This is a genomic window from Vreelandella andesensis, assembly GCF_003989795.1.
Classification (GTDB): domain Bacteria; phylum Pseudomonadota; class Gammaproteobacteria; order Pseudomonadales; family Halomonadaceae; genus Vreelandella; species Vreelandella andesensis.
On sequence record NZ_RZHG01000012.1, the window covers coordinates 1 to 57,671 of the forward strand.

General features: G+C 51.7%; 52 protein-coding genes and 3 tRNA genes (1 of these 55 running past the window's edge). 11 read left to right on the plus strand and 44 right to left on the minus strand.

Annotated features, from left to right (window positions below; all coding sequences use genetic code 11):
* The 10 genes from ELY33_RS17965 to ELY33_RS06335 all read right to left on the minus strand — a co-directional run.
* The coding region (locus ELY33_RS17965) for a hypothetical protein (protein ID WP_208644208.1) at nucleotides 1–2,677 on the minus strand (2,677 nt) is incomplete at its 3' end.
* A 190-nt stretch (nucleotides 2,678–2,867) separates the two neighbouring features.
* On the minus strand, nucleotides 2,868–4,688 hold the full coding sequence (locus ELY33_RS06295; protein ID WP_126945585.1) for an ABC transporter ATP-binding protein: 1,821 nt from the start codon (nucleotides 4,686–4,688) through the stop codon (nucleotides 2,868–2,870).
* On the minus strand, nucleotides 4,685–5,659 hold the full coding sequence (locus tag ELY33_RS06300) for a hypothetical protein (protein ID WP_244208572.1): 975 nt from the start codon (nucleotides 5,657–5,659) through the stop codon (nucleotides 4,685–4,687). Before ELY33_RS06300 ends, ELY33_RS06295 begins: the two co-directional genes overlap by 4 nt.
* Before the next feature lie 40 nt (nucleotides 5,660–5,699).
* Nucleotides 5,700–8,891 (minus strand): UDP-N-acetylmuramoyl-tripeptide--D-alanyl-D-alanine ligase, encoded by a 3,192-nt coding sequence (locus tag ELY33_RS06305; protein WP_126945591.1) that lies wholly within the window; start codon nucleotides 8,889–8,891, stop codon nucleotides 5,700–5,702.
* A gap of 95 nt (nucleotides 8,892–8,986) precedes the next feature.
* A complete protein-coding gene (locus ELY33_RS06310) occupies nucleotides 8,987–9,619 on the minus strand; it encodes a helix-turn-helix transcriptional regulator (protein ID WP_126945594.1) in 633 nt (210 codons plus the stop codon).
* Complete coding sequence (locus tag ELY33_RS06315) at nucleotides 9,619–11,049, minus strand: HlyD family type I secretion periplasmic adaptor subunit (RefSeq protein WP_126945597.1); 1,431 nt, start codon at nucleotides 11,047–11,049, stop codon at nucleotides 9,619–9,621. The genes ELY33_RS06310 and ELY33_RS06315 overlap by 1 nt, the downstream gene beginning before the upstream one ends.
* Complete coding sequence (locus ELY33_RS06320) at nucleotides 11,049–13,226, minus strand: type I secretion system permease/ATPase (RefSeq protein ID WP_126945600.1); 2,178 nt, start codon at nucleotides 13,224–13,226, stop codon at nucleotides 11,049–11,051. Before ELY33_RS06320 ends, ELY33_RS06315 begins: the two co-directional genes overlap by 1 nt.
* Nucleotides 13,227–13,330: 104 nt before the next feature.
* A complete protein-coding gene (locus ELY33_RS06325) occupies nucleotides 13,331–14,797 on the minus strand; it encodes a TolC family outer membrane protein (RefSeq protein WP_126945602.1) in 1,467 nt (488 codons plus the stop codon).
* Between the two features lie 294 nt (nucleotides 14,798–15,091).
* The gene (locus ELY33_RS06330; RefSeq protein WP_126945605.1) at nucleotides 15,092–15,964 is read right to left on the minus strand and encodes a DMT family transporter; all 873 of its coding nucleotides are present in this window, start codon (nucleotides 15,962–15,964) and stop codon (nucleotides 15,092–15,094) included.
* Entirely contained in the window at nucleotides 15,961–16,230 is a 270-nt protein-coding gene (locus tag ELY33_RS06335) for an Rdx family protein (protein WP_126945608.1), read from the minus strand. The genes ELY33_RS06330 and ELY33_RS06335 overlap by 4 nt, the downstream gene beginning before the upstream one ends.
* A gap of 81 nt (nucleotides 16,231–16,311) precedes the next feature.
* Here ELY33_RS06335 and ELY33_RS06340 point away from each other — a divergent pair, with 81 nt between their 5' ends.
* The 4 genes from ELY33_RS06340 (at nucleotide 16,312) to ettA (ending at nucleotide 20,531) form a co-directional block, all read left to right on the plus strand.
* Nucleotides 16,312–17,625 (plus strand): MFS transporter, encoded by a 1,314-nt coding sequence (locus ELY33_RS06340; protein ID WP_126945611.1) that lies wholly within the window; start codon nucleotides 16,312–16,314, stop codon nucleotides 17,623–17,625.
* A gap of 173 nt (nucleotides 17,626–17,798) precedes the next feature.
* Nucleotides 17,799–18,236 carry a PAS domain S-box protein gene (locus ELY33_RS06345; RefSeq protein WP_126945614.1) on the plus strand — a complete coding sequence of 146 codons (438 nt, stop codon included), beginning with the start codon at nucleotides 17,799–17,801 and terminating at the stop codon, nucleotides 18,234–18,236.
* 160 nt (nucleotides 18,237–18,396) lie between these two features.
* Nucleotides 18,397–18,609 (plus strand): PA3496 family putative envelope integrity protein, encoded by a 213-nt coding sequence (locus ELY33_RS06350; protein WP_126945617.1) that lies wholly within the window; start codon nucleotides 18,397–18,399, stop codon nucleotides 18,607–18,609.
* 260 nt (nucleotides 18,610–18,869) lie between these two features.
* Nucleotides 18,870–20,531 carry an energy-dependent translational throttle protein EttA gene (ettA, locus tag ELY33_RS06355; RefSeq protein WP_126945620.1) on the plus strand — a complete coding sequence of 554 codons (1,662 nt, stop codon included), beginning with the start codon at nucleotides 18,870–18,872 and terminating at the stop codon, nucleotides 20,529–20,531.
* A 113-nt stretch (nucleotides 20,532–20,644) separates the two neighbouring features.
* Here the strand turns inward: ettA and ELY33_RS06360 are convergent, their stop codons facing one another.
* The 5 genes from ELY33_RS06360 to phaR all read right to left on the minus strand — a co-directional run bounded on the left by ELY33_RS06360 (nucleotide 20,645) and on the right by phaR (nucleotide 24,259).
* The gene (locus ELY33_RS06360) at nucleotides 20,645–20,986 is read right to left on the minus strand and encodes a histidine triad nucleotide-binding protein (RefSeq protein ID WP_125750124.1); all 342 of its coding nucleotides are present in this window, start codon (nucleotides 20,984–20,986) and stop codon (nucleotides 20,645–20,647) included.
* A gap of 39 nt (nucleotides 20,987–21,025) precedes the next feature.
* Nucleotides 21,026–21,898, minus strand: coding sequence for a phosphoribulokinase (locus tag ELY33_RS06365; protein ID WP_126945623.1), 873 nt, complete (start codon nucleotides 21,896–21,898; stop codon nucleotides 21,026–21,028).
* Nucleotides 21,898–22,350, minus strand: coding sequence for an acyl-CoA thioesterase (locus tag ELY33_RS06370; RefSeq protein WP_126945626.1), 453 nt, complete (start codon nucleotides 22,348–22,350; stop codon nucleotides 21,898–21,900). The genes ELY33_RS06365 and ELY33_RS06370 overlap by 1 nt, the downstream gene beginning before the upstream one ends.
* Before the next feature lie 51 nt (nucleotides 22,351–22,401).
* The gene (gene purD / locus ELY33_RS06375; protein ID WP_126945629.1) at nucleotides 22,402–23,688 is read right to left on the minus strand and encodes a phosphoribosylamine--glycine ligase; all 1,287 of its coding nucleotides are present in this window, start codon (nucleotides 23,686–23,688) and stop codon (nucleotides 22,402–22,404) included.
* A gap of 97 nt (nucleotides 23,689–23,785) precedes the next feature.
* Complete coding sequence (phaR, locus tag ELY33_RS06380; RefSeq protein ID WP_126945632.1) at nucleotides 23,786–24,259, minus strand: polyhydroxyalkanoate synthesis repressor PhaR; 474 nt, start codon at nucleotides 24,257–24,259, stop codon at nucleotides 23,786–23,788.
* A 134-nt stretch (nucleotides 24,260–24,393) separates the two neighbouring features.
* On the opposite strand from phaR, the gene ELY33_RS06385 reads away from it, so the two are divergent.
* On the plus strand, nucleotides 24,394–25,104 hold the full coding sequence (locus ELY33_RS06385) for a 16S rRNA (uracil(1498)-N(3))-methyltransferase (RefSeq protein WP_126945636.1): 711 nt from the start codon (nucleotides 24,394–24,396) through the stop codon (nucleotides 25,102–25,104).
* A gap of 56 nt (nucleotides 25,105–25,160) precedes the next feature.
* Here ELY33_RS06385 and rloA3 read toward each other — a convergent pair whose 3' ends face one another.
* The 13 genes from rloA3 to hemH form a co-directional block, all read right to left on the minus strand.
* On the minus strand, nucleotides 25,161–25,715 hold the full coding sequence (gene rloA3 / locus ELY33_RS06390) for a retropepsin-like aspartic peptidase RloA3 (protein ID WP_422822285.1): 555 nt from the start codon (nucleotides 25,713–25,715) through the stop codon (nucleotides 25,161–25,163).
* Between the two features lie 87 nt (nucleotides 25,716–25,802).
* Complete coding sequence (locus ELY33_RS06395) at nucleotides 25,803–27,059, minus strand: lytic murein transglycosylase (protein WP_126945639.1); 1,257 nt, start codon at nucleotides 27,057–27,059, stop codon at nucleotides 25,803–25,805.
* A gap of 68 nt (nucleotides 27,060–27,127) precedes the next feature.
* The gene (locus tag ELY33_RS06400) at nucleotides 27,128–27,574 is read right to left on the minus strand and encodes a DUF3429 domain-containing protein (protein WP_126945642.1); all 447 of its coding nucleotides are present in this window, start codon (nucleotides 27,572–27,574) and stop codon (nucleotides 27,128–27,130) included.
* 49 nt (nucleotides 27,575–27,623) lie between these two features.
* Entirely contained in the window at nucleotides 27,624–29,045 is a 1,422-nt protein-coding gene (locus ELY33_RS06405; RefSeq protein ID WP_126945645.1) for a DASH family cryptochrome, read from the minus strand.
* Nucleotides 29,029–29,214, minus strand: coding sequence for a DUF2256 domain-containing protein (locus ELY33_RS06410; protein WP_340148107.1), 186 nt, complete (start codon nucleotides 29,212–29,214; stop codon nucleotides 29,029–29,031). Before ELY33_RS06410 ends, ELY33_RS06405 begins: the two co-directional genes overlap by 17 nt.
* Nucleotides 29,215–29,502: 288 nt before the next feature.
* The gene (mnhG, locus tag ELY33_RS06415) at nucleotides 29,503–29,907 is read right to left on the minus strand and encodes a monovalent cation/H(+) antiporter subunit G (RefSeq protein WP_126945651.1); all 405 of its coding nucleotides are present in this window, start codon (nucleotides 29,905–29,907) and stop codon (nucleotides 29,503–29,505) included.
* Nucleotides 29,900–30,169, minus strand: coding sequence for an MrpF/PhaF family protein (locus tag ELY33_RS06420; protein WP_009721695.1), 270 nt, complete (start codon nucleotides 30,167–30,169; stop codon nucleotides 29,900–29,902). Before ELY33_RS06420 ends, mnhG begins: the two co-directional genes overlap by 8 nt.
* Nucleotides 30,169–30,642 (minus strand): Na+/H+ antiporter subunit E, encoded by a 474-nt coding sequence (locus tag ELY33_RS06425; RefSeq protein WP_126945654.1) that lies wholly within the window; start codon nucleotides 30,640–30,642, stop codon nucleotides 30,169–30,171. Before ELY33_RS06425 ends, ELY33_RS06420 begins: the two co-directional genes overlap by 1 nt.
* Nucleotides 30,639–32,240 (minus strand): Na+/H+ antiporter subunit D, encoded by a 1,602-nt coding sequence (locus tag ELY33_RS06430; protein WP_126945657.1) that lies wholly within the window; start codon nucleotides 32,238–32,240, stop codon nucleotides 30,639–30,641. Before ELY33_RS06430 ends, ELY33_RS06425 begins: the two co-directional genes overlap by 4 nt.
* On the minus strand, nucleotides 32,237–32,584 hold the full coding sequence (locus tag ELY33_RS06435; RefSeq protein ID WP_126945660.1) for a Na+/H+ antiporter subunit C: 348 nt from the start codon (nucleotides 32,582–32,584) through the stop codon (nucleotides 32,237–32,239). The genes ELY33_RS06430 and ELY33_RS06435 overlap by 4 nt, the downstream gene beginning before the upstream one ends.
* Nucleotides 32,585–32,602: 18 nt before the next feature.
* The gene (locus ELY33_RS06440; RefSeq protein ID WP_126945663.1) at nucleotides 32,603–33,034 is read right to left on the minus strand and encodes a Na+/H+ antiporter subunit B; all 432 of its coding nucleotides are present in this window, start codon (nucleotides 33,032–33,034) and stop codon (nucleotides 32,603–32,605) included.
* Entirely contained in the window at nucleotides 33,027–35,375 is a 2,349-nt protein-coding gene (locus ELY33_RS06445) for a putative monovalent cation/H+ antiporter subunit A (protein WP_126945666.1), read from the minus strand. The genes ELY33_RS06440 and ELY33_RS06445 overlap by 8 nt, the downstream gene beginning before the upstream one ends.
* A 192-nt stretch (nucleotides 35,376–35,567) precedes the next feature.
* Nucleotides 35,568–36,647: a ferrochelatase gene (gene hemH / locus ELY33_RS06450; protein ID WP_126945669.1), complete on the minus strand. Its 1,080-nt coding sequence runs from the start codon at nucleotides 36,645–36,647 to the stop codon at nucleotides 35,568–35,570.
* 143 nt (nucleotides 36,648–36,790) lie between these two features.
* Between hemH and ELY33_RS06455 the strand changes: the two genes are divergently transcribed.
* Together ELY33_RS06455 and ELY33_RS06460 are read left to right on the plus strand one after the other, a co-directional pair.
* Entirely contained in the window at nucleotides 36,791–38,371 is a 1,581-nt protein-coding gene (locus ELY33_RS06455; RefSeq protein WP_126945672.1) for a cryptochrome/photolyase family protein, read from the plus strand.
* Nucleotides 38,368–38,766 (plus strand): thiol-disulfide oxidoreductase DCC family protein, encoded by a 399-nt coding sequence (locus ELY33_RS06460; RefSeq protein ID WP_126945674.1) that lies wholly within the window; start codon nucleotides 38,368–38,370, stop codon nucleotides 38,764–38,766. The genes ELY33_RS06455 and ELY33_RS06460 overlap by 4 nt, the downstream gene beginning before the upstream one ends.
* A gap of 31 nt (nucleotides 38,767–38,797) precedes the next feature.
* Here the strand turns inward: ELY33_RS06460 and ELY33_RS06465 are convergent, their stop codons facing one another.
* From ELY33_RS06465 to rnr, 9 genes are all read right to left on the minus strand, one after another.
* The gene (locus ELY33_RS06465) at nucleotides 38,798–39,100 is read right to left on the minus strand and encodes a DUF6482 family protein (protein ID WP_009721686.1); all 303 of its coding nucleotides are present in this window, start codon (nucleotides 39,098–39,100) and stop codon (nucleotides 38,798–38,800) included.
* 146 nt (nucleotides 39,101–39,246) lie between these two features.
* Nucleotides 39,247–39,540 (minus strand): hypothetical protein, encoded by a 294-nt coding sequence (locus ELY33_RS06470; RefSeq protein WP_126945810.1) that lies wholly within the window; start codon nucleotides 39,538–39,540, stop codon nucleotides 39,247–39,249.
* Nucleotides 39,541–39,606: 66 nt separating this feature from the next.
* The gene (gene dnaB / locus ELY33_RS06475) at nucleotides 39,607–40,995 is read right to left on the minus strand and encodes a replicative DNA helicase (protein ID WP_126945677.1); all 1,389 of its coding nucleotides are present in this window, start codon (nucleotides 40,993–40,995) and stop codon (nucleotides 39,607–39,609) included.
* 253 nt (nucleotides 40,996–41,248) lie between these two features.
* The gene (gene rplI, locus ELY33_RS06480) at nucleotides 41,249–41,695 is read right to left on the minus strand and encodes a 50S ribosomal protein L9 (RefSeq protein ID WP_126945680.1); all 447 of its coding nucleotides are present in this window, start codon (nucleotides 41,693–41,695) and stop codon (nucleotides 41,249–41,251) included.
* A 15-nt stretch (nucleotides 41,696–41,710) separates the two neighbouring features.
* Nucleotides 41,711–42,562, minus strand: a complete 852-nt coding sequence (locus ELY33_RS06485) for a hypothetical protein (protein ID WP_126945813.1) — start codon at nucleotides 42,560–42,562, stop codon at nucleotides 41,711–41,713.
* A 12-nt stretch (nucleotides 42,563–42,574) separates the two neighbouring features.
* Complete coding sequence (gene rpsR, locus ELY33_RS06490) at nucleotides 42,575–42,802, minus strand: 30S ribosomal protein S18 (RefSeq protein WP_009097135.1); 228 nt, start codon at nucleotides 42,800–42,802, stop codon at nucleotides 42,575–42,577.
* A 33-nt stretch (nucleotides 42,803–42,835) separates the two neighbouring features.
* Complete coding sequence (rpsF, locus tag ELY33_RS06495) at nucleotides 42,836–43,219, minus strand: 30S ribosomal protein S6 (protein WP_126945683.1); 384 nt, start codon at nucleotides 43,217–43,219, stop codon at nucleotides 42,836–42,838.
* A 212-nt stretch (nucleotides 43,220–43,431) separates the two neighbouring features.
* Complete coding sequence (gene rlmB, locus ELY33_RS06500) at nucleotides 43,432–44,226, minus strand: 23S rRNA (guanosine(2251)-2'-O)-methyltransferase RlmB (RefSeq protein ID WP_126945686.1); 795 nt, start codon at nucleotides 44,224–44,226, stop codon at nucleotides 43,432–43,434.
* 2 nt (nucleotides 44,227–44,228) lie between these two features.
* Nucleotides 44,229–46,664: a ribonuclease R gene (gene rnr / locus ELY33_RS06505; protein ID WP_126945689.1), complete on the minus strand. Its 2,436-nt coding sequence runs from the start codon at nucleotides 46,662–46,664 to the stop codon at nucleotides 44,229–44,231.
* A gap of 245 nt (nucleotides 46,665–46,909) precedes the next feature.
* Between rnr and ELY33_RS06510 the strand changes: the two genes are divergently transcribed.
* From ELY33_RS06510 to ELY33_RS06520, 3 genes are all read left to right on the plus strand, one after another.
* A tRNA-Leu gene (locus ELY33_RS06510) sits at nucleotides 46,910–46,996 on the plus strand.
* A gap of 164 nt (nucleotides 46,997–47,160) precedes the next feature.
* Nucleotides 47,161–47,247 (plus strand) — tRNA-Leu (locus ELY33_RS06515).
* A 110-nt stretch (nucleotides 47,248–47,357) separates the two neighbouring features.
* A tRNA-Leu gene (locus ELY33_RS06520) sits at nucleotides 47,358–47,444 on the plus strand.
* Nucleotides 47,445–47,608: 164 nt separating this feature from the next.
* Here the strand turns inward: ELY33_RS06520 and ELY33_RS06525 are convergent.
* Nucleotides 47,609–48,472 (minus strand): DNA/RNA non-specific endonuclease, encoded by an 864-nt coding sequence (locus ELY33_RS06525; RefSeq protein WP_126945693.1) that lies wholly within the window; start codon nucleotides 48,470–48,472, stop codon nucleotides 47,609–47,611.
* Between the two features lie 57 nt (nucleotides 48,473–48,529).
* Nucleotides 48,530–48,805: an Lrp/AsnC family transcriptional regulator gene (locus ELY33_RS06530; protein WP_009721675.1), complete on the minus strand. Its 276-nt coding sequence runs from the start codon at nucleotides 48,803–48,805 to the stop codon at nucleotides 48,530–48,532.
* 256 nt (nucleotides 48,806–49,061) lie between these two features.
* Here ELY33_RS06530 and ELY33_RS06535 point away from each other — a divergent pair, with 256 nt between their 5' ends.
* Complete coding sequence (locus ELY33_RS06535) at nucleotides 49,062–49,376, plus strand: high-potential iron-sulfur protein (protein WP_126945696.1); 315 nt, start codon at nucleotides 49,062–49,064, stop codon at nucleotides 49,374–49,376.
* A 62-nt stretch (nucleotides 49,377–49,438) separates the two neighbouring features.
* Here ELY33_RS06535 and ELY33_RS06540 read toward each other — a convergent pair whose 3' ends face one another.
* From ELY33_RS06540 to ELY33_RS06560, 5 genes are all read right to left on the minus strand, one after another.
* Nucleotides 49,439–51,001: a SpoVR family protein gene (locus tag ELY33_RS06540; protein ID WP_126945698.1), complete on the minus strand. Its 1,563-nt coding sequence runs from the start codon at nucleotides 50,999–51,001 to the stop codon at nucleotides 49,439–49,441.
* A 20-nt stretch (nucleotides 51,002–51,021) separates the two neighbouring features.
* Complete coding sequence (locus ELY33_RS06545) at nucleotides 51,022–52,311, minus strand: YeaH/YhbH family protein (RefSeq protein WP_126945701.1); 1,290 nt, start codon at nucleotides 52,309–52,311, stop codon at nucleotides 51,022–51,024.
* A 19-nt stretch (nucleotides 52,312–52,330) separates the two neighbouring features.
* The gene (locus ELY33_RS06550) at nucleotides 52,331–54,253 is read right to left on the minus strand and encodes a PrkA family serine protein kinase (RefSeq protein WP_126945704.1); all 1,923 of its coding nucleotides are present in this window, start codon (nucleotides 54,251–54,253) and stop codon (nucleotides 52,331–52,333) included.
* A gap of 277 nt (nucleotides 54,254–54,530) precedes the next feature.
* Nucleotides 54,531–55,574 carry a threonine aldolase family protein gene (locus ELY33_RS06555; RefSeq protein WP_126945707.1) on the minus strand — a complete coding sequence of 348 codons (1,044 nt, stop codon included), beginning with the start codon at nucleotides 55,572–55,574 and terminating at the stop codon, nucleotides 54,531–54,533.
* A 156-nt stretch (nucleotides 55,575–55,730) separates the two neighbouring features.
* Nucleotides 55,731–57,671, minus strand: the 3' portion of a protein-coding gene (locus ELY33_RS06560; RefSeq protein WP_126945710.1) for an NADPH-dependent 2,4-dienoyl-CoA reductase. Its footprint extends 81 nt past the window's final position; the window shows 1,941 of its 2,022 coding nt (coding positions 82–2,022); the start codon falls outside the window, past its right edge; its stop codon occupies nucleotides 55,731–55,733.

Here is a 57,671-nt window from a genome sequence, read left to right on the forward strand (position 1 = left end):
CGGTCTGACCGACGATGTCGTCACCGTCCATCACCAGGGTGATGGCGTTGCCGTCACTGGTCAATCCAGTGGCGGCCAGGCCGCTACCGATCGCCAGGCCGTAGCTCAGACTCGCCGCAGTGCCGTCGTCATCGGCACCCATGTTCTGGGTCAACCCGAATAGGCCGGCGAAGCTGTCGCTGGCGGTGTCACTGGCCGCCCCGATGGTGTCGGCGTCCTGGGTGGTCAGGCTCGGGATCGTGGCATCAGCATCGGCGTCTGCATCAGCATCGGCGTCTGCATCAGCATCGGCGTCTGCATCAGCATCAGCATCGGCGTCTGCATCAGCGTCTGCATCAGCGTCAGCATCAGCATCAGCATCAGCATCGGCATCGGCATCGGCATCGGCATCGGCATCAGCGTCTGAATCCGAGTCAGCGTCCGCATCCGCATCCGCATCAGCATCAGCATCCGCGTCCGCATCAGCGTCGGCGTCGGCGTCGGCGTCCGCATCGGCATCGGCATCGGCGTCTGCATCGGCATCGGCGTCCGCATCAGCATCAGCGTCCGCATCAGCATCGGCGTCCGCATCGGCGTCCGCATCGGCGTCCGCATCAGCGTCAGCGTCAGCGTCAGCGTCAGCGTCAGCGTCAGCGTCAGCGTCAGCGTCAGCGTCAGCATCTGAATCCGAATCGGCATCAGCGTCCGCATCGGCATCGGCATCGGCATCGGCATCGGCATCGGCATCGGCGTCCGCATCGGCGTCCGCATCGGCGTCCGCATCGGCATCGGCGTCCGCATCGGCATCGGCGTCCGCATCAGCGTCAGCGTCAGCATCAGCATCAGCGTCAGCGTCAGCGTCAGCGTCAGCATCAGCATCAGCATCAGCATCAGCATCAGCATCGGCGTCTGCATCAGCGTCAGCATCGGCATCAGCGTCTGAATCCGAGTCAGCGTCCGCATCCGCATCGGCATCAGCATCAGCATCAGCATCAGCATCAGCATCCGCGTCCGCGTCCGCGTCCGCGTCCGCATCAGCGTCGGCATCGGCATCGGCATCGGCGTCCGCATCGGCATCGGCATCGGCATCGGCGTCCGCATCGGCATCGGCGTCAGCATCCGCATCAGCGTCTGAATCCGAATCCGAATCGGCGTCAGCGTCCGCATCCGCATCCGCATCCGCATCCGCATCGGCATCGGCGTCTGAATCAGCATCGGCGTCGGCGTCGGCATCGGCGTCAGCATCCGCATCCGCATCTGCATCAGCGTCAGCATCAGCGTCAGCATCCGCATCTGCATCGGCATCAGCGTCTGAATCCGAGTCAGCGTCAGCGTCAGCGTCAGCGTCAGCGTCAGCGTCAGCGTCGGCATCCGCATCGGCATCGGCATCCGCATCGGCGTCTGCATCGGCGTCCGCATCGGCATCAGCATCGGCGTCCGCATCGGCATCCGCATCGGCGTCGGCGTCGGCGTCCGCATCGGCATCGGCGTCAGCATCGGCGTCGGCATCCGCGTCGGCGTCAGCATCCGCATCGGCATCGGCGTCAGCATCGGCATCGGCGTCGGCGTCGGCATCCGCATCGGCATCGGCATCGGCGTCAGCATCCGCATCCGCGTCGGCGTCGGCGTCGGCGTCGGCATCCGCATCCGCATCCGCGTCAGCGTCCGCATCGGCATCCGCATCGGCGTCCGCATCGGCATCCGCATCCGCATCCGCATCCGCGTCGGCATCCGCATCGGCGTCAGCATCCGCATCGGCGTCAGCATCGGCGTCCGCATCCGCATCGGCGTCGGCGTCGGCGTCGGCGTCGGCATCAGCATCCGCATCCGCATCCGCATCGGCGTCAGCATCCGCATCCGCATCCGCATCGGCGTCCGCATCCGCATCGGCGTCGGCATCCGCATCGGCATCCGCGTCGGCGTCAGCATCCGCATCGGCGTCGGCGTCGGCGTCGGCGTCAGCATCGGCGTCAGCATCCGCATCCGCGTCGGCATCCGCATCAGCATCGGCATCCGCGTCGGCATCGGCGTCCGCATCCGCGTCGGCATCCGCATCCGCATCGGCGTCGGCATCCGCATCCGCATCCGCATCGGCATCAGCATCGGCGTCCGCATCGGCGTCCGCATCGGCATCGGCATCGGCGTCGGCGTCGGCGTCGGCGTCGGCGTCTGCGTCTGCGTCTGCATCTGAATCCGCGTCGGCGTCAGTATCATCTAGATCTGTTGCTGCAGCGGCTAAGCCACCATCAAGTTCAAAGAACTCGGGCCCTTCAAGGCCACCTTCAGTACTAAAACTAGGCTGGTTGGTTTCTTCGGAAATACGGGCGAGGCGCACAAAGCTGCTGCCGCCACCACCGCCGCCGCCAGCGCCACCGGCTGCGGTAGCATCTAACAGTTCGAGCAGGTCGCCATCTTCATCATCAAGGGCGGCGAGCAGCGCTTCCAGATCATCGTCCTGAGCGCTCGCATCGGTGGCAACAATCGCGTCAACATCAAGCTCGGGAGTAACAGCAACTTCTTGGCCGCCTTCCACAACGTTAGCGCCCGTTCCGTCGGCAAAGTCTAGTTCTACACGACCATCCGCAGACGTGATGATCGTTTCGCCTTCTTGAAGAACGTCACCAATACGCAGTTCACGCAGGTTGCCGTCTTCGTCACGTGCCCATGCCTGACCTGAAATCGCGATTACTGTTGCCATGTGTTGTATCCCGCCCGCCGTTTCAATAATGAAGTTGCCGCTTTAACGAAAGCCAATAAAAGTGAATTTTCATTAACGGCATTTTGAAGCAAGGCTAATCTTGTTGAAGACGGATTCATATTGTACCGGTGGACAGTATGAACACAGCAATAGAGGGGGCTGACGGAAATGCTGAAATTACAGAGGTCTTTTAATGCTCAACAGAGCGTTCAATCACAACGTTCTGCTCATCAGCCAGGCTAATAACCTCATACGCTTTTATAAGCCCGGCCATCATATTAAGTGCGCCTGAATCATTGTGAAGGTGGCATCGTTGGCAGAATTCGTGCGCACGCGCAGCCAGTGCAACGTAGTTTGCCGCCACGGTGGGTGAATCAAATTCTGCCCAATCTCGCTGAATACCAGTGCTTAGCCATTGATGGCTGATCATCTCAAGCACTTCTGCATGTAGCTTTGCTGATAACGGCCAATGTGAGCCCAGCGTGTCATATACCCAGCCATGCCAGTCGAGTAGCAGTATGTGATTGTCTATTGTTGCCATGCGTGCGCTGCTGGGGTTTTGTATCGTTAGATCTTTGGGAATCCTTTCAATCTCACCGGTCATCAACGGCCATAGCTGCATGAAGCGTTCCACTTGAAAGCGTTGTTGGTCTTCTTGGGTTAGATACCCAAAGTGCAAAGCCTCAATCTTCCTCATTCGTTCAGGCAATGAGGCGAACGTTGCGGTGTATTGGGTGATGAGTTTGTTCGGCAAAGGCACATGACACATGCATTGGCGCAGCTCATTCATCCAGGGTTTACGCTCTTCAGAGTTTTTCCACTGGGGAAGTTTGTCCCCTATGTCCAACACGACAAAAGAGCACCAGGACAAATGACCACTCGCTCGCAAAACAGGCACGGTAGAGATGGCTCCATGGCAGTAGCCACTTACCTCACTCAAAAGCGCGATTTCATGAAGTGCTTCGTTCTCTCGAGCGGGTACATAGCATTTTAACAACACATAGCGAGTGACGCCGTTGCTATCCATATCACGTACCAATACGTGCGCGATGGTTCGCCCATACAGTAAACGGCACTGTAAAATTTCAGGGGCACGGTGGCAGTAGTTACGTTCGACTAACCATGGCAATAGCCACTGCTTTAGCGTCGCTTGTTCAAAGCGCTGAACAAAATCCGGGGTTAAAAAAAGAGAAACCTGCTGGGAGCGCGGCAAAAGCAGCATATTAATCTGCTGAAAATACCTGATGATACTCAAGAAATTCACCAACCCATTGACACTTGCCGCCATTAACTGGCGCATTCCTAGCAGCAGTATGAACAGTGTTAAAAGCGGGCGCATTGTTCCATTGAGGTAATCCAGGACAATAATTAAAAACCCCAAGGCAAAGCTGATATTGATGACGGTCAGAACGTTCCCTTGCAACGCCTCCTGAATTTTCTGCACCCTTTCAAACCGATAGTAGAAGCCAACAATCACCACCAACCCCAAGACACATGACATCGCCAATAGGGCTACCAGAGGATGTAGAAAAGCGATCACAAGACAGAAGAGCAGCGCAATTACCGCTGATGACAGAGCACCAATCACAACGCCTAATACGCGTTTTCCCAGTAGTCGATGGTTGGCAACTAACCGGGTTTTATTCAAATGCCCCAGTATTAAGGCCGAAAGATGGGCAATGGCTTTTTTAACTAACCATTGAAGAAAGGCATAGGTACCAAAACACAGCACTGCCAAGACGATTAGTACCGCTATCTTGTCACCGTGGTTATCTGCTCCAGGAACCCAGCCATCTATGCGGCTACGCCCGGTCATTAACACTTGTAGCAGTTGCCAAGGTAGCACTAGGCTTGCCAACAACATGACCTGACTTACCACCTGCATCAGCAAAATAGCCGCTACACGCCAGCGAAACGGCCACAGCACTGCACGTGCTAGCGCTGCCATTAAGTCACGAACTTGATCCCCGTGGATCTCCTCGCCTTCACTGTGGGTCGCCAGGTTGCTCATCGATCAGTCATTGGTTCAATAAGTTGCATAAAAGCACGTAACTCGTCTGGTTGATCGGCTATCGGCCTATACGTTGAAACCGCATGATACACGGCGGACAAGATGACCTCGTTGTGTCGTAGGCTGCGTTGTTCTGCCTCTGCCCACTCATACACTGGCCATTGCTCTTGCTGGGCCAGCGCCGCACCAGCCTCATTAAGCGAAGAAAAAAGCAACGGCAAAAAGGCACTGCCATAAAACTCGCTTTCGGCAACGACTTGGCTACCATCGTGATAATGCTTATCTAAAAGCATCGCGGGAATAGCGTTATCACCTAGTGGGTCAACCAGATAAAATAATCGCTGCCAAAAGGGCGCTGCGCTATAGCTCTCTTGCATAACGGCTTCAAGTGCCTCGACATCATCAGGCAAAGATTCCCCTTCCTGTGCGTTACCGCGTAATAGCGACTCCGACCAACGGGCCAACCCTTCATGCACCCAGCCTTGCTTGAACATCATGTGCGCGTTCTGGTATAAGTGAAACAGTTCATGGGCAGGGGTTACGTTATCAGCAGCATTCACTTGCCCACCCAACGCCATACGAATATGGCAGTCAGGCACGCTAGGGCTTCGTACAACTTCATCATACGCTTGCCCACCACGCGTTTGATCGGCACGTAACATCACCATAACGAAGTTTGCATGCTGATAGCGGGGCATAAGTAGCGGTGGTGTGAGCCCTAGTATTTCACGATACAGAACATCAGCGGCGTTAAGCTGCATTTCTAAGTCATCAAGTTTCGTAGCGCTCTGCGGCCCTTCCTGATCAACTGCCTCGACAAAGTAGTGAACGCTACCTAAGCCATCAGCATGAGTCGGCTCATTTGCCACTATTTCAAGCGGTGTATCACCCTGCAAGTAATAGCACTTCCCTGCTTCTGGAGGCGGCTGGGCAACCGCTGGCGGAAGTTTACCCACCATCGTGCAAAACATTAGCAGAGCCGCCCAGCCACGCGGGAATGACGGTAGATTTTTAATCATGAGGTAGTTGTGAAAAAAGCGCGTGTAGCCCAACGCTATGAGAGGCCTTAACAAGTACGCAATCGTGCGGCACTAGATGGTCGGTTAGTGCTGATTCAAGGGTTTTAACATCCGCGAAATGAAACACGCCAGAAGTCTCTCCACCCAATAGCGATGCCAGCGTTTGGCAATGTTGGCCACACAGCAGTATTTTCCTAACCGATTGCGCAGCAAGAATTGGAGCAAGCTCTTGATGCAGCCGTTCTGACTCTGCTCCCAGCTCCAGCATGTCGCCAATAATCAATAGCTTTTTATCCACCGCCACGGGGAGCGTGGAGAAAGTCTCCAGCGCCATACGCATGGATAAAGGATTGGCATTGTACGATTCATCGTAAAGAGTAATTGGCATTCCATAGCACTCTATGGCACGTACCTCTCCTCGCCCTGCTATCGCTTGAAAAGATGCCAAGCGGGTCATGATAGTGTCTAAAGGTAGGTTGTCATGCCTAGCCACCGCTATTGCCGCCATGGCGTTTAACAGCATATGACGCCCAGCCGCACGCATGTTGAGCTCATGGGCAGTGCCATCAAACATAATGCGCCCACTACTGCCTGAAAACTCAAGCAGGCGTATATCTGCGTCAGGATGTTCACCGAAACTGATTACCTGCAAGTGATGGCGCTTCGCCTCTTCAGCCAGGTAGGTATACTGAGGCATATCACGATAAAGAATAGCGACCCCGTTGGGGGGCATACCCTGAAAGATAAGCCCTTTCTTGCGGGCAATTTCGTCTAACGAGCGGTGATACACCAGATGCGACGCAGCGATGTTCGTAATAATGGCAACATCTGGGCGAGCAAGATCTGTATTGTGGGCCATGGAACCGATAGCCATTTCAACCACCCAATAGCGTGCTTCTTGCGGCATCGAAGCAATGTTCCAAGCAATCCCTATCGGTAAATTAGCACTGCCTTGCGTTTGGCCTATGGCACCGGAGTAACCAAGCGCATGGGCAAGCATCGCTACCGCCGTTGTTTTCCCTGCACTTCCGGTAATACCGACAACTCGTCCCGCATAATAGCGCCGCTGCCACTGCCCTATCGCCAGGGTCGCTGCGCGCACGTCGGAGACCTGTAACACAGGCACGCCGATTTCACGATACGCCTCGCTATCATCGCAAACGACGGCGGAAGCACCTTTACTCACCAAAGACTTGACTGCGGCGAATGGTAAAAATTTTTTGTTCTTTTCCTTGCCTCCAGCAACCACTACTTGATTTGGTTTAAAGAATTTCGATCGATAACATACACCATCTAATAGCCACTCATCAGGCGGGGTTGATATCCATACCCCGCCCGTTGCCGAAGCAATAGCCTTGGCATCCAGCCGGTTCCCTAACGGCAGTTTGGCACTGGCGTCGTTTGCCTCACGCAGCATTTGCTGATACGCCACCAGTCCAGAAAGATAGTGCTCTACATCGTCAATCCTGACGCGAAAACTGTGATGGCGAATAAAAAAGCCATCCACGATGGTAGCGGGCGCCTTAAAGTACATTGCTACTTCCGGCCAGAAAAAACCATTCATAAGATAGTTCGCCCTGGCGTGCAGTGCACGGTAAAACGCATTGACATCAAAACCATTCAGCACATCAGCTAAGTCTGGGTGTGCTTCCAGCTTGAGCAACGTCTTATGAAACGCCATCGACAGCTCAAGTAGCGTTGGAAACGTAGTGATCCGCTTGTGAATGAAGTCGACATAACCCGCGATATTGCGCACCGCAAATGCAAAATACTTGCGCTCAGGACGATGGGAGACTAATTCATTTGAGCAATACGCAAGCCAATGGTCGTGGGCATTTTCGTGCCCACTAGCAATAAAGTAGTCAAACGCGTTGACCACGCACTCCAGCCAACGACTATCGCGGGTATGCTCGTAAAGTCGCATTAGGGCAAAGGCGGCTTCGCCATCGTAATAAATAATTCGCGTCTTTTCTTTAACCGATAAATCCGCCGCATTGAGCACATGCACAAAGCTACCATCGGCCTCTTGCATTCGCGTAATTCCTAGCGCTAGTGCATCCGCCAAATACGCATAGCGGTCATCGCTCGTAACCTGGTGATACTTCACCAACGCAAGAATCGCGACCGCGTTGGCCCCTAACTTGATGATGCCGCCTACGTCCACCACATAGGCGGCGCCTTGGCGATGGATAATGAACTGGGAACACAAACCCGAAAGCGCGCTGGAAATTTGCTGGCGGATCGCGCCGAGCTGCTCGGCACTTAAGAGCCCTTGCTCTGCACAGGCCTCGTAGCCTTCCAGCAAAGCATAAGTACTACTGGCGTGGCGTAATACATTGTAAGTATTAATGCGCCGATCAAAGCAGGGGAAATAGCCGTACACATAGCGGCCATCGTCGTTCACCTGTTTGCCCAGAAAACGGCTGGAACGCGCTATCAACTCCCCGGTGGATACCGCCGTTAGCGGAGGAGCCACTCGCCTGCCCCAGCGTCTCGGCCGCGTCTCCAACGCATGCACGCGGGCATTTTCGCCGCTAACATCCACAAACACACCGGCAGTGGAAAAACTCCACGCTGTCATCGTATCAGCAAAGTCTGGCATCTGGCTTGAGCCATGACGCGCTTTTATATAGCGCTCTAGGTGCGTTTGATTAACATCGGCATGCGCCACCTGACTTCCAGCATACAAGCAGGCATTAGCGTTAAGCTCCATCTCTGACAACAAGAGTCGAGGACGTTTTTTGCCCACAAAGGCCAAGCCACTACGGTAATAATTGCGCTTATAGCGCTTAATCTCTTGCTTAAGGGCTTGCCAACGCCATTCACGCACCGCAAAGGGCCACTCCACCCTGCACCACACCAACGGATGAATGAACTTTCGCTCAAGTCGCTCCACCGCCTGTTTCAATGCGGGAAGTAACGCTGCCCAGTGGCCTGCCTGCAAGGTGTTCACATCCAGTTGCACTGAGGTAACTTGCGCGCGATCGTAGCCATCGCTGGCCGAAATCAGCATTAGCTGAGCAAACTCTGCCAACTGTGCATGCCTGCTCAACCACATAGGCATCACCGTTTCGCCGATGCTATCCAACGCGTGCATCACATCAAGTGTTCGGGCAGCCTGCTCAGTATCTAACGTATTTAATGAGGGTGAGTCTGGCAGTGAAGAACGTTCGTTATCAGGCATTCAATTGCTCAAAAATAAGGGCTAACAAAAAGCCCAAAATTTAGTGAATACACACCAAAACCTTTCGAAACACTACTCACATTCAGATATATCAGTTAGAGCCGTTCTGAAAAGCGCTCGGCAACGGCTGTTAACTTCAGCATCAACTGCAGGCGGTCTCGAACGGACAACTTTTTAAATATGGCGCTTAGATGGGCTTTTACCGTGCGTTCAGTGATGTCTAACTGGCGAGCAACTTCCTTATTGGTTGCCCCACGAACAACCGCCAGCGCCACGCCACGCTCGCGCTCCGTCAGCAACTCCAAATAATCACCGTGCTGATGACTTTCACTGTTCTGACGGTTTTGCATCGCTTTAAAGGTGCTCCCCATCACTTTTGCGAGCAGCTCTTGACCAACCCACACGCCTTGATTGGTCACCACCAGAGCCACTTGAATAAGTACGTTAGGTGCCGCCAGTGTATGTACGTATCCACGTGCGCCAAGATCAAGTGCCTTTAGCGCCTCGCGATCATTGGGTGCATAGCTAAGCAAAACAACAATGGCTTTTTTGGCCGTTAGCGTAGGAATCAACTCATCCCAGTTGTCGACCATCGTGGTCAACCAAACCACATCACTTGACCGCACCTGATCCAACATTTTATCTGGTGTGGTGGCGATACATTCAGGAAAAGCACTTTCCCAGCGTGCTTTAAGGCTACCATCCGTTGTTACAAACCAATGTTTCATTAGCGCTCCCCCATGGAATCTCGCCACGCCCTTAAAACAGGTTTTAGTAAGAACTGCATGACCGTTCTTTTGCCTGTCACAATGTCTACCTGTGCCGTCATTCCTGGAATCACCTGAAGGCGCTCGGCAACACTTTCATCTTGCAGGCTGCGAATTCGAACTAAGTAAAACGTATTACCTTCTTCATCGGTAATCGTGTCTGCGCTGATGTGATCAAGCTCCGCCTGCAAACCACCGTAAATGGCATAGTCATAGGCCGTGAGCTTGATAGTCGCTGGCTGCCCTGGGTGGAGAAAAGCAATGTCCTGGGGGGCGATGCGGGCTTCAACCAATAGCTGGTCATCGCTGGGCACGATGTCCAACACCTCTTGCCCTGGTTGGACTACCCCACCAATCGTGCTGATATGAATACGCTGAATCACACCATCGACAGGCGAGCGTATTTCAGTGAGTCGTACTCTGTCTTGAAGACCTGTGCCTGACTGCTGAAGTGCGTTTAAATCTCCTAACGTCTGAGCAAGATCATTTCGCCACTCGCTTCTGCGTTCAGCACCCAACTCAAGTAGCTGCCCCTCTGCTTCTTCTACTCCTGCTTCTAAACGTGAAACAGCAGCAGCAGCTTGGTTGCGTTCACCTGTAGCCCGCGACACGTCACGCTGTAGGCGCAGCACTTCAACTTCTGAGACCGCACCTGAGGCAAGTAACGGGCGAGTTAAGTTAAGCTCTTGCCCTGCCATATTGGCTTCACGCTGAGCGGTGTCACGTCGTGCTTGGGCTTCCCGGAGCTCTTCTCGGCGCTGCCGGATACGATCATTGAGCACGTTTTCCTGTTCGCGTAACTCTTCGCGGCGGCTTTCATACACTTCTCGCTCCTGCATAACGATATCAGGCACTGCTTGGCGCAACTCTTCAGAAGGCTCAAATGCAGTTCCCGTGGCTAACGCCCGCAGCCGCTCTGCCCGGGCTTCAAGCGCAAAACGCTGAGCACGATTTTCGCGAAAATCAGAAACGAAACGCGTTGGGTCAATTTGCATTAACACATCGCCAGCACTAACTACCTGCCCTTCTCGCACCATGATCTGCTCTATCACACCGCCGTCAAACGACTGAACACGCTGCAATTGGCTTGCTGGAATGACGCGCCCCGAGCCACGGGTGACTTCGTCGATAGCAGCTACCGACGCCCAGACCACAAGTACAATGATGGTTAGTAAGACGGTATACAGAAATAACCGCGCGCGAATCGGTTCTTGCTGCATACGCGCCCAGTCGGTGTCACTCGCCCAATCACGACTGAGATGCGCGGAGGTGACACGACGAGCAAAGAGTCGGTCCATAAATGGCCGAAATGGCTTTTGGCCTTTTTCAGAAAACCGACCAATCGCTTCAAAACCTTTTTGCTCGGTGGTAGGCGCTTTTTTCTTGGCCATTATGACGCCCTCCCGATCTGGCCTTTGCGCAAGGCTTCGACCACCGTATCGCGGGGGCCATCTGCCATCACTTTTCCAGCATCCATAACAATGATGCGATCAACGAGGGATAGCAGCGAGGTACGGTGAGTGACAACGAGGATGGTTTTCCCTGGGGCAATATTCGTCAAATTGGTTTTAAACGCTTCCTCACTGGCGTTGTCCATTGAACTGGTTGGCTCATCCAGCAGCAAAATTGGCGGGTCTTGCACCACGGCCCTTGCAATTGCAACCGCTTGCTTTTGCCCACCTGAAAGCGCCTGCCCGCGCTCACCCACTTCAAGATCAACACCTTTAGGATGGCTGTTAACCAGTGATTCAAGGCCGGCAATTTCGATCGCTCTAAGCAGCGCTTCATCATCAACCCGGTCGTTTCCACCACCAGCGACAATATTGTCCCGCAGCGTTCCTGCAAACAGGCTGACATCCTGAGGTACATAGCCGATATGACGACGAAGTTGCAGCGGGTCTAGCTGACGAATATCAACACCGTCTACCAATACCGCGCCGGACGTTGGCTGATAAAAGCCAAGCACAAGTTTATTAAGCGATGACTTGCCGCAACCAATACGACCCAGTAGCGCAACTTTCTCACCGGCTTTGATTGAAATGGAGACATCACGTAATGCCTCTCTTTCTTCATCGGGATAGCGCAAGGTGACTTTGTCTAAGCGAATGCTGCCGGTAAAGCTGGGTTTTTCTACGTAAGCTTTACCTTCATGGCGTTCTACACCCTTGGCCATTACGCCATTTAACGATTCCAGGGCAGTCGAGGACTGATGATATTGCGCCAGCAAAGCAGCCGCTTGGCTGACAGGGGCCATTGCCCGGGAAGAAATCATGTAGGCAGCAATCAACCCACCTTGGGTCAAGTTGCCTTCAATAATCTGATAAACACCGATGATAATGACGCACACGGCCACGCTGTGCTGAGCCCACTGAGCAACGCTTGAAACCGAGGAGCTCACCATTTTGAGCTGAGCCCCGGTTCTGGATAGAAAGGCAGAGGCTTTTTCCCAGTGACGTTGAATCCGGCTTTCCGCGCGCAGCGCCTTGACGTTTTCTAATTGAGAAACAGACTCCACCAATAAAGCATTGCGTTGAGCGCCCACCTCCCAGGTCGTTTGTGAAAGCTCATGCAGCTTGCCTTGTGCTGCTAGGGCATATAAAAGCACGAAAACGATACCCACGATTACCGGCAACACAAGCCATGGGTTGATCAATGCAATGATGGCTGCGAAAAGCAGTACAAAGGGCAAATCCACGATACCAAGAATGGTGGCAGAACCGATAAACGCCCGCACCGATTCAAACGATTGAAGCGTGGAAGTAAACGAACCTGTCGACGCTGGCCGTTCTTCTAAACGCAACCCTAAGGTTTTCGCCATAATAGCCGATGAGAGCTTTACGTCTGCCCGACTAGCGGCCAAATCAACAAAGGCGCTACGCATTAAGCGCAGTGCCAAGTCAAAGCACAGCACGATGAAAATGCCGATTGCCAGCACCCAAAGCGTTTCAGTAGCTTGGTTGGGCACGACACGGTCGTAAACATTTAACACAAACAGCGGCATCGCCAACGCGAACAAGTTAACCGCGACTGAACCTAAAACGATGTCGCGATAGAGACGTCGATTTTCACGAATAACCCCCCAAAACCAGTGCTGATTCGGGCGTTTCTTAACCCCAGGCTCTGAGGTGCTGTCGGCTCTAAACTTCGGCCGCACATAAATGGCTTCACCGCTGTAACCCGCATAAAGCTCATCTAGCGATATTTCCGTGTCAGCTTCTGACAGCTCAGGAAAGATCACTTTTGCCTTTTTCTGCTTGAGGTCTAACCCTAGCAACACACACGCGCGCCCAGGTTCCAGCAATAAAATTGCGGGAAACAAGGCAGGATTTAGCCCCGAAAGGTTACTTTTCACAATATGCGCAGTTAGCCCAGCCCGCGAGGCTGCCCGCCCGAAGACAGAAGGGATTAACTTTCCATGCTCTAAAGGCAGGCCCGCTCTTAAGGCCTCTGATGACACTTCGTGCTGATAGTAGGAAGCAACTGTCTTTAAACACTCTAGTAGCTCATCGTGTTCTTCCTGATCACTGCTGCGGTCAGTCCGAGATACTTCCAGCTTACGTTGCGTCACTGAAACCTCGTCGTGCTAATGAATACATCAAAAAAACCACTCACTTAAGCTTCACCAACGGACATGCTTGTAGCGGCGGCCCTGCGGCCACCGCTGATCAGCCATTAAATGCCACGGGTAAAGTCTTCAAGTGTGAAGCCACGCGGCCCATCAATTGCACACGCCATTTCTGCACGAGACGCCGCGTCTTCATAACCCAACTCATCAAGGCTAGGGATATCATCGCGGGCAACTTGTAGGGCTTGCATTAACTGCCCCATCGCCGCTAGCGTTCGTGCTTGAGCAAGCGTTAGATCAAATTGGCCATTCGCGTAGGCACGGCTGGCTTCGAAATACTCATTTTCACTGTCCAGTACGTCTAAAAGCGTGCGCTGGCCAATATCAAACTGCTGCTGATAAGCACCGCGCACACGGTCAATTGACTGCCGGTGTTCGTTTAAATATTCCAATTGTTCATTAAGGCGCTGCGTGTCGTTATAAGCGATTTGTGTCGTTTGCCTGACATTGGTGCACGCTGTTTCGCGCTGGCTATCCGCTTCTTCAATTCTTGTAGTGGCTGCATTGAAAGCAGCATAGTCAGAGCCACCGCGGTAGAGATTCATGCTCGCGACAAGCTGAATGCTATGCTCATCGCGACGGCCGCCACCAACGTCATCTTGGTTGTTAGTGCCTGTACGCCCTTGAATGTCCAAGCGAGGCATAAAGGCAGCACGAGCTGCCTCACGCTCAGCGCGTTGTACGGCAATATTTTCAACCGCCGCATGAAACTCGGGGTTACCCTGGAATGCCAATTCAATGGCATTACTGACATCGGTAGGCAACTCAGCGGCAAGAGACGGCGCGGGTGCCATATTTTGAGCGGGCAGCGTTCCCACAATTCGCTGGAAGCGTGCGGTAACATCGTGAAGGTTTGACGCTTCAGACATAAGATTTGATTCAGCCAACGCTAAGCGACCGCTGATCTGTTCAAGATCAACCCCCCGCCCTGCGCCAGAAAGTGTCCGCTCTTCAATTTGAGCAAATACGCGCTGGTGTTCACGGTAGTTATCCTGCGCTAAGCGCACCAACTCGCGATAACGCGACACATCCAGATAGGTACGAAAGGCTTCAAGCGCAATTTCTTCGCTAGCACCCAAAAGCTCAAAATAGGCAACGAGCCGAGCACGATCTAAACGCTCAACTTCACTGCGGGTTGCAAAGCCATCGAAAACCATTTGCGTTAAGGTCAGCTCAGCAAAATCGCTCTGGTAACTGCCGCGACCATCATTTTGCTGGTCTTGCCTACCCACACCCGCGCTGATATCAATCGAGGGCAAATAGCCGCCCTGAGCAACACGAATATCATTTCCCGAAGCACTAAAGTTGGCCCAGGATGCGTTTACCTGTGGGTTGGTAACGATGGCTTGCTGAATAGTACTTGGTAGATCGGTGGTTCCTGGCGCGTAAAGCGTCGCTGGTAACGACTGAGCCAAAGCAGAGAGGGGAAAGCAAGCTAAAGTAGTAAACGTGAGCGGCCGAATAGCGCGCTGTAAAAACACAGTTTTTAGCTTCATTTTAATGTTGTCTTTCATCGCCATAGATCCCTAATGAATATTTATGCTGCTGAAGAAATAGCTGCTAAACGCCACCAACCCCTGGGGCACACTCGACCATTCTGCTTAACCTTCCCGTAATACCTCATACTATTGCGTAGTGATGCGACTCAGTGATACGAATTAGCGCCGTTACATGGCTTAATTTAATAGCATCAGTGGGTAGGCTGACGCTATCAAGCCAAATGTCACAAAATTTTACAATAAAAATCCTAAAAAAACATTACTCAGTTTTTTTATTGGTTTCAAATTCTAGGTTCTGGCTTCTAGATTCTAGATTCTGGATTGCAGCTGCTGCAGCGCCAGTCCTGAAAGGATCAGTATTAATCCCGCGAAGGTGGACACTAACAATGGCTCATCGACCACTAAGTAGAGCAGCAGTAAGGAGATAGGAGGAGAGAGAAAGATTAGATTGGACACCTTGGCCGTACGCGACACCTTGCGAACCGCCATTTGCCAAAGTATGAAAGCGATTCCCATTTCGAAAAGTCCAACGTAAACACCCGCACCCAGGGCTTGCCATCCGTGCCAACGGAAGCCAGGCCCGGCGATCAATAGCAACGTTAAAACCGGCAAACCAACGCTAAAATTCTGCCATTGGGCAATTAAAGACGCTCGCTCATCTTTTGCATTCAACAACCAGTAGAGCGCCCATAACAGCGTTGATACAAGAGCGAACACCACCCCAAGCGGGTCTGCGAAATCGACATTGAATACATTGCCACGGGTGGCTATCACCCAGACACCTGCATAGGCAACAAGCCCCGCAACAACATCTATACGAGTAAGGCGCTGCCCTAGTATCGGCACCGCAAGAAGTGCCATTGCAAGCGCCCAGGTATAATTCAGCGCCATTGCCTCCTGGCCTGGCAGCCTGTCATAAGCGGCAAATAGCACTAGATAATAGGCAACCGGATTCATCAACCCCGCCCAGGCCGCGGTGCGCCAGCCATGGCGAAGAGCTTCTGTTAAGTGCCCCTGCTTCACCACAAGAACAAACATGAACACCCAAGACACAAGGGCCGCAAGCCACATCAACTCAAGTGGGCTCATCCATGTAAGAGCGACTTTAAACGCGGTAGCAACCGTCGACCAAAGCGCCACCGCCCCAAGACCATACAGTACCGCTTGACGATCTTGGTTCATCGGTCGATATGCCCCAGATCTCGGGCTGGCTCGATCTTATCCCGCACGCGCTGCTTTAGGACTTTGATATCTGGAAAGCCGCCATCGCGCTTTCTTTCCCATAGCAACGCCTCGTCGCACCATATTTCAAAAGTGCCACCCCGAGAGGGAGACAACGCGACCTCCGCAAGGCTTTCACCGAAGGTGGAAAGAAGCTCTTGAGCATACCAAGCGCTGCGCAACAACCACTGGCACTGCGTGCAGTAACGTATTTGAATGCGTGACATACAGGGGTTCCTAAACGTTTTAATGTGGCATCCTTGTTTTTTATTCTGTCACCTTACATTAGCAACTGCCAAGGGAACCCAATGGCCGAACATAATGTTTCTCAAACCCGCGCTTACGAGTGGCTGACAGGCGATGATGATAGCCGAATGTGCGATGACATTCCCGACGAAGCATGCCATGAACAACCGCGTAATTTTTTTCTGCACCTTTGCGCCTCGTTAGGCAATAAACTTGCCGATGAACTCTCCAGTGCCCGCTTAGTACTGCCTTGGTTAATGGGGATTATTGGTGCCCCGGTATGGATGGTTGGCCTGTTAGTACCCATCCGCGAAGCGGGAGCGCTGTTACCGCAGTTATTCGTCGCTGGTTTTATTCGCTTAAAACCAACACGCAAATGGGTATGGGTAGCAGGCGCGATAATTCAAGCACTAGCGGCATTAGCGCTAGCACTGTTAGCACTAGTGGGCAGCGGCTCCCTAGGGGGCGCAATGGTGCTAAGCGCACTGGTTTTGCTATCGCTGGCGCGGGGGCTATCGTCAATAGCAACAAAAGACGTGCTGGGTAAAACTATTGCTAAGCGACGTCGTGGAACTCTGATGGGCTGGAGCGGCAGTGTCGCAGGTGCCGCTACCCTAGTGGCCGGCGGTGTTTTAATGTGGTTTGGCGACCAATCCGGCAATGTAGCACTCGCTATTTTATTGGTTGTGGCCGCCGCAGGGTGGCTACTTAACGCCGTAAGTGCAGCACGTATAGCGGAAGTGCCGGGGGCTGTTGAAGGCGGGGAAAATGCATGGGACAGCATTAAATTAGGGCTTTCTTTACTTAAAGAAGATCGCAACTTTCTACATTTCAATCTGGCTCGCGCTCTGCTTCTCTCCAGCGCCTTGGCATTACCCTATTTAGCCCTGCTAGGCCAACAGCAAAGCGGAACTAACTTAGGCGGCCTTGGCCTGCTGGTAGTGGTATCGGGCGCTGCTGCCATGGTGGCAAGCCCTGTATGGGGTAAGCGAGCGGACCAATCGAGCCGCCGAGTGATGCGAGATGCGGCCATCGGCACCGTCATTTGCTGTCTGCTGGGCGCAAGTCTGGCGTGGCTACCTAATCAGTGGAGTCAAAACGTTTGGCCCTATGCAATTATTTACGCGCTTTTGGTTATCGTCCATCACGGCGTGCGACTAGGTCGTAAAACTTACTTAGTCGATATGGCCACTCAAGAAAATCGGGCGCTGTATGTTGCGTTGTCTAACACCCTGACCGGCATATTGATGCTGGTGGTGGGTGGGGTAATCGGTGGTTTGGCGCAATGGCTTGGTAGCGCTCCACTGTTGTTAATACTTGCTGGGACAGCGTTCTGCGCAATGTTATCAGCACAGCGATTATCTGAAGCAGAATAGCGCTGTCGATTGCAATGCAACACAACGCTCGCCATGATGGTAGGTAATTAGCGGTGTTTAGCTGTTTTTTTGCTATTCTAATTTTATTAAGCAACATGAAATGCCGCTTAGCGTCGCGTTGATGGAAAGCGCCATAGCTACGGAAGAACGAGAGCAGCAACAGGAACCCATTAATGAAACGATCTCCTTTGATCAGCCCGGAGTTACTCGAACGCATTGTTGACGCCTCCGAGGATGGCATCGTCGTTGCAGAGCAAGAAGGCGACGAAAACATCCTTATCTACGTCAATAAAGGCTTTGAACGTCTCACCGGCTACAGTGCAGATGAAATTCTTTATCGCGACTGCCGTTTTTTACAAAATGAAGACCGCGACCAAGATGAGCTGATGTCTATCCGTGAAGCACTGAAAGAGGGTCGCCCTTCTCGCGAAGTGCTGCGTAATTATCGTAAAGACGGCACCATGTTTTGGAACGAACTCTCCATAACACCCGTTTATGACGAAGCTGATAATTTGATGTACTACATTGGCGTCCAGAAAGATGTGACTGAGCGCGTAGAAGCACAGCAGGCATTAGCAGCGCTTCAAAAGCGTCAAGAACTGACAGAATAAAAAAACGACGATAAAAATCGATTGGGGCTTGAACTTCAACCTGAGTGGCGTTATACGGTGACTAAGCGCAAGAAAGCGCTGGGCGCTTCTTATTTCATGCATTGTTGAAAGAAGAAGCCATTGTGATGCCGGTGCGCCGGCTTGGGTTGGAGGGCATACCATGAGCCGTAACCCCTTAAATCGTGAAACTTATGTCAGTGATGCAATCGATGCAGATGAGTTTGATAACCTAGATGCTGTGAACGATGATCATTACGGTAAAAGCAAACCCAGCAAAGCAGATACACTTCGCGCCCGCCGCCAAGTAGAAGCATGGCTTGAAGAACGTCGTTTGCAGCGCGCTATTGAAGACGATTGGGATGAAGAGGAGTAACCTCAGTACCTCAACCGCTTTTATTGATTGGCAGCTTGGTTATGTCAACCTGGTTACGAAAACCTGGTCGTAAAAACTTAGTTTCGACGCCTAGTTACTCAAAGTAATGGCCGCACAAAGCCCCCACTAGGCTGCTGATCAACCTATCAAAACGACTTATCGTCTGCGCTTCTGGCCTTTGCCCGCGCTGAGCACTATCATCTTAGTCCTACGCCAGCATAAAGCTGCGACTCTTTTCTCCAACAAACTAACGGATTTCCATGGCGCAATACGTATTCACCATGAACAGGGTCGGCAAAGTTGTGCCGCCCAAAAAGCAAATTCTCAAGGATATTTCGCTATCGTTTTTCCCGGGCGCTAAAATTGGCGTGCTAGGTTTAAACGGTTCCGGCAAATCCACACTGCTACGCATTATGGCCGGTGTCGATAAAGAGTTTGAAGGTGAAGCTCGTCCGATGCCTGGCATTAATGTGGGCTACCTACCTCAGGAGCCCCAGCTTGATGATGAAAAAAACGTTCGCGATACGGTAGAAGAAGCATTAGGCGCCATTAAAGAAGCACAGGAAAAATTGGATGCGGTGTATGCTGCTTATGCCGAACCTGATGCGGATTTTGATGCCCTAGCAAGCGAACAAGCACGCCTTGAAAACATTATTGAAGCCGCCGATGCTCATAACCTTGAGCGTAAGCTAGAAGTCGCTGCAGAAGCGCTGCGCCTGCCGCCTTGGGATGCCAAAGTAGGCAACCTTTCCGGGGGTGAGCGCCGCCGTGTGGCACTTTGCCGCCTGCTACTTTCAAGCCCCGACATGCTCCTGCTTGACGAGCCTACCAACCACTTGGATGCTGAATCCGTTGCTTGGCTAGAGCGCTTCTTACACGACTATAGCGGTACCGTCGTCGCCATTACCCACGACCGTTACTTCCTGGACAACGTCGCGGGATGGATTTTAGAGCTTGACCGCGGCCAAGGCATCCCGTTTGAAGGCAACTACTCTCAGTGGTTGGAACAGAAAGAACAGCGCCTGAACCAAGAAGCCAAACAGGAAGTCTCGCGCCAAAAAGCCATCAAGCAAGAGCTTGAGTGGGTGCGCAGTAACACCAAAGGTCGCCAAGCAAAGAGCAAAGCGCGCCTTAATCGCTTTGAAGAGATGCAGTCTGGCGATTTCCAAAAGCGCAATGAAACGAACGAGATCTATATTCCACCTGGCCCGCGCCTGGGTGACAAAGTCATCGAGTTTCATAACGTCACCAAGCGGTTTGATGACAAGCTGCTCTACCAGGACCTCTCTTTTACCATTCCTCAAGGGGCAATTGTAGGGATCGTAGGTGGCAACGGGGCCGGTAAATCAACACTGTTCAAGCTGGTCACTGGCCAAGAACAGCCGGATGCTGGCGACGTCGTGATTGGCGAGACTGTCGATATTGCCTATGTTGAGCAGCTGCGAGACGCGCTCGACGACAAGCAAACGGTCTGGGAAGCCGTCTCTGACGGGCAAGATGTTCTAAACATTAACGGTTACGAAGTTTCTTCCCGTGCCTATGTAGGCCGGTTTAACTTTAAGGGCAACGATCAGCAGAAGCGCCTAGACGAGCTTTCTGGTGGTGAGCGCGGCCGGCTGCAGCTTGCCCAAACGCTTAAACAAGGTGCGAACGTACTGTTGTTAGACGAACCTTCAAACGATCTGGATATTGAGACCCTACGTGCTTTGGAAGAAGCGCTGCTGGCCTTCCCAGGCTGCGCGATGGTGATCTCTCACGACCGTTGGTTCCTTGACCGTATCGCGACGCACATCCTCGCCTTTGAAGGGGATTCAGAAGTCGTGTTCTTCGATGGTAACTACACCGAATATGAAGAAGACCACAAAAAACGCGTGGGTAACGACACGCCTAAGCGGATGAAGTACAAGCGCATCGACGCATAACAAGTCGTTGTTATACTGCTGATACATAAAAAGCCCCTTGTGCGCTAACCTTCAACGCACCGGGGCTTTTTGCTTTTATCGGTTTATAAAAAAACGATGAAACTGAAACGTTATCAGCCCGCTGGCCAAGTAAACTGCCGTCCACCCAATAAATGCATATGAATGTGATAAACCGTCTGGCCACCCATCTCGTTGCAATTCATCACCACACGATAACCGTCTTCTGCAAAACCTTGCTGTTTAGCCAGTTGTGCAGCGGTATGCTGCAAACGCCCAACCAGTGCTAAGTCCTCAGGGGCGATATCGTTAAGCGTAGCAATATGCTTTTTAGGAATGATCAACTGATGCGTTGGTGCCTGAGGATTAATGTCATTGAATGCCAACACATGCTCATCTTCAAACACGATATCAGCAGGAATTTCGCGGTTTATAATTTTGCAAAACAGGCAATCCATACGGCCTCCTTCATTTTTGTAAATAGCGAAACGTGCTAACTAGCGAAAACGGCGCTGGGAAAGCAAATGGCGAACCAAGGGCGCTAAAATCAGCTCCATCGCCAGCGACATCCGTGCCCCAGGCACAACCAGCGTATGTGGCCGTGTCATAAATGCGTCTTTAATCATCGCCAGCAACCAAGGAAAATCTACCGTTGAAGGGTCCCTAAAGCGAATCACCACAAACGATTCTGCATCGGTAGGAATATCTTGAACCTCAAACGGATTCGACGTATCGACGGTGGGCACACGTTGGAAATTAATATGAGTACGAGAGAACTGCGGCTGAATGTAGCGTACGTAATCATCCATACGCCCTAATATGGTGTCGATGACCGCTTCCTGGGAATAACCGCGTAACTTGGTATCACGGTCAATTTTTTGAATCCATTCCAGATTCATGGTGGGCGCAACGCCTACCAACAAATCCACGTGGCGAGCGATATCATACTCTTGGGTGACTAGACCGCCATGCAACCCTTCGTAAAAGAGCAGGTCGGTACCACAGGGCAGCGACTGCCACTCAGTGAACGTCCCTATCCGATACCCTGCCTCAATTTTCTGCTTATCTTCTGCATGAATATAGTGGCGGAACGTACCCGCGCCATGCTCACCGTAATCAATAAAGAGCCCTTCAAGCCGATCAAGCAAATTGGCTTCTACAGCAAAGTGAGAAAGCTCATCTTTACGTTCGGGCTCTTCACGGAAAATCCGCTGAAGATCATCGCGGGTGTAGCGATGAAAGGCATCGCCGTCGACCATGGCAGCATGCACATCTTCACGCAAAAACATGCGCTCAAAGCTGCGCCGCACCGTAGTAGTGCCCGCTCCTGAAGAGCCTGTAATGGCAATAATTGGATATTCCCGCGACATTAAGCACCTCTCTCCATAGCAATCGCCTGCGCAATCGCCTGCGTAACGTCATCAGGCACTTTGACAGGCCGCCCGGTAGAAAGGTCTAAAAGAAGCTGGTTAACCCGAACAGTTGCCACCACCTTATCGGTATCTGCATGGCAAATGCGCTGATAAACCGTTAATGCTTTGCCTTGTGGCTCGAGAACAGCGGTTTCAATTATCAACGCATCAGGCCAACGCGCCTCACTCTGATACTGAACCGCTAAATCAACAACCACACTCGGGTACCCTTTCATATCCCACTCAGGCAAACCCAGCGCAGCGAACGCATGCACGCGGGCTTCATGACATAGCGATACCAAAGCATCGTGCCCTAAGTGGCGGCCGTAATTCATATCCGTGACGCGCACCGTCAAAGGATGGCGATGAATAATCGCTGCCGTGGGGAAATCCAGCGTGACACGCTCCATGCCTAGCTCCTTGTCGATGATGGTTTAGCTCCAGCGGATCATCGCTGATCACTACTTTTCTCGGGCGATAGCACGGAATGCGATATCACGGCGGAACTCAGCACCTTCCCAGTGAATGGCGTTAACACCTTGGTAGGCTTGCCGTTGAGCAGCAGAGACTGTGTTGCCCAGTGCCGTTATGCATAGCACTCGCCCACCAGCGGTTAAAATACCGCCGTCAGCAGCCTGTGTAGTGCCTGCATGAAATACTTTGCACTGCGCCTGCTCTGCCTGATCCAAACCGTGAATGACATCGCCTTTGCGGTAACTGCCGGGATAGCCACCGGCTGCCATCACAACACCGACTGCTGCGCGCGAGTCCCATTCACATTGCTTATCGGCAAGCTCACCTTTGGCGCCAGCTAAACAAAGCTCGGCCAAATCTGACGTTAACCGCAACATGATCGGCTGAGTTTCAGGGTCACCAAAACGGCAGTTATACTCAATGACTTTTGGATTGCCTTCAGCGTCAATCATTAGACCCGCATACAAAAAGCCGGTGTACGGATTACCCTCTTCTGCCATACCGCGCACGGTGGGAAGGATAACCTCTGCCATAATGCGCGCGTCGACCTCCGGGGTTACCACCGGCGCTGGGGAGTAAGCACCCATGCCCCCGGTATTAGGGCCTGTGTCGCCGTCATAAGCACGCTTGTGGTCTTGGCTTGTTGCCATGGGCACCACATTTTCACCATCGACCATGACGATAAAGCTAGCTTCTTCGCCTTCCAGAAACTCTTCAATAACAACGCGGGCGCCTGCATCGCCAAACGCATTCGCTTCTAGCATATCGCGGATAGCCGCTTCGGCCTCAGCTTCACTCATCGCTACAATTACACCCTTACCTGCCGCCAAGCCGTCAGCTTTAATGACAATAGGCGCACCCACCTCGGCTAAGTAAGCTAAAGCAGGCGTTACCGCCGTAAAGGTTTGATACGCGGCAGAAGGAATCTCGTGGCGTGCAAGAAAGTCTTTGGTGAACGATTTAGAGCCTTCCAACTGCGCGGCGCGTTGAGAAGGGCCAAAAATTGTCAGGCCCGCCGCTTGAAAACGATCGACCACCCCTTCAACTAACGGCGCCTCCGGCCCCACCACAGTCAGCGCCACCTGCTCGCGCTGTGCAAAGGCAACCAACGCGTCCAAATCCGTTGCTTCAATAGCCACGTTGATCAATTTAGGCTCGGTGGCAGTACCTGCATTACCCGGCGCTACGAACACTTGCTCGACATCACTAGACTGCGCTAGCTTCCATGCCAACGCATGCTCGCGGCCACCGCCACCTATCATTAAAACGTTCATTATCATCCTTCTCAAACGAGGGTGCTTAGCTGAGATTAGCTGAGAGCGTCATTACGTTAATCGGCAATATTATGCCACAACGACTCGACCAGCGGCGTCAGGAGCTTTTATCGGGCGTGTCGTCATCGTCTGTTTGATTAGGCTGATTAGGCTGATTAAGTGTTTTTTGCCAAAAACGCATATTTTCTTCTGCAAACTCACGCATAAACTCCATGGGAGTGTGGCGGATCGCTTGTTTCCACTGGTTTTGCATACGCTTTTGCTGTTCCAGCATAAGCTGGGTTCCCTGTTCCAAATAACGCGACAATGGTAAAGGCGATGACATATCGTATACACGGATCAGCTGAGCGAGCAGATCATTTGAGAAAACCTCGGCTTCACTATCAGCCTGCTCTTGTTCGATAATGATCGATAGCAAAATAGTCCGCGTTAGATCTTCACCGCTTTTTGCATCCTCGACGCGGAAGGGCTCTTCTTCGATAATCAAACGCCGCAGATCCTCAAGCGTTACATAACGACTTTGTTGAGTATCGTATAACCTGCGGTTGGCATATTTGCGAATTACGCGCACAGCGCATCTCCTTAAACGCGGTAGAGGCTTTGTCGCCGTTGCTGCTATTGTGCCTGCAACATGCGCCTATGCAAGCCAGCTTAACGGATTAGTACCGTTAGGCGTGTCTTCCTTATGACCAATAGACGACAATCATGAATCTTATTCTGCTTGATCCGAGCGAAGTAAAGGGAGCTTATGCCTCCCTTACTGACGCACGACGTATCACCCATTTACGCGAGGTACACCGCGCCAGTGTAGGAGACCACTTAACCGTCGGCCTACAAGGCGGCCACATGGGGAAAGCGCAGTTAATTGAACTGAACGATACTCAGGCAACCTTTACATTGGAAAACCTGAATGAGCTACCCCCGCCGCCCCTTCCAGTGCACTTAATATTGGCGCTTCCTCGGCCCAGAATGCTGGCACGTACCTTAGAACATGTCACTGCCCTTGGCGTAAAAAATATTACATTGCTTCACACCAAGCGGGTAGAAAAAAGCTATTGGCAGTCTCCTGAGCTCCGCGTGGAAAAAATTCATCACCACTTAGTTCTGGGTCTTGAACAATCCCGCGATACGCTACTGCCTAGTGTGACGCTGTGCAAAGGCTTCCGCCCTTTTCTAGAAGAACAGCTGCCAGAACTACTAAAAGAACGGCGCGGTTTGGTGGCACACCCTGGTATGCAAAATGCCTGCCCACGGAATATTGACGGACAAATAGCGCTTCTTGTTGGGCCAGAGGGCGGCTTTATACCTTGGGAAATTGAAAAACTGCTTGAGGCAGGCTGCGAAGGCATGCATCTAGGCCCTCGCATTTTACGGGTAGAAACTGCGGTCACTGCACTGTTATCACGCCTGTTTTAATCGCCTGTTGAGCCAGAAAATAACGTGACAACCGCGGTGTATTTAGCGCAGCGTGATTATGACTGATCATCTGTCGAATCGTGGGGAACGTAGGTCGCGTTTTCCCCACATCCAGGTTCCTGAAGGAAGGTATTGCGAACATCTAATAACCCTAAGTGGCTAATAGTGCGGCGCCCCAAGAGCAGCGGATAAAGCATTTCTTCACGGTCTCGCAGACTAAACTGCTCTTCGTACACCGTGTCACCCATACAAACGTCGATTAACACCACCGGACGCTCATCACGCCCCCCGGCGCCACGCACCTTTTGCTCACGGTAAAGGGGGCGCTCAATCTGATCGCTAAACGTTTCACCGCTATCCTGATCCTCGAGCTTCAGACGAAATCGAACCCACTCTTCACCGTCGTTCTCAAACATTTCAATGTTACGTGCATCTAATGAAGAGGTTAGTGCACCGCTATCCAGCTTAGCTTTTACAGCGATACCCCACGGCTCAATTGATGCATTTTCCACCCACCCAAATACCTTATCTTCTGCCTGGGCTACTGCGCCCACTAGCAGCGTGCCAGCCATTGCGCTGGAAGCCAGCACGCTTAAAAGAGTTTTTCTCATTACATTTCGTCCTTGGTGAGAAAATTGCCTAGCGTGAGAAATCCGGCTAACTAAAGAAGGACCTCATCGAAACGAAGAAACGAAACATTAACGCAGCCGTTCTAACAGCGCCTGGGTGGCAAAACCATCGGGGGTCAGCCCCTGGTCACGTTGGAAAGCACGCAAACCTTCACGCGTATTAGGCCCCATGATGCCATCCGCAGTCCCCACTGAATATCCCGCATTATTAAGCCGCTGCTGCAAAGTGCGAACATCATCACGTGTCAGTGGTGCTTGATCTCTGGGCCAAGGCTGAGCGATGCCGTCACGTCCAGCGATAGCATCCGCCAGGGTAGACACGGCTAACGCATAACTGGTTGCATTGTTATAACGCAAAATTGCCCGGAAATTAGGCCCAACCATAAATGCTGGACCGTTTGCGCCTGCTGGCACAATGACCGCAGCGCTATCGAAAGTGGGCAGCTCACCCTTCATCGAGCGCACGCCTTGTGCCGCCCATTCAGCGCTGCTGCGCCGCTGTGTTTGTGAATAATTGAAGGAGTCAGGCAAGTTAACTTCAGTGCCCCAGGGCTGACCAGCCTGCCAACCGGCCCTCGCGAGGTAGTTAGCCGTAGAAGCCATAACATCAGGGATACTGCCCCATATGTCTCGGCGGCCGTCGTTGTCACCATCTACGGCATAGGCTTCAAAGCTGCTGGGAATAAACTGCGTATGGCCCATAGCGCCCGCCCAGGAGCCTTTCATTTGCTCGGCGGCAATATCACCTTGGTCGATGATACGTAGCGCAGCTAATAGTTCACCCCGGGCAAAATCACGCCGACGACCGTCGTAGGCCAGTGTTGCCAAAGACTCGAGCGTCGAGAAATCGCCAAAATTACTGCCGTAGTTACTTTCAATTCCCCAAATTGCAACGATGATTTCCGCGGGAACGCCGTAACGTTGCTGCATTTGCTGGGCGGTACCACGGTGGGCGGCAAGTTTTTCTAAGCCGTTGTTGATTCGCGTACTGGAGACCGCTGTATCTAGGTATTGCCAAATGGTACGGACAAACTCAGGCTGATACCGATCAAGCTCAATCACCCGTTCACGGTAGCGAAGCCCATCAAAGGCAGAGCTAAGGGTAGCCTCGCTAATGCCCTGCTGAGCCGCATAGCGGCGAAAATCAGCCAACCATTGATTAAAACTGGCATAGCTGACTTGTTCTGCCGCTTGTGCATCCACTTCGCTCATCAATTGCTGATTAGCGGCTGCGCCGGTGCTTAACGTCGCACTGCTAACGGCGAGCGCAAATGATAAATACAACGTAGGGCGGATTCTCACTGAACCTTTAACTTTCAAAGACATAACATTGATCTCTTGGCAATCCTTGGCGTGCTTCCGATAATGGCCCAGAAACCGTGCAGATGCTAGTCTTACCCGCCTAGTCGTAGCAAAACAATCAGATGAAACACCACCACTACTCCGGTCAGAACACAGCGCAGTTTGAGATACCAACGAGGAAAGCCTTCTCGGCCATCACGGCTAAGATCGTAGCCACCGATTAAAACAAACCCTGCCAGCAACACCCATAACCCCGTCGTCACATTGAATAATAACGCAGGCCAGGCTATTAAGCTGGGCACCATCGCAATGATCAAGCGTCGGTGGTTGCCTTGGCGCGGCACTTGAAGCGCACTCCCCCAATGAACACCCCCCAGAAAAGACAAAATGACCGCGCTGTAATAACTAAACCCATATACCGCCGTCACCTGCCAAGCAGCGGGTGCCCACCAGGCAATGAGACCTCCTGCTATAAAGGGAATTAAGCCTGCAAGCCCAAGAAACCATGCGACATTGCGATCACTAATTACCTCGTTCATATTACGAAACCTACTGTTTGAGCCCTATCGTCCATGGTTGAGTGAAACATTACTCATCCGTTTCTTGAAGTTCCGTTTTAGCCACTAGCCATCGCTGCCACTCAGCTGGCTCTACGTAGGGTGCATCAAACTTGGAAGGCGCTACACGCCAAGGCTGGTGACGCTCCAACCCTAACGGCAGTGACTCTAATTCAGGCAGCCAATGCGCTACGTAAAGCCCCTTAGGATCGTAATGCCCTGCCTGTTTTAGCACGTTGAAGTAACGATCTTGGCGGGGATCGCGACCAACACCCGCAATGTAACGCCAATTGCCCCAGTTACTCGCCACATCGTAATCAATCAAACTGTGTTCAAACCACCACGCCCCAAGGCGCCAATCGACATTTAAATCTTTCACCAAGAAACTGGCAACGTTCTGGCGTGCTCGGTTGGATATCCATCCGGTATGCTTTAATTCCAACATAGCAGCGTCGATAAATGGCACGCCGGTGGTCGCGTTGCGCCACGCGTTAAACGCATCGTTAGCGGGCGGCAACGCTTCACCACCAAATAATACCGCGCCTTCCAACTGAGCCGCTCGGTGAAAGTAGTCTCGCCACAGTAGTTCAAAGATAATCCAATAACTGGATTCACAGCTGCCATGAACGGCTTCCCACGACTTTACTTCTTGGCACACTTGACGGGCAGATAAGCAACCTCGCGCAAGCCAAGGTGAAAAGCGTGTAGAAAAGTTGGCACCTAACAACCCATTGCGGGTTTTCTTGTAGGATTCCGCACCGTTTTGACGCCAGAGGTACTGCTGAAGGCGGTCCCGAGCCGCCGACTCTCCTCCCTCGAACATAAACCCCTGCCGATTATCAGGCTGCCAGTCGGCACTTTCTTCGCATACTGCCTTAAGCGGGGGAAATCCTCTGGGAGCAGATTCAGGCCATGGTGGAAGTGTCACGGGTGCTGGTTGCGGCGCAGAAAACTCACAATGCTTTTCAACACGCCGCCGAAATGCTGAAAAGCTAGGCGGCAATTCACTCAATGCAAAGGGAAGCTCGCTTGCAGCAATTAAGTAACCACTATCAGCGCAAAAAAGCTGACACATTGGTGGAAGGTGTTCAGCAACGCGAGCAATATGCTGTGACTCTTCATACCCAGAATGCACGGCCACTCGCACTTCGCGTGCGCTTAGTAGGTCTGCCGTTTCTAATACAACATTCGCGGGGTCACCGATGCGAACTAGCAAGTCACTGCCACGTTGGAGTAGTTCGCCGCGTAGCTCCATCAAACTTTGCCATAAAAAACGTAACCGGGCAGGGCCAAGCCTGGGTGTAATTTCCCCAGCAATCGAGGGTTCTAACCATCGCTGGTCTAGCACATAGAGACAAAGCAGCTGTTCAGGAGGAGCATCGAAATGTAACAAAGGGTTGTCAGCTATCCGCAAATTATCCTGAAGCCATACAATATCAGTCGTACTGTTCATGCACTTGCCTCCTTGGTGTGCTGTGCTGTTTGGCTTCGCGACGGCAGCGTTCACTGCAGTAGCGCACTTCATTCCAGCAGCGCGCCCACTTCTTCCGCCAAGTAAAAGGACGTTGGCATTGAACGCAGTCTTTTTTCGGTAAATCTTGCTTGCGTTGCATAAATTCCATCTCGCTGCCTAACACCTAGGCGCCATACGTCAAAAACATGGACACATTATCTTATACGGTATAACTATTGTACATAAATTTGGTGTGTATGTTTTGACGCTATGCTGTTTAAACCGGCTTTTCCTCTACGCTTTCGACTTTTTTTATCAACGATTTCCGACTACTTTTCCCCTATAGCGCTTCAATTAAAAAGCCATCCGGATGGATGGCTTTTCGACAGGGCAATGCAACATTAACTAATGACGTTGAAGAAGAGGTGATACGAAATAAGAAAACAACGGATTATGTTTAATCGGGGTCTGTGGCGCGTGGATGCCGCTTGGCATTTTCATGGGTTTCTAGGCCGCTTTTAAGCTCGTGAGTGAGAGGGTCATAATTAGGTCTCAACTCATCTTTTACTGTACCGCTCCAGAGGCGCGAGCCAACAAAATAGCCGGCTCTACCAATCACATGAGCAGCAATCGGTGCCGTTATTAAGATAAAAACGATAATCGCGAACGAGCGTGCAACAACACCAACTTCGGCGAAGTGCATTGCCGATGCAAGCATGATTAAAACAACCCCAAGCGCTGCGGCCTTGGTGGTCGCGTGCATGCGGGTCAGCAAATCGGGCAGCCGTAGCAGGCCGATGGCAGCCAGCAACATAAAGCTCGCGCCCGTTATCAATAACGTCCCTTTGATAAACTCAATCATCTCGCGGCCCCCCACGTTCCAGAAAGCGTGCAAATCCAATCGCGGCTAAAAAGCCCATCAGAGCAATCACAATTGCCGCGTCGAGAAAACTCGCCACGCCCGATTGAATTGCATAAACACCCACCAGCCCTACCACGGTTGTGGAAAACAACTCAAGTGCTACAACGCGGTCGGGTAAGCTGGGGCCACGCACGACGCGTACGAAGGTCAGTACAAGTGCAAGCCCCATGATTATCTGGCTGATCAGAATAACGGTATCCATTAACGAAATAGCTCCAATGCACGGTGTTCCATCTCTTTTAAGTTATTTCGAAGCTCTTCTTCATCATCCAAAAACATGGCGTGGATGTAGAGCACTTTCCGATCGTCAGAGACATCAAGGCTTAACGTGCCCGGCGTAAGCGAGATTAAATTAGCCACCATGGTGATTTCCATCTCGGTTTGCGCAGAAAGGGGGAATGCAATAACACCGGGTTTCATATGCCAAGGAGGCGTCAGTATATCGAAGGCAACCCGAAGATTAGCCTGCACTAGCTCCTTAATAAAAAACCCAACAAATCCAATCATCCGCGGCACACGCGCTGGATAGCCTTTCAACGATTCGACTTGAGGCTCAATTAGTAGCAACGCTATGTAGCCGAAGATCATCCCCACCAGCAAATTAAGACCGGTAAAATCACCACTTAATAGCACCCAGGCTAACCCGAGCAAAAGGTTCCAGATCGCACCCGTCATGGAGAGTCCTCCGCATCGTCACCTATCCGTTCCGCCTGCAATTCAATCGGGTCAAGTAACGCCGCTTCAGCGCTAGCAGACACACCCATTACAGCCTCAATGTAACCCGAGGGCGACATTAGCTGATCACCGACAACGATCATCACCTGCATAATAGGCTCGGCAAAAACACCGATTAATAACGACATCATGGCCAGTACAACGACCGGCGTATACATCATCCACAGGGTTGGTTTAAGTAATCGACCGTCATCACCAACGGAGGTTTGTGATGCAGGAACGTTGTTGTCTTCTGGCAAGGCTTTCCAGAAGACTTCGTTCCAAATTTTTACCATGGAGTAAAGCGTCATAAACCCTACCGCCAGTGCAAACCCTGTGACTACGTACGCCTCTGCTTCCAGGCCAGCACGAACCAGCACAAACTTGGCAAAGAAACCCGATAGTGGCGGGATGCCCGCCAGCGAAAATGCAGAAATAAAGAACGCCACGGCTAACCAGGGGCGCTCGCGATAAAGTCCGCCCATCTTTTTAAGCTGATAAGTGCCTTGCAGGTGATAAGTAATACCACTGATCAAAAACAGGTTCGTTTTAACAATAATGTTATGCACGATGGCGAACGCACCCCCAGCAATCGCCAGCGGTGTATAAAGCGCCAAGCCAAGAATCATGTAGCCAATCTGGCTCACAATGTGAAACGAGAGGATGCGGCGGAACTCATACTGAGCGGCGGCACCTAGCACACCAGTGACCATCGTCAGCACAGCGCCCCAAAGCATTATGTCCTGCAAATACCCCATCGTTTGATCGAAGATGAGGGTAAACACGCGGAACAACGAATACACGCCGACCTTTGTTAGCAAGCCAGCAAACAGCGCCGACACAGCGACTGGCGGTGTGTGATAGGAAGCTGGCAGCCAGAAAAAGAGCGGAAAGGCGGCAGCTTTAATACCAAACGCCACCATAAACATAACGGCAAGCACTTCGACCATGCCGCTATGCTCGGCCTCATCCATACGCAAAGCAATGTCGGCCATGTTTAGCGTGCCTACCGTTCCATAGAGCAGCCCCACGGCTGACAAAAAAATGACCGATGCAAGCAGGTTCAACGTGACATATTTGATAGCGCCTTCCATCTGAGCTCGCTCACCGCCCAAAATCAACAGCGCAAACGACGCCACCAGCATAACTTCAAACCAAACATACAGGTTGAAAATATCGCCAGTTAAAAAGGCACCAGCTACCCCCGCTAACAGCAAATGCATCAGCGGGTAATAGCCAAATTTTTCATGCCCCCGCCCTGTGGTAGCCAGCGAATAAACGCCCATTGCCAAACCAATGATCCCCGTCATCAAAATCATGACGGCACTCAACATATCGGCAATAAGTGTAATTCCAAACGGAGCCGCCCAGCTGCCCATCTGCATGGTGATGTAACCGTCAGTTAACACAGCTACAAACAGCCATACACTCACAAGCAGCAGCGCGACGTTACCCGCTACGGCAATAAAGCGTTGAACAGGGCGAGAACGCCAAAAAAGTAATGAAAGCGCACCAGAAAGTAGTGGCAAAAGGACGGGCAATGCAACTTCAGGCCTCACGTATCAGTATCCTTCATTTTGTCCAAGTCATCTGCCTTTACAATTTCGTAGGCACGGCGAATTAACACGACAGCGAATGCCAGCACTCCAAAGGCAATGACAATCGCGGTCAACACAACGGCTTGGGGCAAGGGGTCTGCTACGTCACCTAATGGCTGGAGCATCCCTTCCGGTATTAACGGAGGCGCTCCGCGCGTCATGCCTGCCGTAGTAAAAATCAGCAAGTTGGCAGCATTCGTCAGTAACAAGAGACCAATCACTAATTTCACAATAGAACGACGTAACATCATAAAGACAGCGGCGGCGTAGAGTAGCCCAATCGCTAGTGCCATTAGCGGTTCCATATCGGACCTCCTGATGCATTAGGGTTCATCTTTATCCACCTCCATCAGCGCCATCACCATCCCCATCACTGAACCAAGGACGGCAAAGTACACCCCTATATCAAAAATGAGCGGTGTAGACGCTTTAAAATCAATGACCGGGATAGTCCACCACTGAGCAGTTAAAAATGGCTGCCCCATAAACCAGGCAGGAACCACTGAAATCATGCCTAATAACAGCCCAACCCCAATTAAGTCGCGGGGATCAACCATCCGAAGCACGTCCTTGGTAGAACTTACCCCAAAGGCAAACAGGTAAAGCGTGAAGGCACCCGCCGCCACTAGCCCGGCAATAAATCCACCTCCCGGTTCATCGTGGCCACGCAGTAATAAGAAAATTGAAAACATCAGCTGCAACGGCATCAAAAACCGTGCCGCCGTATTGAGAATAATGGTGCCTGATTTAACCATCGTAGGGCTCCTTAACACTGGCTTTCCCGCTTTCTTCCGCTTTACTTTCATCTGTATTGTGGCGCAGCTTAAGCATGGCGATAACCCCAATGGCAGCAAGAGCAAGCACAAACATTTCGCCCAATGTGTCAAGGGCGCGGTAGTCCACCAAAATGACATTCACAATATTGCGCCCGTAAGCCAGAGGGGCACTATTTTCAACCATATAGGCTGAAATCGGCTCAAACTGGTCGATACTCCAAGCGGTCATAATCAGTAGGAAAATCAGGATTCCCATGGTTGCCGCCACTGCGCCATCACGAATACGTTCAAGACTGGTAGAAAGATTAGAAAAGCGCGGCAACCGGAAAAGCACCAAAACCAACAAAATAACCGTTAGCGTTTCAACTAGCAGCTGAGTAATACCCAAGTCAGGAGCACTGAAGAGAATGAAAATAAGCGCAATCGAGAAACCCATAATCCCAACCGATACCACTGCGCCAAGACGTGAACGAGAAATGGTAGCAAACAAAGCCCCCATCACCATGGTGCCAACGACAATTACCTCATGGAATCGCACATCAAGTGTCAGCGCTAGTTGAGGTGCATGGCGCACTAGTATTGAGTTACCAATCAAGGCGATCAGCACCACTAACATGACGAGAATATAGTTGCGCATATAACCGTTCTGCAGCAGGCGTGTTTGCCATTCAGAAAATCGCACTATGCCATTCATTAAGCCTTCGTAACCCGCTTCCGGGCCATGTCGCATCACTGGCGCCAGCATCGCTAACTTACTGCGCGCACCATCCCAGCGCTTAAACAGTAAAAAGCCCAGGCCGACACTGACAATCGACATAATTAGCGCCATGTTAATGCCATACCAAAGCGATAGTGATACCGGTAGCGGCTCACCTGCTACTGCGGTCGCGGCTGATGTCAGCAGGGCATCGGCACCTAACATGGCGGGTGCCAGCCCTAACACAAGCGAACCAAACGCTAATATACCAGGCCCAATCAGCATGCTAAGTGGCGCTTCATGGGGAGTTTTTGGCGTTTCAAGTTGGCGACCATAAAAAGGCCGTAATGCGATAATGGCAGCCACTCCAATGGTCAAAATAGCCGCCAAAAAAGCAAACACTACTAGCAACAGTTTGAAGCGCTCTGCCCCTAGTGCGGCCTCCAGCATTAGCTCTTTAGCAATGAAACCAAATAAAGGCGGCATGCCTGCTAACGACAGTGCTGCCACACAGGCAATCACTGCCGTGATTGGCATGGCAGACTTTAACCCACCCATTGCGGTAACGTCTTTGGTGCCTGTCTCATGGTCTAAAATGCCGGCGACCATAAACAACGCCCCTTTATACATAGAATGGGCAAGCAGGAAAGTAACAAATGCCGTCATGGCGTACTCAGAGCCAATACCCAACAGCATGGTTAACGTGCCAAGTGCCATAATAGTGGAATAAGCCAGCAGCTTTTTAATATTGGTGTGATGGATCGCTAAAAAGGCACCCGTCAACATTGTGATCGCACCAATGACCGACAGTATTCCAACCCATAGCGCTGTACCACCCAGTTCAGGTTGTAAGCGAGCCAGTAAATAAATACCCGCTTTCACCATGGTGGCAGAGTGAAGGTAGGCCGATACCGGCGTCGGTGCTGCCATGGCGTTGGGCAACCAAAAATGAAAAGGGAACTGGGCTGATTTTGTGAAGGCTCCTAACAGCAAGCAAATCAGCATGGGGGTATAAAGCGAATGTTCGCGGAGATCGCTTTCCATTTGGCCTATTTCATAAAGCGACCAGCTACCACTTGCTACCCCTAACAGCACTAGGCCTGCCATCAGCGCTAAACCGCCGGCAACCGTGACAAACAAACCCTGACGGGCAGATTTTCTTGCCTCAATATCGGTATGGTTAAAGCCAATCAACAAATAAGACGTGATGCTGGTTAATTCCCAAAACACGAAAAGCGTTAGCAATCCGTCAGCGAGCACCAGCCCCAACATAGAGGCCATAAACGCAAGCAGCGCCAAATGAAAGCGCGCGATATCCGTGTGGCCTTTAAGATAACCACCGGCATAGATCAACACGAAAGTACCGATGACGGTAATTAGCAACCCAAATAGCAGTGATAGCCCATCAAGTAGAAAGCTGAGGCTGATGCCTAATGAGGGTACCCAAGACCACTCCAATAGTTGTGGCCCTTCATTTATAACGACCGGAGCCTGACTTAACAGCCAAGCAGCCATCAAAGCAGGAAACAGTGCCAGCACTAGACTTGTGCGTTCTCCAAACCAACGGTTGAGCAAAGGCGATGACACTGCCAATACAAAGCCCATTATCAAAGCGAATTGCATCCGGTGGTTTCTCCCTATAAAAACGTTTCAGTTAACCCTAGGGCAGCAGGACAAAAAGGCCCTAAGCGTTGAATAAATGTGATTTTTAATAGACAGACCTTATACCAAGGTTGATGAGATTTCTAGAAATCTAGCTCCCATAAAAAAGCCGCCTTAGCTGAACACCTTGGCGGCTTATGACAAAACGCATAGTTAAGAAACGGAAAGCCAGCCAGAGAGCTCGTTGTTAATAACTGCTAGTAAGGCATCGATGTGATCATCGCGATCATTCAAACAGGGAATATAACTAAACGTCTCTCCTCCTGCTTCCATAAAACTATCGTGAATTTCTTCTTTGATTTCCTCCAGTGTTTCAACACAGTCGGAAGAAAAAGCCGGCGACATAATTGCAATGTGTTTGTGCCCCTGCTTGGCAAGTTCAGCCACATGGTCGACGGTTTGTGGGCCTACCCACTTCTCAGGACCAAACTGTGATTGGAAGGCGGTATCCACCTCATCTTTACTCAGCCCCAGTTTTTCACGCATCAAGCGAGTCGTTTTCTGGCACTGACAATGATAGGGGTCGCCTTCTAACAGGTAACGCTCCGGCACTCCGTGGTAGCTAGCAACAAGTTTAGTCGGGCGGGTTTCAAAGCTGCCGTAAGCTTCTTGCACTGAATTTGCTAGCGCTTGGATATAGGCGGGGTGCTCAAAATAAGCGGGCACTGTACGAATATAAGGCTGCCACTTCATCTTCATTAACGTACGAAATGCCTGATCATTTGCCGTCGCAGTCGTAGGCGAGCCGTACTGAGGATAAAGCGGGAAGAAAACAATCCGTTCACAGCCCTTCTCTTTCAAGCCATTGAGGACGCTTTCAGTCGATGGATTGCCATAGCGCATACAGAAATCAACTTCGACATTATCGCCATATAACGCCTTCAAACGCGCGGTCATTTTTTCTGTTTGGGCACGTGTTGTCGTCAGCAGCGGGCTTTCGTTCTTTTCATTATTCCAAATGCTTTTATAGGCTTTTCCAGATGAAAAGGGCCGTTTAGTCAAAATAATCAGTTGTAAGAGCGGCTGCCACTTCCAGTTGGCGTAATCAACAACACGCTTATCAGACAAAAACTCGCTAAGGTAGCGCCGCATAGACCAATAATCCGTTGCATCCGGGGTGCCCAAGTTGGCCAACACCACGCCCACCTTTGCAGGGGGAACGGCGGGGTGATCACTTGGTGCATGGGCCAAACGCCCTTCGCCCGGCTGATCTTTCACAACATTATCGGCCATGTCGTTAACTCCTTAAATATTTAGATACTTAGATACTTAGATACTTAGATACTTAAAATAATCGTAAAATTCTACCACTTTTCGGCAAAGCCGCGGCATAAAGTTATACTATCAATATTATTTGTATAACTGCAGGCCAACTCATGTCTATGCCTTTACTGCTCGTTCTTGGTGACCAACTATCACTTTCATTGGCAACCCTACGCGACGCACCAACGGGTGCGGTAGTCGCCCTTTGCGAGGTTGCCGAAGAAGCACGCTATGTGCCTCACCATATACATAAGGTCGGCTTATTTATGGCCGCCATGCGACATTTTGCCCAGGCGCTGCGCGATAAAGGCTACAAAGTTCACTACAGCCGTATTGATGACGCTGATAATACTCAATCTCTGGTAACAGAAGCCGAACGAATTGCTGCCCAATACGGCTGCAATGAAGTGCGCGTGGCAAGGCCTGGTGAATGGCGACTCTGGGAGGCGATGCAGCAGCGCCAAAAGGCTGCCTTGCCCTGGCGAATGATAGAAGACGACCGTTTTTTCACTTCACCGGATGACTTTGCCAACTGGGCTAAAGGACGTAAACAGCTTCGCTTAGAGTATTTCTATCGGGAACAGCGCAAGCGGACGGGGCTACTAATGGAAGGCGATGCACCCGCTGGCGGAAAATGGAACTTTGATCACGACAACCGTGAACCGATTGAGGCCACGCTCAACTTTCCATCACTTCCTACCCACCATCAAGATGCCGTTACCCAGGAAGCGCTCAATGATGCCAAGCGCCATTTTAGCGAGCATATGGGCTCCTTGGATAACTTCAATCTACCCGTCACCCGCAAACAAGCGCTAGTGGATTTAAACCACTTTCTTGATCAGGGGCTGGCGGACTTTGGCCGCTATCAAGATGCGATTAGTGATACAGAGCCGTTTCTTTATCACTCCAGGCTATCGGCAGCGCTCAATATCGGCTTATTAACCCCTCAAGAAGTTTGTGAAGCCGCTGAGCAACAGTATCTTGCAGGCCATGCGCCCATCAATGCTGTTGAAGGGTTTATTCGTCAAATACTCGGTTGGCGAGAGTATGTTCGCGGGCTTTATTGGACACAAATGCCAGGCTACAAGCGTGAGAATCGGCTCGGCTTTGAGCGTGAGCTGCCGGCATTTTATTGGGATGGCAATACCGATATGCGCTGCTTACAGCGGGCTATCCAAATGACCATCGATAATAGCTACGCCCATCATATTCAGCGATTGATGGTAACCGGCAATTTTGCCCTCCTCTGCGGTGTTAAACCAGAGGCCCTCTGCGATTGGTACTTGGCAGTGTATGCCGATGCCTGCGAATGGGTAGAGCTGCCGAATACGTTAGGTATGGTGCTGCATGCTGATGGCGGCCTTATGGGCTCCAAACCTTACTGCGCTTCCGGCAAGTATATCGACAAAATGTCTGACCATTGCCAGCACTGCCGCTACTCCCCAAAGCAAGTGACAGGCCCGAAGGCGTGTCCATTTAATAGCCTTTACTGGCATTTTCTGGAGACCAACGCTGAACAGCTAAACCGCAACCCGCGCATGAAGCTAATTTATGGGTCACTCTCACGTATGAAAGATGAAAAGCGTGATGCCATGCGTCAGCAGGCGGAACAGTTTCTGGCGTCCCTACCTACCATCCAAGGCTACGGCCAACCCCTTCACACGCAAGGCTATCTCCCAAAGGATACTCAATGAGCCGCTTCTCTACACTTCAGGCAACATCACCTGTCACGCTATACCATGATGGCCATTGCCCTTTTTGCCGCGTGGAAGTCGCGTGGCTTGCAAAGCACCGACATCAACAACGCGTCGCCCTGGTAGACATTCAGAGTAGTGATTTCAATGCAGCCGAGGTAGGACGTAGATTTGACGACATGATGGGGCTGCTGCATGTCAAAGACAGCCAGGGAAATTGGTATATCGGCATGGACGCTAGCCGGGCCCTCTATGCGGTACTGGGCTACCGGTGGTTAGTGTGGCTTTCTTGCTTACCTGGCCTGCGAGGAATAATGGACGCAGGCTATCGTTTTTTTGCCCGTCGCCGGGTGCGGCTGGGCCAGTGGTGGGAAAAACGTCAAGCTAACAAGTAAAGGCGCCAACTGAAATCAAAGCGTAGGGGTATTAAAACACTAGCGGCATACGCGACGTTAACGGTGAGCTATAGTGCGCATCACGACCGATCACTTCGTCTTGGGGTACGTGCTGCACCAAGTAAGCACGGTGAATACCGGCACGTTTTAGCTCAAGATAAACATCATCTAGTGAGCGAAACAACATTGGCTTGCCGCGCTGGGTCAGCATATGTCGCTCGCCCTCAACGTCTTCGAGCTCGACTTGGTAAAATCGGCTACCCGAATGCGTGATAACGCGTATTTCAAAATTATCGTGGCCGGCAACGAATTGCTTTAGTTCTTTTAATTCCATGGTTCCCTCCTATGATTGTTGATTGTCATGGGGCACAGCATGACGATACCCCATGACAATTTTATTAACTTGTCACTTACAGATTGTGACGGCAACATCACAAAAGAGTTCCTGACCAAAACGTCAACTTATTCGTCTTCGTCGAATTATTGATACTCGGAGGGGTCAATTGCTTTTCCTAACGAATTACGGTCGATCCAGTTACCGCCTTTCGTTTCCTTGTAACGGAAAACCACTTTATCACCCACCGTTACCGGCACTTCTGAATCCTCAGTTTGGTAGCTATATTTTTCCCCTTCAACTACCAGGAAGTAACGGTAGAGGTCCGGCATTCCCAACCACTCTTTGAATGGCCCTTCCCGCTCTAGCGACTGCAGCTCCCCACGGCCTTCCAACTTAGGAAGACGCTTTCGGTTACCACGTCTAAAACCACCTGCCATTTGCCACTCCTGTCTATCTGTTTCATCGGGGAGGAGCATTATACGTTCTCCCCCCTAACGCTCAAGTTAATCGCCGAACGCTTCGCCATAGCTATCGGGCGCAAGGTCTTCGAAGCGCGTGTATCTTCCAATAAATGCCATATGCACCGTACCGATAGGCCCGTTACGTTGTTTACCAATGATCAACTCAGCAATCCCCTGGTTGTCAGGGTTGTCGGGGTTATACACCTCATCTCGATATACAAACGCAATGACATCGGCATCCTGCTCAATCGCGCCCGACTCCCTCAAATCAGACATGACGGGACGCTTATTGGGACGCTGCTCCAATGAACGGTTAAGCTGTGAAAGTGCCACAACAGGGCATTGGAACTCTTTTGCCAGCCCTTTCAGCGAGCGTGAAATCTCCGAGATCTCACCGGTACGGTTTTCAGAAAAACCAGGAATCTGCATCAGCTGCAGATAGTCAATCATGATAAGCGCCATGTTACCGTGCTCACGAACCACCCTACGCAGGCGCGAGCGCATTTCGTTAGGCGAAAGCGCAGCAGTGTCATCAATAAACAGCTGCTTGTCTTTTAGCAGATTGACCGCTGACGTTAGTCGTGGCCAATCTTCGTCTTCCAACTGCCCAGAACGGACGCGGGTTTGATCAATCCGACCTAACGACGAGAGCATGCGTAGCATCAGTGATTCAGCGGGCATCTCCATAGAGAACACCATCACCGGCTTATCACTGGCAATAACTGCATGTTCAACCAGGTTCATGGCAAACGTGGTTTTACCCATCGATGGGCGACCGGCAATAATCACCAAATCCGAGGGCTGCAAGCCCGAAGTCATTTCATCAAGGTCACGAAACCCCGAAGAAAGGCCTGTCATTTCACCTTTTAGATTAAAAAGCTCATCAATGCGATCAACGGCTTTGGTTAGTAGCTCACTCATGCCGATAGGACCACCGGTTTTCGGCCGTTCTTCAGCAATTTGGAAGACTAATCGCTCAGCTTCATTGAGCAGCTCATCAGCGGGCCGACCTTGAGGGGAAAATGCCCCGTCAGCAATTTGATTGGCCGCACGGATTAATTTACGCAGTGTTGCCCGCTCGCGAACGATATCGGCATAAGCACGAATATTACTGGCAGAAGGCGTATTGCGAGCCAGCTCGGCCAAAAAAGCCAAACCACCCACGGTATCTAGTTGATCACGCGCTTCTAACGCTTCTGATAGCGTGATGACATCCAACGGCTGCCCAGATTCGGCCAAATGAATCATCACATTGAATACCAAGCGATGTTCATAGCGGTAAAAATCATCCGCCACTAACCGCTCCGAGACATTGTCCCAGGCTTGATTATCCAACATTAGCCCACCTAGCACCGACTGCTCCGCTTCTAGAGAATGCGGCGGCAGCTTTATCGCTGCCGTTTCCTGATCAGCAGAAGGCTGGTCCTGCATAGTGAGCTCCTTAATAATAAAGCGTAGCCAATAACGACGACTATCTTAGCGGGACAATCTTAAACTCACCATAAGCAACCTATCCACGCCAAGCGACGTTCAAAAACATTCAACCAGCCTAACAAACGTTTTTAACCGGTGCTTAGAGACGCCATGGCTTAAAAAGTCAGCTAGCAAAAAACCCTTAGCCTAAAAAGACAAAGGGCGCGGGAAAAACCCGCGCCCTTTGAGGCGTCAGCGTTGTCGAGAGCGTTTACTCTGCGACAACAACCACGCGAACAACAGCATCTACATCTGCATGCAGGTGTAAAACGATGTCGTATTCGCCAGTTTGACGAATAGGGCCCTGCGGCATACGTACTTCACTCTTAGCAACTTCAATGCCAGCAGAGGAAATAGCGTCGGCCAAATCACGCGGCCCGATAGAACCGAATAGCTTGCCTTCATCGCCTGCTTTAGAAACCAACGACAATTCGATGTCGTTCAGCTGTTCAGCGCGCGCTTCCGCTTCTGCTTTACGCTCAGCGGCTTGGGCTTCAAGCTCAGCACGCTGGGCCTTGAATGCTTCAACGTTATCTTTGGTTGCCGGTACGGCTAGACCGTAAGGTACCAAATAGTTACGACCATAACCGGGCTTTACAGTGACTTTGTCACCCAGGCCGCCCAGCTTACCAATGTTGTCGAGCAGAATGACTTCCATCTCGTAAACCTCTTGTCAGTTGCTGCGGGCAAGGCGTGCGCGAACGTTCGCGAATGTATCAATCAGCCCCAACAGCAGCACAATGAGAATCGTGGGCCAGGTCGTGATCAGCAGCACATAGAATGCGACTAGCCACAGCCCGTTCATCCCCTTTATTCCAATAAACCCATGCACTAGCGCAATGCCAGCTACCAGCAGTGGAATCCAGCCAAGCATTGCCAGAGCGTGCGCTCCTAGCACCATACTCACCACACCGAGCACCACTAAAACAGCGAGCTCTTTGGGCAGTAGGCGCAGTGAGTGAAACTCTTCACGGAAGCCGCCTGGGTTATAAAGCCCAGCTTGCCAACTTCTCGCCAAGGCTAAACACACGATAGCCGCCAACAATATCACTAGACCCGTCACTCCACCGATTACCATAGCGGCAAGGGTGGGCGCGTCGATCCCTTGGTTAGCAAACTCTGTCAGCATGCGATCAATCTCGGTTGAGCTCTCTCGCAGTTGCTCCAGCATTAGCTGTGTTCCACCTGGTGGGATAAAGATGCCTAGCTGAACCATCACCGCTGCCGCTAATGTGCCAACGATTAATGCTTCACTCCAACGCATCCTTTCACGCAGGATGACCGCCATCAACGTCACTAGCAGCACGCTAGCAAGTGGAATGACATCACCTTGCGACCACCAGAAACCTGCAGGTAGTGCGGCAGCGATAATTACCGGAAGCGCAGGTGCGAAACCTTTGCGTAAAGTAACCAACGCGGCAATGGCTGCCCCTAACCAGAACAGCCAAGGCACCAGCGTAGCTAGCGCCGCCCCGCCAATGGCGTAGGGCGTGCTCCGCATGAGCCATCTTGCCAGTGCCAGCATCACGTTAAACGCTTACTGATGGCTATCGGAGTAGGGCAGCAGTGCCAGGTAACGCGAACGCTTAATAGCAGTCGCCAGCTGACGCTGATAGCGTGCTTTGGTGCCGGTGATACGGCTCGGAACGATCTTGCCGGTTTCGGTGATGTAAGCCTTCAGCGTGTCGAGATCTTTATAGTCGATCTGCTTGACGCCTTCAGCAGTGAAGCGGCAAAACTTACGGCGACGGAAAAAACGTGCCATGGACTAGCTCCTTAAAACGTGCAGTGGATGGAATTAGGCAGTTTCTTCTTCAGCTTCTTCAGCGCGCGGTTTATCTTCGCGACGCGGACGCTTTTCTTCTGCCGGCTTCATCATCGGAGAAGCTTCGGTGATCGCTTCTTTACAGCGAACAACCAAGCTGCGGATGATAGCGTCGTTGAAACGGAAGATGTTCTCGATTTCTTCGAGAGTCTCGCCGGCGCACTCGACGTTCATCAGCACGTAGTGGGCTTTGTGGATCTTGTTGATTGGGTAAGCCAGGTGACGACGGCCCCAATCTTCCAAGCGATGCACAGTGCCACCGTTTTCGCTAACAATACTGGTGTAGCGCTCGACCATAGCCGGCACTTGCTCGCTCTGATCCGGGTGGACCATAAACACGATTTCGTAATGACGCATGGAATCTCCTTGCGGTTTGACAGCTTCCGGTGTGTATTGACACGGCTGCACCAATGACGACAGGGAAGCAAGGAGTTAACTGAGATGCCTCATATTCACCGCAAGCGGTGTTATCAGGGGCATCAAGCAGAACTGTTTTCCGTATAAACTGTTAAGCAATACGAGCGCCCGCTTAAAGTTAAACGGGCGCAAGCATTCTAGTGGGCTGGTGCTTAACTTGCAAGCTGCCGCTGCCGAACGGCTTCAAACAAACAAATACCCGTTGCGACCGATACGTTCAAGCTGGACACCTGCCCTGCCATAGGAAGCTTTGCCAAGTTATCGCAAGCTTCCCTGGTTAATCGACGCATACCCTTCCCCTCAGCCCCCATCACTAACGCCGTAGGGCCGGTCATATCAATTTCAAACAGACTGGCATCAGCTTCGCCCGCAGTACCTGTAATCCATACTCCGGCATCTTTGAGCTTAGCCAAGGTGCGAGATAGGTTAGTAACCTGATAAACAGGCACCACCTCGGCAGCACCGCAGGCTACTTTACGCACCGTCGCGTTTAGCGGAGCGGCTTTATCTTTGGCCACAATCACCCCGTGGGCACCAGCGGCATCAGCACTGCGCAGACACGCGCCAAAGTTATGCACATCGGTAACGCCATCGAGTACTAACAGTAGCGGCGGCGTAGACGCCTGCCAGGCACGCAGCTTCAACCACAATGACTCTTCCCCTTCGGGAACCAGTGGCGAACAAAACGCCACGACACCCTGGTGAGCTGCGCCTTGGGTGAGCTGATCCAGCAGGTCACGGGGCTGCTCTGTTATGCGCGCACCACGAGACTGAGCACTCGCGACTACTTCTTTTAGTCGATTACCCGCCCCCTGCTGCACCCACAATTCGCGGGGCGTTTCGCCCCGCTCAAGCAGGCTTTCCAGAGCGTGAACACCATACACCTGGTCCAATCCATCCGGCGTGCGAACAGCCGGACGCGAGCTACGTCGAGACGACGACTTCATGCTCATCCCTTATTTGGTGATGGTTTACGCGGGCCGTTGCGCGTGCGCCTAGGGCCACGGCGCGTTGGCTGCTTATCCGTTGATGCCGCTGCTTTCTCAGAGCCCCCTTCTTTTCCGGCACGTTTTCCAGCACCATCTCCAGCACCAGTAGGCCCTTCACCACCACGGCGCTTGCGCGGCTGACGGCGTGGCCGAGGTTTCTCATCAGCAAGGCCGAAATCGATCTTGCGATCATCCATATCTACCCGCGCAACCTGGACCGTAAGCCCGTCGCCCAAGCGATACGTCGTGCCGGTACGCTCACCTTTGAGGCGGTGTTTTTCTGCCTCATAGTGGTAGTAGTCGGAAGGTAGCGAGGTAACATGCACCAACCCTTCGACATAGAAGTCATCCAAACGCACAAACAGACCAAACTGGGTCACTGAGGCGATAGTACCCTCAAATGTTTCGCCCAGTTTGTCAGACATAAACTCACATTTGAGCCAGCTTTCAACATCACGCGTTGCTTCATCAGCCCGTCGCTCGGTCATCGAGCAGTGCTCACCCAACTCAAGCATTTGCTCAAAGGTATAGGGGCACCACTTACTTGGCGGATCAACCGGTGCACCTTCTACCCGAACCACCGTATTGGTTTGGCGCGGCCCACGGATGACTGAGCGAATAGCCCGATGAACTAGCAGGTCTGGGTAACGGCGAATCGGCGAGGTGAAGTGCGCGTAAGCTTGATAAGCCAAGCCAAAATGGCCTTCATTCTGAGGCGAATAAACGGCCTGATTCATTGAGCGCAGCATGACAGTTTGGATAATATCAGCATCCGGGCGATCTATAATCACCTCCCGCAACGCTTGATAATCCTGAGGCGTCGGCATGTCGCCACCGCCGACAGATAGACCCAGCTCGCTTAAGAACAGACGCAGCTTGTCGAGACGTTCTGGCGTTGGACGCTCGTGGATACGGTAAAGAGCGGGTAAATCGTGCTTATCCAGGAACCGCGCGGTCGCCACGTTGGCCGCCAGCATGCACTCTTCGATTAGCTTATGAGCATCGTTACGGGTACGCGGCACGATCTTTTCAATCTTACGTTCATCATTAAAGATAATTGCCGTTTCGGTGGTATCGAAATCAATCGCGCCACGCTCTTCCCGCGCACTACGCAGTAGGCCATAAAGCTCGTGTAGATTTTGCAGCGGCTTCACCAGCGCTTTGTGCTCGCTGCGCAGCGCTTCGCCCTCTTCACTCTCGTTATCGAGAATGGCTGCCACCTTGTTATAGGTCAGGCGAGCATGGGAGTTCATTACCGCCTCGTAGAACGAGTAGCGGCTAATGGCGCCTGTCTTGGAGATATTCATCTCGCAGACCATCACAAGACGATCTACCTGAGGGTTTAACGAACACAAGCCGTTTGAAAGAAGCTCAGGCAGCATCGGCACAACTTGGCCCGGGAAGTACACCGAGTTACCCCGCGTACGCGCTTCATCATCAAGTGCGGTGCCAGGGCGAACGTAGTGCGACACATCAGCAATAGCAACCAGCAGCTTCCAGCTACCCGACTTCGTCTTCCAGGCGCACACCGCATCGTCAAAGTCTTTGGCGGACTCATCGTCAATAGTGACCAACGGAAGCTCGCGTAGATCGACGCGGTGTTGCTTATCGTCCTCTAACACTTCTGCTGAAATACCGCTGGTCTGGTCAAGCACTTCTGGTGGGAACTCAGCAGGGATATCGTAGCTACGAATCGCGATATCTATTTCCATGCCGGGATCCATGCGCTCCCCCAACACTTCAATAACTTCGCCAACCGGTTGAATTCTCGTCGCGGGCTGCTGAACGATTTTAGCCGAGACCACTTGGCCATCTTTTGCGCCAGCGCAGGCGGTGTGAGGAATGATAACTTCCTGGGTAATGCGAGGATTCTCAGGAATCAACACACCAAACTCAGGTGAATTGCTACGATAAACACCCACAATGGTTTGTGTATTTCGCGCAATTACATCAGCAATGGTGGCTTCATCACGACCACGACGGTCGCGACCGCTCACGCGCGCCAATACATAGTCGCCGTGGAATACACGGCGCATCTGGCGTGGAGGTAATACTAAATCCGGCTTTTTGCCGTCTTCACGCAGCAAAAATCCGAAACCATCACGGTGACCAAGCACTTTGCCCTTAATCAAATCTAGCTTGTCGATCAGCGCGTAGGCGCCTCGACGATCGCGCAGTACCTGACCATCACGCTCCATGGCAGCCATACGACGGCGAATAGCTTCAAGATGGTCTTCATCTTCAATGCCCAACATACGACTCATGTTTTCATGAGTCATCGGCTTGCCGTACGACTCCAACGCCGCTAATAGATACTCGCGACTGGGCGCAGGATTATCGTACTTGTGTGCCTCACGCTCGGCGTGCGGATCATCACTCAACGTCCAATACTTCATGCGATCAACATCCTTGATTGCGTTTGCAGGAGGCAGCTAATGTGCGCAGTCAAAGCATGCTGCGAGCGGGGGATATCAGCCATTAATCGACTGACGTACATCATATTTTGTTTAGTCATGTGTGCAGTATAGCGCTGCCTGTTCAATCACCCAACCACCTAGCTGACCAATTATACGATTTTAGTGCTAAAAACAGTTACCGGGCCTTGCATTTAAGCGTGGCCTCGGTATCATACGCGCCAATTGCCCAGATGGCGGAATTGGTAGACGCGCTAGCTTCAGGTGCTAGTGTCCGTATGGACGTGGAGGTTCAAGTCCTCTTCTGGGCACCATTTTACATCGTGTTACCCCCTTTTCATGATGTAAAACGGTGCAGCAGCAAGCAATGGTATTGAAAATAGCGTTTGAAATAGTCCTGTGAATAGTACTTGGAAATAGTCCTGAAAATAGTCCTAGAAGCAATATTAGTAAAAGTATCAGTAAAACGTTTGTATTCGCCCAGGTGGCGGAATTGGTAGACGCGCTAGCTTCAGGTGCTAGTGTCTGTATGGACGTGGAGGTTCAAGTCCTCTCCTGGGCACCATACGAATACAAACAGCAGTATGATCTTTAGTAAACAAAGAACTTTAGTAAACAAAGACTTTTAGCAAACAAAGATCAGTGGTAAAAAATCCCAGTTGTAAAAAATGATGTGCCCAGGTGGCGGAATTGGTAGACGCGCTAGCTTCAGGTGCTAGTGTCTGTATGGACGTGGAGGTTCAAGTCCTCTCCTGGGCACCACTTCAATAAGTCAGTACGCATTAACTCTGATCGACTCTTTATCGCCTGCCTCTCAGTATTGTATCCACAATGTTTGCTTTTTGACGTTCTCACCGTTCATCTAGAAAACGCTGTTCAGAAAAAAACCGCTCAAGCGAACAGCTTCGCCTTCGCGGTTTTTTACGTTATTGGAAACGCCCAGGACGCCGTGCAACCTCCTCTAACGCCCAGCCTTGAGTACGCAACTGCTCTTCCAACACAGCTTCGCGCTCCGCCGACAGATCAGGGAAGAAGTTCAGCCCTGTTCGCGACTCGATTTCATCGATAGTCACCAGATAGTCGTCTAACGGTTCATTGCCACGAACGTCTTGAGGCATGATAAAGGCGAGAGACAACGGTGCTTCTTCATTTGGTACAACGATAATTTTATAAAACGCCTCTGGCACTTCTACAAAACCAACTCGATTAAACACATTATCCATATAGCGCTCTGGAAAAATGGGACCAGTAATTACCTGTAAACGATCAAAGCGCGGTGCAAAATGATCCATTACTGACTCTTCAAGGCGCTGCCAAAGCTGGCGGTTCAAATTAGGCCGCTGAGGCGTCATATTACTCATCAAGAAGGTATCAACCTGGGCATTACGGCCATGTACTGCTGCAATCGCATAGTTAGGCGCCAAGTGCCCGCGATCATAGCCACTGCCGGAATAGCTATTCGTACCGATTGGCCACAATGTGCGCCAGTCAGCTTTAAAATTAGGCCGCGGACCAATACGAGTATCATCGGATACCGCCTCGACCTGATAACTGACCCAAAGTGGATTGACTCGCACATCCGACCACCCAGCCAAAAAGCCATCGTTTCTCAGCACACGGTGAAACGTTGTTGGATGAAAACCATCCCAGGTAGGCACCCCCATCCATGTGTAATCATTCTGATGTTGACGTCCCTGAAACTCCCAAAGCCCCGTTCCCACAATGACAAAAAGCACGGCGATACCGAAGCGTTTACCCTGACGACGCCAGCGCGAAAGCGATTTCCCCAACGGTCTTACTCCCTATAATAGTTTTGCATCCTGCTTTTTATGTCAGGTAGTTATTAATTACCAGCCCAGGGAAAACATCGTTTCTAAATCGTGACGGGAGTGTACCTGCATCGCATTCAGCGTTTCAGTATCGCTAATGCCTTCTACCGCGTTTAGACGTTCCGTGACCAATTCTGCAAGGCTTTCAAAATCAGGCGTACGTGCAATAGCGACAAGATCATAACGACCACAGGTCGAATAGACTTCACTGATACCATCTACATCAGCAAGGCGCTCGGCGACCGCTTTTACCTGGCCTTTTTCAGTATTGATTAAAATCACAGCGTTTTGCATAGCACCCCCAACAACAGCGTTAATAACAATCTAGTCAGCAACCTTCAGCGAGTATAACAGGCTGTTTGCTAGGGCCAAGCTCCGCTCAATAGCGCGGTCAATTGTCGCGCTCTTCATAAGGTTATTCGCACTAATTTTAAGCATGCGCTAGCATGGGTAGGAGAACTCCAGTTTAGAAGCTTTGTCGGAGTATTAGAGGTGGCTAACCACCCAACAACATAAACAAAACGTCAAACCGTGACGATAAGGAGACACCATGGCTAATCAGAGCCGTCGTAAGTTCATGCGTAACAGTGTAATGGGGCTCGCCGCCCTGCCATTTGGTGCTGGCATCCTGTCGAAGACTGCTTTTGCCCAGGAATTGCCCCGCCTTGATCCCTCCAACTCAACCGCTCAGGCACTTAACTACGTTGAAGTCGCCAGTGACGCAAGCGATCACCCAGCCTATGAGGAAGGTGAATTGTGCTCAAACTGCATGTTCTTCAATGCAGAAAACGAAGGTTGCCAGTTGTTCCCGCAAAATAGTGTTGAACCTGCTGGCTGGTGCCAGTCATGGACTGCTAAGAGCTAGCATTTATAGCTAATTGAGCTTGATGATTACCCCGCGCTTGCCGCGGGGTAATTGTTTAATTGTTAACTTACGTCTTTGCTCTCTTCCTCAACCGGCCACTGGTAACGGCGCGTTACCCGCCCATCTTCCATTGACACCAAATGCACCGGAAACCCCCATAGTTGCTGCAAGTGGCGGATCACCGGATAAACGCTGCGACCAAGTGGCCGCCGGCTGTCTTGGACATGGTGCAAGGTCAACGAACGATCCCCCCGTATCGCTGCTTCAACAACTTGGATATTTGGCTCACGCACCGATAAGGCGTACTGGGTTGAAAGTGCCTCTCGAACCCGTCGATAACCACGCTCGTTATGAATTGCCGCTACTTCTAGTGTCTCCATTTGATCATCATCAACAATTAAGAACAGCTTGAGATCACGTATCACTTTGGGAGATAAAAACTGCTGGATAAACGACTCATCCTTGAAGTTGCGCATGGCAAACTCAACGGTATCCCGCCAAGGGCTGCCCGCAATATCAGGAAACCACTCCCGATCTTCCTCAGTAGGCGCATCACAAATACGCTTGATGTCCATAAAGATCGCGAACCCCAGTGCGTAGGGATTAAGGCCGCTGTAGTGCGGGTTATCAAAGCCTGGCTGATTGATAACCGCCGCATGGGATTGCAAAAACTCCAACATCAAGCCTTCGTCAACGTTACCTTCATCGTATAACCGATTCATTAACGTGTAATGCCAGAAGCAAGCCCACCCTTCATTCATTACCTGGGTTTGTCGCTGGGGATAAAAGTACTGCGCCAGTTTGCGCACAATACGCACAATTTCACGCTGCCAGGGCGCCAGAAGTGGCGCATTTTTTTCAATAAAATACAGCAGGTTTTCCTGTGGTTCTGAGGGGTAAAGACCGCCGCTATGTAGCCCAAGCGGGTCCGCATCGCTATGTAGGCTGCCCGGCAGCGGAGCGACCCCATTAGGCGCGTCAGGAATCGTGCGCCACAGCATATTGACCTGGGTTTGCAGGTAAGCCTCGCGTTCTTCTTGGCGCTTTACCTCTTCTTCTGCAGAAATAGGGGAAGGCCGCTTGTAGCGGTCTACACCGTAGTTTTGTAGCGCGTGACAGGCATCCAGTAATTGCTCTACCGCATGGACGCCATGGCGCTCCTCGCACTGGGCAATATACTTACGAGCAAACACCAAATAATCAATGATGGAGTCGGCATCCGTCCAGGCACGGAATAAGTAATTGCCTTTAAAGAAAGAGTTATGCCCATAGCAGGCATGCGCAATGACCAACACCTGCATCATCAGGGTATTTTCTTCCATTAAGTAAGCGATGCAAGGGTTGGAGTTTATTACCAGCTCATAGGCGAGGCCCATCTGGCCGCGCTTGTAGGCTTGCTCAACAGCAAGAAACTGCTTACCAAATGACCAGTGGTGATAACCTACCGGCATTCCCACGCTCGCATAGGCATCCATCATCTGTTCAGTGGTAATCACCTCTATCTGATTGGGATAAGTATCTAAGCGGTACTCATCGGCGAGCCTGGCGAGTTCTTCATCGAAACGCTCCAACACACTGAAGTTCCAGTCGGAACCGGTCGCTATTGGCTTTCGGGCTACACTCATGGCGCACTCCTCGGTTCGCGTTACTGCTTTTGACTCAACCGACGTTTAAACAGCTCACGAAAAACGGGATAAATATCCCCAGCATCGACAATTTGGCGCATCGCAAACCGTTCGGGAAACTGCGCGGCGATCGTTTCATATTCATGCCACAGCGACTGATGCTCATGGGGGGTGATTTCCACGTAAGCGTAATACTGCAACTGCGGCATTAGCTGCTTAACCAGTAGATCTCGACAAATATTCGAGTCATCGTCCCAGTTGTCGCCGTCCGATGCCTGAGCGATGTAGAGGTTCCACTGTCCGGCGGGATAGCGTTTTTCGATAATTTTATTAACCAGAGTGAGCGCGCTGGAGACGATGGTGCCACCTGTTTCACGGGAATAGAAAAACTCCTCCTCGTTTACCTCCCTTGCCGCCGTATGATGGCGTACAAACACTAGCTCTACTTTTTCGTAATGTTTTTCCAAAAACAGATAGAGCAATAAGAAAAATCGCTTAGCGATATCTTTATGGTTTTGGGTCATGGAACCAGAAACGTCCATCACACAGAACATCACCGCTTGGCTTGACGGTTGGGGTTGCGCCGATAGCTGGTGATAGCGCAGATCGTAGGTATCGATAAACGGCACCCCTTCAATGCGCTTTTCCAACCGTTCAATTTCTGTTTTTAGCTCAACAATTCTTGCCGGATTGCGCAACACCGAGTCCTTGCGTTCTTCTGCGGCAAGCGCCTCTTGAGCCTCTTTCAATGCCCGCTTAATCGGTGCGCGCATAGCAATACGCCGTGCGTAAGCTTCACGCATTGATCGGGTAATGCTAATTCGCGATGGCACACCATCACGCGCTAGCCCTGCACGCACCATTTTTATTTCTTCAAGCGACTTCAACGGCTTGCGTTGCAAATGAGGCAACTCAAGACCATCAAATACAAACTCCAAAAACTCCTCACGGCTCAGCGTGAAGGCAAACTCATCATCACCCTCACCTTGGTTGGAAGCGCCCCCTTCGCCCGCGCCATCTCCGCCACCTTTACCGCTAGGGCGGCGGATTTGATCCCCCTCTAAAAACTCCTTGTTCCCAGGCGACACGGTATGTCGCGCACCGCCTGGGCCGTGCTGAAACACGGGTTCAGAGATATCTTTGGTAGGAATGGATACTTTTTCCCCTCGCTCCATATCGGTAATGGAGCGGCGGTTCACCGCCTCCTCCACCGAGCGCTTAATATGCTTACGATAGCGTTCCAAAAAGCGCTGCCGATTGACCGCGCTTTTATGCTTAGCGTTAGGCCTTCGATCAATAAAGTAGGTCATACGACCTCCCGATTATCCGCTACTGGGACTTGCGCACGCGTAGATACCACTCGGAAAGCAACCGAACCTGTTTCTCGGTGTAGCCACGATCAACCATGCGCGCCACAAAATCCTCGTGCTTCTTCTGATCCGACTTCGACGCCTTAGCATTAAACGAAATAACCGGTAACAGCTCCTCGGTGTTGGCAAACATCTTATGCTCGATAACACCTTTGAGCTTTTCATAAGACTGCCAGCTGGGGTTCATGCCGTTATTTTGCGCACGTGCCCGCAACACGAAATTAACCACTTCGTGACGGAAGTCTTTCGGGTTAGAAATACCGGCTGGTTTCTCGATTTTTTCCAGCTCCTCATTCAGCGACTGACGGTTTAACAACTCGCCGGTTTCAGGGTCACGGAACTCCTGATCCTGAATCCAGAAATCCGCATAGGTTACATACCGATCAAAGATGTTCTGACCATACTCGCTATAGGATTCCAGGTAAGCGGTTTGAATTTCCTTACCGATGAAGTCCACATAACGTGGCGCCAGAAACTCTTTGATAAAGCCGATATAGCGTTCAAACACCTCAGAAGGCAGTTGCTCCCGCTCTAATGCTTGCTCCAGCACATACAGCAAATGCACGGGGTTTGCGGCAACTTCAGTACCGTCAAAGTTAAACACTTTAGAAAGTATCTTAAATGCAAAACGGGTAGATAAGCCCTGCATGCCCTCATCGACACCTGCCGCATCTCGGTACTCTTGGATCGACTTCGCTCGAGGATCGGTATCTTTCAGGTTTTCGCCGTCATAAACACGCATTTTGGAGTAGATACTGGAGTTTTCCGGCACCTTTAAACGCGATAGTACGGAGAACTGTGCCAACATTCGTAGCGTATCGGGAGCGCAAGGGGCTGCATTAAGCGACGAGTCTTCAAGCAGTTTTTGGTAAATCTTAATCTCTTCAGAAACCCGCAGACAGTAAGGCACCTTAACGATGTAGACGCGATCCAGAAACGCCTCGTTGTTACGGTTATTACGGAACGCCTGCCATTCCGATTCGTTAGAGTGGGCTAATATCACACCGTCAAAGGGAATTGCCCCCATACCTTCCGTGGGGTTGTAGTTGCCTTCTTGGGTAGCAGTAAGTAAGGGGTGCAGCACCTTAATCGGCGCTTTAAACATCTCAACAAATTCCATCAGCCCTTGGTTCGCACGGCAAAGCCCGCCAGAGAAGCTATAGGCATCGGGGTCATCTTGGGAGTAAAGCTCTAACTGGCGAATATCGACTTTACCCACCAACGAGGAGATATCCTGATTATTTTCATCGCCAGGCTCGGTTTTAGAAATGGCAATTTGATTCAACCGCGAGGGATATAGGCGCACTACCCTAAATTGGGATATATCGCCGCCCGCTTCTTTTAAACGCTTTGCCGCCCAGGGCGACATCACGCTGCGCAAATAACGTTGGGGAATGCCGTACTCCTTCTCCAGAAGTTCACCATCTTCTTCTGGTGAAAAAAGTCCTAGCGGTGATTCATATACCGGCGAGTCTTTAATGGCATAGAACGGAATACGCTCCATCAACAACTTCAAGCGCTCCGCCAGCGACGATTTACCGCCCCCTACCGGCCCTAACAAGTAGAGAATTTGCTTGCGCTCTTCAAGCCCCTGCGCAGCATGACGGAAGTAGGCCACAATCTGCTCGATGGCTTCTTCCATGCCATGAAATTCAGCAAACGCAGGGTAGCGGCGAATCACCTTATTCGAAAAAATGCGTGATAGACGCGGGTCTTTCGCCGTGTCGATCACTTCAGGTTCGCCAATAGCTTCCAGCATGCGCTCGGAGGCGCTGGCATAAACCTTTGGGTCACGGCGACAAAGCGCTAGATACTCCTCAAGGCTCATGTCCTCTTGCTGAACGCGGGCAAACCGGTCTTGAACGTGATCAAAAATGCTCATGGAACTCTCCTGTGGCCCATCCCCCAGCAGCTACCGCCAAGCCCAAACATCAAGCGGTGTGCAATACGAGGTGTTGCTCTATCAGCGTAGTCAGCATTAGCAAAAAGTGATGACTAAACCTTCAACGCACAATTCTTAATAATTTGAGCGCAGCACAGGAGAATAAGTTGCGTTGAATAGGCGATTGCCCTAAAAAGACGCTTCAAAACGCACAGCGCCGCCAGATAGGCGGCGCTGTGGCAGAACAACACGTTTAACAGATGTTATTTAGTCCGTATTACTCCAGCACTTCTTTTACATCTGCCAAGAGTTGATCCAGTAATTCAACGGTGGTGTTCCAAGCACAGACAAAGCGCGCCCCACCAGCCCCAATGAAGGTATAGAAGTTCCAGCCTTTAGCTTTCAACGCCTCTATCGCATGAGGAGGAAATTCAACGAAGACACTATTGGCCTGTGTAGGAAACATCAGTGTAACGCCGGGCAGCGCCTGTAGCCCTTCTGATAAATAACGTGCCATGGCATTGGCATGTTGAGCGTTGGTTAACCACGCACCGCTTTCCAACAACCCTAGCCATGGGGCGGAAACAAAGCGCATTTTAGAAGCCAACTGACCTGCCTGCTTGCAGCGATAGGAAAAATCTTCAGCTAAATCGCGGTTAAAAAACAGAATGGCTTCACCGAACGCTAACCCATTCTTGGTTCCCGAAAAGCACAGTACATCGACACCTACCTGCCAAGTAAGCTCGGCAGGACTCGCGTTGAGACTGGCGCAGGCATTGGCAAACCGCGCACCGTCCATATGCAGGCGCAAATCATGCTTATCTGCCATGGCGCGAATTGCCAATAACTCTTCTCGAGAGTACACCGTGCCGACTTCTGTCGCCTGAGTAAGCGATACTACTTTAGGCTTGGGATAATGAATATCACTGCGCTTAGTTACCAACGCTTCAATACCCTGTGGCGTTAGCTTCCCGTTAGCCCCTGGTGAAGTCAGCAGTTTCGCACCGTTAGAAAAGAACTCGGGGCCACCACACTCATCGGTTTCAATATGGGCCAATTCATGACAAATGACGCTGTGGTAGCTGCGCCCCATTGCGGAAAGCGCCAGAGAGTTTGCCGCGGTACCGTTGAACACAAAAAACACGTCGCAATCGTAGTCAAACATGTCACGAAAACGATCTGCGGCGCGGGCAGTCCAACGGTCGTTGCCATAGGCTAAATCATCGGCTTGATTGGCTTCCAGCAGGTATTCCATAGCCTCTGGGCAGATACCTGAGGTGTTGTCACTGGCCAGAAATCGTGGGGTACACTCCGAGGTCATGACGATAGTCCTTTTCTCTGACGGTCATACGGCGCGAGCTGGGTGCCACTCGCGCCTTAAATTGTTAACTGTGGTTAACAGCCACCTTGATCAGTCAGTCTATCGCCATTTAAACGTTGGCGTCACCCGCCCGTCTCGCCGGGCCCTGTCATCTAGCTAAAGAACAGCAGCAAGACGAACACCTTGATCGATGGCCCGCTTAGCGTCTAGCTCCGCCGCCTCGTCGGCACCCCCAATTACATGAAAACATACTCCCCTTTGGCTCAGGGGCTCAATAAGCTCGCGAACCGACGTCTGCCCGGCACACACCACGATAGTGTCCACTGCCAACACGTGCTCTTCGCCATCGCGACGAATGTGCAAGCCCTCATCATCGATTTTCAAATATTCGCAGCCAGTCAGGGTTTTAACGCCTCGCTGCTTCAATGACGCGCGATGAACCCAGCCGGAGGTTTTGCCTAGGTTCTTACCTGGCTTAGAGTTTTTGCGCTGCAGCATCACAATGTCGCGCTTAGAAGCAGTTGGCATTGGCGGTTTTAGGCCACCACGACCGTTCACGGCGAGGTCAACGCCCCACTCGTCACACCATGCCGCCACGTTCATTTCAGGATGCCCTTGGTCGGCCAGCAGCTCTGATACATCAAAGCCAATACCACCAGCGCCAATCACCGCTACACGCTGACCCACTCGCTCGGGACGCTCAATAGCGTCAGCGTAGCTAAGCACACTGGCATGGTCGGCACCGGGTAGCGCAAGCTCACGGGGGGTAACGCCAGTGGCAATTACCACCTCGTCAAACTCAGCTAGCGTATCGTGGGTAGCCGCCGTATTTAGACGAACGTCCACCGCGTATTTTTCAAGCATTACGCGGTAGTACCTCAGGGTTTCGTTAAATTCCTCTTTACCGGGAATTTTACGGGCGTAATTAAACTGCCCTCCTAGCTCGCTGCGTCGTTCAAACAGCACTACATGATGCCCCCGGCTGGCAGCTGCCACGGCAGTAGCAAGCCCCGCTGGGCCGCCACCAACAACCGCTACCCGCTTTGGCGTTTGTGCAGGCTCAAGGAGCAACTCGGTTTCATGGCACGCTCTTGGGTTGACCAAGCATGAGGTAAGTTTGCCCATAAAGGTGTGATCAAGGCAGGCTTGGTTACAGGCGATGCAGGTATTGATCTCATCAGCAAGCCCTGCTTCGGCTTTACGTATCCACTCGGGATCTGCCAGAAACGGGCGCGCCATCGACACCATATCCGCATGCCCAGACGCTAGCACGCGTTCAGCAACCTCAGGCATATTAATGCGGTTAGTAGTAATCAGTGGAATTGAAAGCGCTGCTTTAATACGTTTAGTAACGTCGGTAAACGCTGCACGCGGCACGCTAGTCACAATGGTCGGCACGCGAGCTTCATGCCAGCCAATACCGGTATTGATCACATTCGCGCCCGCGGCTTCAATGGCCTGGCCAAGCTGCACCACTTCATCCCACGTGCTGCCTTCTTCCACCAGGTCTATCATCGACAGGCGAAAAATCAACAAAAAGCGCTCGCCCACTGCTGCACGAATGCGTTTCACAATTTCAATTGGGAAGCGAATACGCCGCTCAAAATCGCCGCCCCACTCATCATCACGCTGGTTAGTGCGACGACAAATAAACTGGTTAATCAAGTAACCTTCAGAGCCCATTACTTCAACACCGTCATAACCTGCCTGTTGGGCTAGCTGCGCGCAGCGAACATAGTCGGCAATCTGCTGCTCTATCTCGTCACTTGAAAGAGCCCGAGGCATAAAGGGGTTGATCGGTGCCTGCAACGCAGAAGGGGCTACCAGCTCGGGTGAATAGGCATAGCGACCGGCATGAAGAATCTGCATACACAAATACCCGCCCGCCTCATGAACGGTATCAACCACGTGCTTATGTTCCGTAAGCTGAGACTCGTCGGTGAGTGCATTTGCCCCCTGAAATACCGCCCCTTCGGCGTTGGGAGCAATACCGCCCGTCACAATTAGGCTAACGCCGGCGCGAGCGCGCTCAGCATAGAAGGCCGCTAGACGCGCAAAGCCGTTGGGGGCCTCTTCTAAATTAGTGTGCATTGACCC

Coding starts and splice junctions, on each gene's coding strand:
- ELY33_RS06295 (WP_126945585.1), bottom strand. CDS start 4,688: ATGAGCAACCTGGCGACCCACAGTGAAGGCGAGGAGATCCACGGGGAT.
- ELY33_RS06300 (WP_244208572.1), bottom strand. CDS start 5,659: ATGTTTTGCACGATGGTGGGTAAACTTCCGCCAGCGGTTGCCCAGCCG.
- ELY33_RS06305 (WP_126945591.1), bottom strand. CDS start 8,891: ATGCCTGATAACGAACGTTCTTCACTGCCAGACTCACCCTCATTAAAT.
- ELY33_RS06310 (WP_126945594.1), bottom strand. CDS start 9,619: ATGAAACATTGGTTTGTAACAACGGATGGTAGCCTTAAAGCACGCTGG.
- ELY33_RS06315 (WP_126945597.1), bottom strand. CDS start 11,049: ATGGCCAAGAAAAAAGCGCCTACCACCGAGCAAAAAGGTTTTGAAGCG.
- ELY33_RS06325 (WP_126945602.1), bottom strand. CDS start 14,797: ATGAAAGACAACATTAAAATGAAGCTAAAAACTGTGTTTTTACAGCGC.
- ELY33_RS06330 (WP_126945605.1), bottom strand. CDS start 15,964: ATGAACCAAGATCGTCAAGCGGTACTGTATGGTCTTGGGGCGGTGGCG.
- ELY33_RS06335 (WP_126945608.1), bottom strand. CDS start 16,230: ATGTCACGCATTCAAATACGTTACTGCACGCAGTGCCAGTGGTTGTTG.
- ELY33_RS06340 (WP_126945611.1), top strand. CDS start 16,312: ATGGCCGAACATAATGTTTCTCAAACCCGCGCTTACGAGTGGCTGACA.
- ELY33_RS06345 (WP_126945614.1), top strand. CDS start 17,799: ATGAAACGATCTCCTTTGATCAGCCCGGAGTTACTCGAACGCATTGTT.
- ELY33_RS06350 (WP_126945617.1), top strand. CDS start 18,397: ATGAGCCGTAACCCCTTAAATCGTGAAACTTATGTCAGTGATGCAATC.
- ettA (WP_126945620.1), top strand. CDS start 18,870: ATGGCGCAATACGTATTCACCATGAACAGGGTCGGCAAAGTTGTGCCG.
- ELY33_RS06360 (WP_125750124.1), bottom strand. CDS start 20,986: ATGGATTGCCTGTTTTGCAAAATTATAAACCGCGAAATTCCTGCTGAT.
- ELY33_RS06365 (WP_126945623.1), bottom strand. CDS start 21,898: ATGTCGCGGGAATATCCAATTATTGCCATTACAGGCTCTTCAGGAGCG.
- ELY33_RS06370 (WP_126945626.1), bottom strand. CDS start 22,350: ATGGAGCGTGTCACGCTGGATTTCCCCACGGCAGCGATTATTCATCGC.
- purD (WP_126945629.1), bottom strand. CDS start 23,688: ATGAACGTTTTAATGATAGGTGGCGGTGGCCGCGAGCATGCGTTGGCA.
- ELY33_RS06385 (WP_126945636.1), top strand. CDS start 24,394: ATGAATCTTATTCTGCTTGATCCGAGCGAAGTAAAGGGAGCTTATGCC.
- rloA3 (WP_422822285.1), bottom strand. CDS start 25,715: ATGAGAAAAACTCTTTTAAGCGTGCTGGCTTCCAGCGCAATGGCTGGC.
- ELY33_RS06395 (WP_126945639.1), bottom strand. CDS start 27,059: ATGTCTTTGAAAGTTAAAGGTTCAGTGAGAATCCGCCCTACGTTGTAT.
- ELY33_RS06400 (WP_126945642.1), bottom strand. CDS start 27,574: ATGAACGAGGTAATTAGTGATCGCAATGTCGCATGGTTTCTTGGGCTT.
- ELY33_RS06405 (WP_126945645.1), bottom strand. CDS start 29,045: ATGAACAGTACGACTGATATTGTATGGCTTCAGGATAATTTGCGGATA.
- ELY33_RS06410 (WP_340148107.1), bottom strand. CDS start 29,214: ATGGAATTTATGCAACGCAAGCAAGATTTACCGAAAAAAGACTGCGTT.
- mnhG (WP_126945651.1), bottom strand. CDS start 29,907: ATGATTGAGTTTATCAAAGGGACGTTATTGATAACGGGCGCGAGCTTT.
- ELY33_RS06420 (WP_009721695.1), bottom strand. CDS start 30,169: ATGGATACCGTTATTCTGATCAGCCAGATAATCATGGGGCTTGCACTT.
- ELY33_RS06425 (WP_126945654.1), bottom strand. CDS start 30,642: ATGACGGGTGCGATCTGGAACCTTTTGCTCGGGTTAGCCTGGGTGCTA.
- ELY33_RS06435 (WP_126945660.1), bottom strand. CDS start 32,584: ATGGAACCGCTAATGGCACTAGCGATTGGGCTACTCTACGCCGCCGCT.
- ELY33_RS06440 (WP_126945663.1), bottom strand. CDS start 33,034: ATGGTTAAATCAGGCACCATTATTCTCAATACGGCGGCACGGTTTTTG.
- ELY33_RS06445 (WP_126945666.1), bottom strand. CDS start 35,375: ATGCAATTCGCTTTGATAATGGGCTTTGTATTGGCAGTGTCATCGCCT.
- hemH (WP_126945669.1), bottom strand. CDS start 36,647: ATGGCCGATAATGTTGTGAAAGATCAGCCGGGCGAAGGGCGTTTGGCC.
- ELY33_RS06455 (WP_126945672.1), top strand. CDS start 36,791: ATGTCTATGCCTTTACTGCTCGTTCTTGGTGACCAACTATCACTTTCA.
- ELY33_RS06460 (WP_126945674.1), top strand. CDS start 38,368: ATGAGCCGCTTCTCTACACTTCAGGCAACATCACCTGTCACGCTATAC.
- ELY33_RS06465 (WP_009721686.1), bottom strand. CDS start 39,100: ATGGAATTAAAAGAACTAAAGCAATTCGTTGCCGGCCACGATAATTTT.
- ELY33_RS06470 (WP_126945810.1), bottom strand. CDS start 39,540: ATGGCAGGTGGTTTTAGACGTGGTAACCGAAAGCGTCTTCCTAAGTTG.
- dnaB (WP_126945677.1), bottom strand. CDS start 40,995: ATGCAGGACCAGCCTTCTGCTGATCAGGAAACGGCAGCGATAAAGCTG.
- rplI (WP_126945680.1), bottom strand. CDS start 41,695: ATGGAAGTCATTCTGCTCGACAACATTGGTAAGCTGGGCGGCCTGGGT.
- ELY33_RS06485 (WP_126945813.1), bottom strand. CDS start 42,562: ATGCTGGCACTGGCAAGATGGCTCATGCGGAGCACGCCCTACGCCATT.
- rpsR (WP_009097135.1), bottom strand. CDS start 42,802: ATGGCACGTTTTTTCCGTCGCCGTAAGTTTTGCCGCTTCACTGCTGAA.
- rpsF (WP_126945683.1), bottom strand. CDS start 43,219: ATGCGTCATTACGAAATCGTGTTTATGGTCCACCCGGATCAGAGCGAG.
- rlmB (WP_126945686.1), bottom strand. CDS start 44,226: ATGAAGTCGTCGTCTCGACGTAGCTCGCGTCCGGCTGTTCGCACGCCG.
- rnr (WP_126945689.1), bottom strand. CDS start 46,664: ATGAAGTATTGGACGTTGAGTGATGATCCGCACGCCGAGCGTGAGGCA.
- ELY33_RS06530 (WP_009721675.1), bottom strand. CDS start 48,805: ATGCAAAACGCTGTGATTTTAATCAATACTGAAAAAGGCCAGGTAAAA.
- ELY33_RS06535 (WP_126945696.1), top strand. CDS start 49,062: ATGGCTAATCAGAGCCGTCGTAAGTTCATGCGTAACAGTGTAATGGGG.
- ELY33_RS06540 (WP_126945698.1), bottom strand. CDS start 51,001: ATGAGTGTAGCCCGAAAGCCAATAGCGACCGGTTCCGACTGGAACTTC.
- ELY33_RS06545 (WP_126945701.1), bottom strand. CDS start 52,311: ATGACCTACTTTATTGATCGAAGGCCTAACGCTAAGCATAAAAGCGCG.
- ELY33_RS06550 (WP_126945704.1), bottom strand. CDS start 54,253: ATGAGCATTTTTGATCACGTTCAAGACCGGTTTGCCCGCGTTCAGCAA.
- ELY33_RS06555 (WP_126945707.1), bottom strand. CDS start 55,574: ATGACCTCGGAGTGTACCCCACGATTTCTGGCCAGTGACAACACCTCA.